The 57,671-nt window shown below is 34.4% G+C and carries 38 protein-coding genes, 1 tRNA gene and 2 rRNA genes (1 of these 41 running past the window's edge); 12 read left to right on the top strand and 29 right to left on the bottom strand.

What is annotated here, in order from left to right; all coding sequences use genetic code 11:
* The 4 genes from UMM65_RS12570 to UMM65_RS12555 form a co-directional block, all read right to left on the bottom strand.
* On the bottom strand, positions 1-66 hold the 5' end (the start) of the coding sequence (locus tag UMM65_RS12570) for a hypothetical protein (RefSeq protein ID WP_321976958.1). It extends 1,755 nt beyond the left edge of the window; only the first 66 of its 1,821 coding nucleotides appear in the window; its start codon is at positions 64-66; its stop codon lies beyond the left edge, outside the window.
* The gene (locus UMM65_RS12565; RefSeq protein WP_321976957.1) at positions 63-2,267 is read right to left on the bottom strand and encodes an alpha-N-acetylglucosaminidase; all 2,205 of its coding nucleotides are present in this window, start codon (positions 2,265-2,267) and stop codon (positions 63-65) included. Before UMM65_RS12565 ends, UMM65_RS12570 begins: the two co-directional genes overlap by 4 nt.
* A 114-nt stretch (positions 2,268-2,381) precedes the next feature.
* Positions 2,382-4,100, bottom strand: a complete 1,719-nt coding sequence (locus tag UMM65_RS12560) for a RagB/SusD family nutrient uptake outer membrane protein (RefSeq protein WP_321976955.1) — start codon at positions 4,098-4,100, stop codon at positions 2,382-2,384.
* Between the two features lie 39 nt (positions 4,101-4,139).
* Positions 4,140-7,208 (bottom strand): SusC/RagA family TonB-linked outer membrane protein, encoded by a 3,069-nt coding sequence (locus tag UMM65_RS12555; protein WP_321976953.1) that lies wholly within the window; start codon positions 7,206-7,208, stop codon positions 4,140-4,142.
* A 205-nt stretch (positions 7,209-7,413) separates the two neighbouring features.
* On the opposite strand from UMM65_RS12555, the gene UMM65_RS12550 reads away from it, so the two are divergent.
* Positions 7,414-11,529, top strand: coding sequence for a hybrid sensor histidine kinase/response regulator transcription factor (locus UMM65_RS12550; RefSeq protein ID WP_321976952.1), 4,116 nt, complete (start codon positions 7,414-7,416; stop codon positions 11,527-11,529).
* A gap of 177 nt (positions 11,530-11,706) precedes the next feature.
* On the opposite strand, the gene UMM65_RS12545 is transcribed toward UMM65_RS12550, so the two are convergent.
* From UMM65_RS12545 to UMM65_RS12510, 8 genes are all read right to left on the bottom strand, one after another.
* Positions 11,707-11,784 (bottom strand) — tRNA-Val (locus UMM65_RS12545).
* Between the two features lie 130 nt (positions 11,785-11,914).
* The gene (locus UMM65_RS12540) at positions 11,915-13,105 is read right to left on the bottom strand and encodes a bifunctional folylpolyglutamate synthase/dihydrofolate synthase (protein WP_321976982.1); all 1,191 of its coding nucleotides are present in this window, start codon (positions 13,103-13,105) and stop codon (positions 11,915-11,917) included.
* Positions 13,106-13,138: 33 nt separating this feature from the next.
* Positions 13,139-14,113, bottom strand: a complete 975-nt coding sequence (locus UMM65_RS12535; protein WP_321976951.1) for an energy transducer TonB — start codon at positions 14,111-14,113, stop codon at positions 13,139-13,141.
* Position 14,114: 1 nt separating this feature from the next.
* Entirely contained in the window at positions 14,115-14,507 is a 393-nt protein-coding gene (locus UMM65_RS12530) for an ExbD/TolR family protein (protein WP_321976949.1), read from the bottom strand.
* Between the two features lie 2 nt (positions 14,508-14,509).
* Complete coding sequence (locus UMM65_RS12525; RefSeq protein ID WP_321976947.1) at positions 14,510-15,211, bottom strand: MotA/TolQ/ExbB proton channel family protein; 702 nt, start codon at positions 15,209-15,211, stop codon at positions 14,510-14,512.
* Positions 15,212-15,457: 246 nt separating this feature from the next.
* Positions 15,458-16,843, bottom strand: a complete 1,386-nt coding sequence (nhaD, locus tag UMM65_RS12520; protein ID WP_321976946.1) for a sodium:proton antiporter NhaD — start codon at positions 16,841-16,843, stop codon at positions 15,458-15,460.
* Positions 16,844-16,877: 34 nt separating this feature from the next.
* Positions 16,878-18,131: a Glu/Leu/Phe/Val dehydrogenase dimerization domain-containing protein gene (locus UMM65_RS12515; protein WP_321976945.1), complete on the bottom strand. Its 1,254-nt coding sequence runs from the start codon at positions 18,129-18,131 to the stop codon at positions 16,878-16,880.
* 116 nt (positions 18,132-18,247) lie between these two features.
* Positions 18,248-19,312: an anhydro-N-acetylmuramic acid kinase gene (locus UMM65_RS12510; RefSeq protein ID WP_321976943.1), complete on the bottom strand. Its 1,065-nt coding sequence runs from the start codon at positions 19,310-19,312 to the stop codon at positions 18,248-18,250.
* A gap of 78 nt (positions 19,313-19,390) precedes the next feature.
* Between UMM65_RS12510 and UMM65_RS12505 the strand changes: the two genes are divergently transcribed.
* From UMM65_RS12505 to UMM65_RS12490, 4 genes are all read left to right on the top strand, one after another.
* Positions 19,391-20,533 (top strand): acyl-CoA dehydrogenase, encoded by a 1,143-nt coding sequence (locus UMM65_RS12505; RefSeq protein ID WP_321976942.1) that lies wholly within the window; start codon positions 19,391-19,393, stop codon positions 20,531-20,533.
* 30 nt (positions 20,534-20,563) lie between these two features.
* A complete protein-coding gene (locus tag UMM65_RS12500; protein ID WP_321976941.1) occupies positions 20,564-21,181 on the top strand; it encodes a hypothetical protein in 618 nt (205 codons plus the stop codon).
* Between the two features lie 262 nt (positions 21,182-21,443).
* A complete protein-coding gene (locus UMM65_RS12495) occupies positions 21,444-21,773 on the top strand; it encodes a hypothetical protein (RefSeq protein WP_321976939.1) in 330 nt (109 codons plus the stop codon).
* A 188-nt stretch (positions 21,774-21,961) separates the two neighbouring features.
* Positions 21,962-22,108: a hypothetical protein gene (locus tag UMM65_RS12490; RefSeq protein WP_321976937.1), complete on the top strand. Its 147-nt coding sequence runs from the start codon at positions 21,962-21,964 to the stop codon at positions 22,106-22,108.
* Between the two features lie 81 nt (positions 22,109-22,189).
* Here UMM65_RS12490 and UMM65_RS12485 read toward each other — a convergent pair whose 3' ends face one another.
* A complete protein-coding gene (locus tag UMM65_RS12485; protein ID WP_321976935.1) occupies positions 22,190-22,972 on the bottom strand; it encodes a tRNA pseudouridine synthase A in 783 nt (260 codons plus the stop codon).
* Positions 22,973-23,342: 370 nt separating this feature from the next.
* On the opposite strand from UMM65_RS12485, the gene UMM65_RS12480 reads away from it, so the two are divergent.
* From UMM65_RS12480 to UMM65_RS12460, 5 genes are all read left to right on the top strand, one after another.
* Positions 23,343-24,395 (top strand): outer membrane beta-barrel protein, encoded by a 1,053-nt coding sequence (locus tag UMM65_RS12480; protein ID WP_321976980.1) that lies wholly within the window; start codon positions 23,343-23,345, stop codon positions 24,393-24,395.
* Positions 24,396-24,412: 17 nt separating this feature from the next.
* Complete coding sequence (locus UMM65_RS12475; protein ID WP_321976934.1) at positions 24,413-24,763, top strand: P-II family nitrogen regulator; 351 nt, start codon at positions 24,413-24,415, stop codon at positions 24,761-24,763.
* Positions 24,764-24,772: 9 nt separating this feature from the next.
* On the top strand, positions 24,773-26,017 hold the full coding sequence (locus UMM65_RS12470; RefSeq protein WP_321976932.1) for an ammonium transporter: 1,245 nt from the start codon (positions 24,773-24,775) through the stop codon (positions 26,015-26,017).
* Positions 26,018-26,257: 240 nt separating this feature from the next.
* The gene (gltB, locus tag UMM65_RS12465) at positions 26,258-30,769 is read left to right on the top strand and encodes a glutamate synthase large subunit (protein WP_321976930.1); all 4,512 of its coding nucleotides are present in this window, start codon (positions 26,258-26,260) and stop codon (positions 30,767-30,769) included.
* 4 nt (positions 30,770-30,773) lie between these two features.
* Complete coding sequence (locus UMM65_RS12460; RefSeq protein ID WP_321976928.1) at positions 30,774-32,228, top strand: glutamate synthase subunit beta; 1,455 nt, start codon at positions 30,774-30,776, stop codon at positions 32,226-32,228.
* Positions 32,229-32,342: 114 nt separating this feature from the next.
* Here UMM65_RS12460 and UMM65_RS12455 read toward each other — a convergent pair whose 3' ends face one another.
* Together UMM65_RS12455 and UMM65_RS12450 are read right to left on the bottom strand one after the other, a co-directional pair.
* Complete coding sequence (locus UMM65_RS12455) at positions 32,343-32,963, bottom strand: class I SAM-dependent methyltransferase (RefSeq protein WP_321976926.1); 621 nt, start codon at positions 32,961-32,963, stop codon at positions 32,343-32,345.
* Positions 32,964-33,211: 248 nt separating this feature from the next.
* Positions 33,212-34,747, bottom strand: a complete 1,536-nt coding sequence (locus UMM65_RS12450; protein WP_321976925.1) for a serine hydrolase — start codon at positions 34,745-34,747, stop codon at positions 33,212-33,214.
* Positions 34,748-34,861: 114 nt separating this feature from the next.
* Here UMM65_RS12450 and UMM65_RS12445 point away from each other — a divergent pair, with 114 nt between their 5' ends.
* The gene (locus tag UMM65_RS12445; RefSeq protein WP_321976924.1) at positions 34,862-35,002 is read left to right on the top strand and encodes a hypothetical protein; all 141 of its coding nucleotides are present in this window, start codon (positions 34,862-34,864) and stop codon (positions 35,000-35,002) included.
* 8 nt (positions 35,003-35,010) lie between these two features.
* On the opposite strand, the gene UMM65_RS12440 is transcribed toward UMM65_RS12445, so the two are convergent.
* The 10 genes from UMM65_RS12440 to UMM65_RS12395 all read right to left on the bottom strand — a co-directional run bounded on the left by UMM65_RS12440 (position 35,011) and on the right by UMM65_RS12395 (position 51,106).
* Positions 35,011-36,084: a phosphotransferase enzyme family protein gene (locus tag UMM65_RS12440; RefSeq protein ID WP_321976923.1), complete on the bottom strand. Its 1,074-nt coding sequence runs from the start codon at positions 36,082-36,084 to the stop codon at positions 35,011-35,013.
* Position 36,085: 1 nt separating this feature from the next.
* Entirely contained in the window at positions 36,086-36,994 is a 909-nt protein-coding gene (locus UMM65_RS12435) for a sugar phosphate nucleotidyltransferase (RefSeq protein ID WP_321976922.1), read from the bottom strand.
* A 33-nt stretch (positions 36,995-37,027) separates the two neighbouring features.
* The gene (locus tag UMM65_RS12430; RefSeq protein WP_321976921.1) at positions 37,028-38,383 is read right to left on the bottom strand and encodes a Gfo/Idh/MocA family protein; all 1,356 of its coding nucleotides are present in this window, start codon (positions 38,381-38,383) and stop codon (positions 37,028-37,030) included.
* A gap of 9 nt (positions 38,384-38,392) precedes the next feature.
* Positions 38,393-40,993, bottom strand: coding sequence for an alkaline phosphatase D family protein (locus tag UMM65_RS12425; protein ID WP_321976920.1), 2,601 nt, complete (start codon positions 40,991-40,993; stop codon positions 38,393-38,395).
* Complete coding sequence (locus UMM65_RS12420) at positions 40,993-41,376, bottom strand: hypothetical protein (RefSeq protein ID WP_321976919.1); 384 nt, start codon at positions 41,374-41,376, stop codon at positions 40,993-40,995. The genes UMM65_RS12425 and UMM65_RS12420 overlap by 1 nt, the downstream gene beginning before the upstream one ends.
* Before the next feature lie 44 nt (positions 41,377-41,420).
* Complete coding sequence (locus tag UMM65_RS12415) at positions 41,421-43,007, bottom strand: arylsulfatase (RefSeq protein ID WP_321976918.1); 1,587 nt, start codon at positions 43,005-43,007, stop codon at positions 41,421-41,423.
* Positions 43,008-43,012: 5 nt separating this feature from the next.
* Complete coding sequence (locus tag UMM65_RS12410; protein ID WP_321976917.1) at positions 43,013-44,620, bottom strand: discoidin domain-containing protein; 1,608 nt, start codon at positions 44,618-44,620, stop codon at positions 43,013-43,015.
* A complete protein-coding gene (locus tag UMM65_RS12405) occupies positions 44,620-46,035 on the bottom strand; it encodes a sulfatase (RefSeq protein ID WP_321976916.1) in 1,416 nt (471 codons plus the stop codon). The genes UMM65_RS12410 and UMM65_RS12405 overlap by 1 nt, the downstream gene beginning before the upstream one ends.
* A gap of 117 nt (positions 46,036-46,152) precedes the next feature.
* Entirely contained in the window at positions 46,153-47,934 is a 1,782-nt protein-coding gene (locus UMM65_RS12400; RefSeq protein ID WP_321976914.1) for a RagB/SusD family nutrient uptake outer membrane protein, read from the bottom strand.
* 10 nt (positions 47,935-47,944) lie between these two features.
* Positions 47,945-51,106: a SusC/RagA family TonB-linked outer membrane protein gene (locus UMM65_RS12395; protein ID WP_321976913.1), complete on the bottom strand. Its 3,162-nt coding sequence runs from the start codon at positions 51,104-51,106 to the stop codon at positions 47,945-47,947.
* 245 nt (positions 51,107-51,351) lie between these two features.
* On the opposite strand from UMM65_RS12395, the gene UMM65_RS12390 reads away from it, so the two are divergent.
* Positions 51,352-55,422, top strand: coding sequence for a hybrid sensor histidine kinase/response regulator transcription factor (locus UMM65_RS12390; protein WP_321976912.1), 4,071 nt, complete (start codon positions 51,352-51,354; stop codon positions 55,420-55,422).
* A gap of 25 nt (positions 55,423-55,447) precedes the next feature.
* On the opposite strand, the gene UMM65_RS12385 is transcribed toward UMM65_RS12390, so the two are convergent.
* The 4 genes from UMM65_RS12385 to UMM65_RS12370 all read right to left on the bottom strand — a co-directional run.
* A complete protein-coding gene (locus UMM65_RS12385; protein WP_321976911.1) occupies positions 55,448-56,305 on the bottom strand; it encodes a phosphodiester glycosidase family protein in 858 nt (285 codons plus the stop codon).
* A 12-nt stretch (positions 56,306-56,317) separates the two neighbouring features.
* Positions 56,318-56,923 (bottom strand): 3-keto-disaccharide hydrolase, encoded by a 606-nt coding sequence (locus tag UMM65_RS12380; protein WP_321976910.1) that lies wholly within the window; start codon positions 56,921-56,923, stop codon positions 56,318-56,320.
* Between the two features lie 221 nt (positions 56,924-57,144).
* Positions 57,145-57,254 (bottom strand): 5S ribosomal RNA (rrf, locus tag UMM65_RS12375).
* 180 nt (positions 57,255-57,434) lie between these two features.
* Positions 57,435-57,671 (bottom strand): 23S ribosomal RNA (locus UMM65_RS12370); the annotation flags it as partial.

Below are 57,671 nucleotides of genomic sequence, written 5' to 3'. Positions count from 1 at the left end.
TTGATTTACATCTTTACAAGAAAAGAACAAAATCATTAGTATTGGAATAATAAATTTAACGTTCATTTTATATCAGTTTTATATTTTTCTATAATTTCTTTAGCAGTTTCAATTGAATTTCCTTTTGGCTTTGAAACGTATAGCTCATTAGTTTTAGTCCACTCCCACTCAAATTGAGTTACTTTATCAAGAAAAGCTTTATCATCAAATTCTTTATTGTTTTCAGCTGCATCAATAATATCCTTTATAAACATTTCCCAGCGTTTTTTATAATACCCATTGGTTAGTCCCGACCAAGAACGGTTGGCATAATCGTTCAAACTTTGAGCTTCTGTGCCCCAAGTTGTGATAATATTACGTGCGTTATGTTCGTAATATTTTTGTTCTTCCGTGTTTGCTCCAAAGACTTTGGCATCTTCTAACCATTTACCTAATAAAAACGAGGGTTGTGTTGAAAGAAGCTGGTCTAAATCATCAAATAAAGCCAACATTTTATCACCACTGTTTTTTAATGCTTCTAAATTTTTATTATTATAATTTTCAGTGAATTCATCTCTAAGTACTAAAAAATAATTTCCTAATACTTGGCGACCTAAATTGGTCACGTCATATAGATAACTGGAAGAAGTACTTGGAGATTTAACCATTAATTCCCAGGCTTCAAATAAATCGGAATTTTTATAATTTACGGTGGGGTCTGTAGTCCAGTTTCCACTTCCCTTTAAGGTAGGTCTAGCATTAGTTAAAGTGGCTTGCCCCAATCGGGCAGGATATTTATAGATTTTATCGTGTACTATTTGCCACGCTTCTCTGTTGCTTCTATTAACCTCTCCATATCTTAAATCAGCCCATTTTTCCACCCACTGACTAGTATTTGTTTTACCAGTTGCCCATACTTTTTCAAAAACATATTCATACATTATCGGATTTACATCAAATGCTTCTAATGTAGAACCTATGCCCCACATATTTTTATTGCTTGCAAGAGCATTTTCAATACGCTCTTCGACAGTGTCTATATTCCCTGCCAACATTGTATTTCCACCAAAATTACCTAAGTAGCACCAAATAAAGGGTTGTCCAAAAAACGAGTCGGTCATTTTCCAAACTTCTTTGTTTTCGCAATAGTAATCCAATAACATCATTTTATTTTGTGGTACAGCTTTTACCATAGCCTCAATACGTTCGTTGGTCCAATTTTCTCTTTCAAAATAAAATATCCAAGACATTTGTAGCCAAGTTGCCTCTGCATCTATCTCTTTTATGGAGGTATATATAGTGTTTGAAACAGTCGCTAAATATTCTGGCTCCCAGCTTGGAGGGTGTACTTCGTTAAACGGATCTGCTCCATAAACGTGGTCTGTTCCAAAAGCTTCTGTTTGTTTTTCTAAAAATTTATGTTGAATTTCTTTAAAAATGGGATCTAATGGGTCTAAAAAGAAACTACGGTATTCATCCTTAAAGCCCCCCCAAGAACTTAATTGATTTATTTTAGCTTTAGGAAAAATAGTCTTTAATGCTTCAGGTACATGCCCAGCAAATGCTGGTAATACAGGCTTCATACCCAATTCGCGTTCACGCTCTACTATTTGCTTTTGCAATTCTTTTTGATGCGTTAACCAAGATTTCGGTAAAGGCCCTCCCCATTTATCTAAATTAGACATTCGGTGCCAAGGTAAATGTGCGGGACCCGTAAAGTATGTTCTAATCTGCTCGTCAGACAAACCGTATTCTTTCCAAACCTCATACCATATGGATTCTTGACCCGTAATAGCCAATGGCATATTGATACCGTTTAGTGCCATCCAATCGATAAAACGCTCCCAATCCTTCCACTGCCACCAAGGCATGGTATAGCCAAATGTGCAATAATTTAGAAAAAAACGATTTTCTACCCTAGCCGATTTGGATATTTTTTTTGAAATTAACGGTAAGTTTTCAGGTAAGTTAATTTTATCATTGGCGTACCATGACACATAGGTATTGCAATATTTTTTTAAATAGTAATTTAAGCCTACGGCCATTGAGTTATAATTGTTACCGCTTATTATTATTTTCTGATCAACAGATTGAATTTCAAAAATATCTTTATCGGAATTTATTAGCTTAAATTCAAAATTATCGATATAATTCGGAACAAGGCGTTCCAGCAAAGCACTTATAGGATTATCTGGTTGATCAGAGATATTTTTAGGGATGCTTTCATTACATGCCAATAGCAAACCAAAAACAAAAAACAAAACAATTTTAATTGAAAAATTACGCATAATTTAAGGTATGGGAAAGTTAAGGGCATATAAACTACACCCCTAACTAAATTACTAACTCAAATAAAAAACTTATTATTTACTCTATAAATCATTACTATTTATTGAACTGATTTAATATCCTGGATTTTGTGTCAATAATGAATTTGACTGAATTTCAGAAAATGGTATAGGCATAAAATACATTTTGTCATCCCAAACACGATTATTATCCAATACTCTTGTAGTATAAGAATAGCTATCAACCGGGGGATTTTGTGAATTATCTCTTATAATATCAACACCATATGCATTTGTGCTTAAAACCTGAGGAGCGATCATCCATCGTGTAATATCGTACCATCGAAGATTTTCAAAAGCAAACTCTACACGCCTTTCATTTCTATATCGATCTCTTAAGTCATCACCAGACAAACCGATAAGGTCCGGTAAACCCGCTCTGTTGCGAACGACATTTAATGCATCCATTGCTTTTTGATCGTTGTCTAGTTCAGCTTCTGCTTCCGCAACAATCAAATACATTTCAGCAAACCTGAAATGGATCCAAGGTTTGTAAGCTTCTCTAATACCTCTAAGTGGTTGTGAAGGATCTGCTCTTTTTAAAATATTGTACGACGAATTTAAATTTGTAGTATAGGAATTTCCATTTTTGCTATCATCACCACCAGCATCTTTATGATAGGTTACCGTGATTGTTCCATCACCGTTGTCAAAACTATCGGTAACACCTGATAGACCTGGTACAATTGAACCTTGGTGAATAATACTTTTGTTTAATCTAGGATCTCTGTTTGCATAAGGATTTTGAGGATTGTATGCAGAAGTAGGATCGTTAATAGGTTTTCCATTTTCCGTTTCATACGAATCTACCAATGATTGTAATGGCTGGGCGAATCCCAAATCTACATCTTGGTACACAAAAGGCAAATAATATCTATCGGCCGACGTAACACCAAATAAATTAAAGGGGATATGTTCAGAATTAAAAGTACGGGCAAATATAATTTCGTTAGAATAATTCGGGGCTTTAAAAATATCGGCATAATCAGGCTCTAAGCTAAAAGTCCCTAAATCGATTACAGCTTGGGCCGCATTTCTAGCTTGTGCCAATTTATCGGCATCATAAGCACCATTGTTGTGCAACGGACTGGCCGCGTATAACAAAATGCGAGCCTTTAGTGCCAATGCCGCCCCTTTACTGGCTCTTCCGTTAAAGGCAATATCTGGTAGTTCATCAACCGCTTTATCCAATTCTGAAACAATAAAATTAACCACCTCTTGATAAGGTGTTTTTGCTTTGTCAAAATTTTCTTGATCTAAACTGGGTAGGTCAGTAACTAAAATCACATCACCATACAAAGAAACCAAGTCTGCATAGAGCCAAGCTCTAATGAACCTCATTTCACCAGTTAACCTTGTTTTTATATCACTATCAATAGTACTGTCGTCTATTCTTGAAAAGAAAAAATTGACATCTCGTATATTGCCATAATCCCCCGACCATCTATTTTGGGGAATTCCCGATGATGGCGTAGTAAGCCCCTGATTATAAGCCTTAGCCGCTCCGTTACTAGAAGCATTTACATCATCCGAAATAGCATCTGAGTTTTGTAATCCGAAATCGAAATGCGGAAATGAATAATATCTTCCGTTAACATAAAATTCGAGCAAATCTTCACTAGCAAAAATATCCGCTTCAGAAATATCAGTGGCTGGAGTTATATCCAATAAGTCTTCACTACAAGAAACCGTTAGTAGAGTTAGTATCGAAAATAAAACCACCTTTCTTAAATTTTTATTTAAGATGATTTGAATTTGATTAATATATTTCATTATTATTTGTTTTAATTATTAAAATCTTGCCAACTAAAATTAGAAACTCAGCTCAATTCCTAAGTTATATAATTTTCTTAGCGGCCTATTGTATCCTAAGCCGTTGGTCTGCTCAACATCTGCAAAGTCAAGTTTGTTAAATTTACTGAATGTCAATAAATTAGAACCGCTCAGGTAGATTCTGAGACTTTTTATGCCTAACTTAGAAATACTGTTTTCAGGAACTCTATACCCTAATTGTACATTTTTCAGTCTGAAAAAAGACGTGTTATAGGTAAAGAAATTATTTTCATAATTGGTATAGCCGTTGAATGCCGATTGTGTTCCTCCAATTGATGGTAAAGAGGCGTTAGGCGTATCTGGAGTCCAAGCATTTTCTGCAAAATAATTTGCCGATGATGTACCTTCGTTAAGAAAAGATGCCAATGACAACACAGAACCCGATTGTCCTTGCCAAAAGGTTGACAGCTCAAAATTTTTGTAAGATCCTTTTAATGAAATACCATATTGAGTTGTAGGTAAATCGGATTTTTTCATAATGATTCTATCAGCAGTAGTAATCTCTCCATCATTATTGGTATCTGCATATATAAGATCACCTATTTGAGAGCCTGGTCTAGATGGAAAAGTATCAAAGTCACTTTGAGATCTATAAATACCTATTGCATCATAAATCAATCTACTACCTATAGGTTGCCCCTCTAATATTTGATAATCTTCTTCAGGTTTTGGAGAATCGTTAAACACCAGCTCATTTTGTGCATACGAGAAATTACCACCAAGGTCAAACCGAACTTTACCAATATTGAAGTTATAGCCCATCGCTGCTTCAAAACCGTGATTTTTTGTTTTTCCAATATTTTCTGAAGGTGGGTTTAAACCTGTATATGTGGGAATAGTAACATTTCTTTTCGCAAGAATATCTTCACGTTTTTCTGAAAAGTAGGTCAACTCTAAACTTACTTGATCTGAGAAAAGTCGGGTTTCCAAACCTAAATCCCAAGAAGTAGCGGTCTCCCAAGTAATATTTGGGTTTGGGTCAACACCTACCGGAGATAAAATCAACAGATTTGTTCCTTCCAATGGAATAGCACTGTTATTATCAGCATTTGGGCTTAAATAAAATACACCTCCGCCCTGACTTGGATTTTGAAAGCGTTGTAAATATTGAAAAGGACTAACTCTATCATTTCCTGTAACACCCCAAGTACCTCTTAATTTTAAGAAACTTAAGGTTTTATTACCAGCCAGAAATTTCTCTTTGGACAATACCCAACCCGCCGAAGCGTAAGGAAAAAATCCAAAACGCTTTCCTTTAGGAAAAATATAACTTCCGTCATATCTAAATCCAAAAGAGGTAAGATATTTGCCCTCATAATCATAAGATAACCTTCCAATATAAGCCTGTCTTGCTAATTCGCCCAACGCACTGTTCGTTGTCTGGGTATTAGGATCTCCTTGACTTAAATAAGGTAGGTCTTCGCTAATTAACCCACCTCTTCTGGAAAGAGAGTTTGCATTATTGTTGGTTTTATTTTGCTCATATGCAATAAAAGTCTCAACGGTATGCGATCCAAACGAATGTTGATAACCTAATTTTGCATTATAAGTTAGAGATAATTGTCTGAAATACTCATCCGATACCGAAATATCCAAGCCCAACCTACTTTCGGTGAGGGTTCCATCAGCTTCTGTTATGTATTGAAAAGGGTTGTTATTGAATGAATTTACATAATTTTGAGTGTAATCAATGGCAACCCAAGAATTAAATGAAAGTCCTTCTAAAAAGGGAATATCATAATTAAGTTTTAACGTACCGTTATAAAGTGTGTTTGTTCTTTTTACCTTACCGGCCTGTTCTTGTATATAAGCAAATGGATTATCCTGATTATTTAACAGACGAATAAACTTTCCATCGGACTGATAAGATTCATTCAATGGTATTACTTTAGATGCATTATCCACAGCCTGAAACATATATGGCGGTGATTTAACATATTCTAACCTTCCTGCCAAATCCAAACCTATGGTAAGGTTTTTACTAGGGCTAAAATCAACATTGGAACGCACGTTATATTGTGAAAAATCTGTTACATTATCATTGTTAACTATTGGTCCCTGATCTACTAAGCCTATTGAACCAAAGTATTTGATATTATCAGAACCCCCTCTAACAGAAAGGTTATGACGTTGTTCAAAAGATGTCTCATCGAAAAGCTCGTTCCAAAAATCAATTCCATTAAAATTGCCCGACTGAAATTGTTGCAGCTCGCCAGAAGTATATAATGCTTGCTGTCCACTTCTTTCTCTTATGGCATTAACTTGTCTTGCATAATTGTAAGGAGTTGCCCCTTTTGTAACCGTTGTTGGATTTGACAATGAAGTACTAGAATTTACAGTAATAACTGCCCCACCTTTCTGCCCTCGTTTAGTAGTTACCAATATTACCCCATTTGCTGCCCGTGCTCCATAAACGGATGCCGAGGCGTCTTTCAGCACACTTATTGTCTCAATGTCTTGCGGATCTAATCTCGAAAGACCGTCTCTACCCACAACACCATCTACAACTACTAACACCGAATTATCCCCAAAGGTACCTCGTCCACGGATTAAAATGTTTAAAGATTCCTGTCCCGGATCACTGGTTCTTTGGTTGATAAACAAACCGGGCAATCTACCCGATAAAGAGGTTGCATAATTTACCGCTGGACTTTCTTTAATTTCCGAACCTTTTACCTGAGCTACAGATGATGTTAACTCAGATCGTTTTTTTGTTCCGTATCCCACAACTACAACCTCATCCAAACTGGCAGCGTCTTCCTCTAAAGATATGTCTATTACATCTCGGTTATCAACCTCTATTTCTTGTGTTTTAAAACCGATAAATGAAAATACCAATACAGCATCACTTTCAACATTAGAAATAGTATAGTTGCCATCAAAATCTGTAGAAGTACCATTGGTTGTTCCTTTAACCAAAACTGTAACTCCAGGTAATGGCCCATCTTTTGATGTTACTGTTCCTGTAACTTGTTTTTGAGCTATAATACTTGTTGTAAAAAACAATAGCATAAAAAACAAATTAATTTTTAAATGATTTTTTTTCATAAATTAAATGATTAATTGTTAGTAGGTACAAATCTAATTTATCATTAAAATTATAAAGTATAATTTTTAATCAGAATGGTTTAATAATCAATCTATTTTATATATAGAGCATGTGCTAGTATTGAAATTATTTAATAAAACCTTAATTTTACTTTATGAACTGGTTTAAAATAATAATCAAAAAAAAGAGCATCTAAATTCAATTATGGCCAAGTCACATACATTCCGCTTACTTTTTTTGACAACGTGGTTTTTTGTGTCAATGTTTGCACATGCCCAAACACCGAAACTTTCTTTTGAAGAGTTCGTTATAGAAGATGGGTTGGCGTCAGTAAATTGTATTTTAAGGGATAGAGAAGGTTTTATGTGGTTTGGCGGCACACATGGGTTGTATAGGTATGATGGTTATAAATTCAAAATATTTACTTCAGATGATGCTAATTTAAGTACTTTAAGTAACAATAACGTTGTTTCCCTTTATGAGGATAACCAAGGTTTTATTTGGGTAGGAACCATGCGAGGAGGTATTAATAAATACAATCCAAAAACCGAGACCTTTACAAACTATAAAAATACAGAACACCCTATATTTAATACCAATTACATTACTTGTATAACGGGTGATAGCGATAATACCATTTGGTTCGGTACTTTTGGCGATGGTCTCTTTAGCTTTAATAAAAAAACCAACACTTATAATAAATTTTTTGACTCGATTAACAGTAAAAAAACGATCAGCAATAATTCGGTTTTTTCTGTGGTTGTTACCAATACTAAAGTTTGGATTACCACAAATTCTGGAATTTTAGACTGTTACGACAAAGCATCAGAGGCTTTCACCTACTATAGATATAACAAAATCAACTATCAAAGCACTAGAACCGGACAGCGTTTGTTGCTTGATTCTTTTAATAATTTATGGATTGCTACCGAAGACAATGGCCTTTACAAATTTGAAATAAATTCAAAATCTTTTGAACATTACGAAAAAGGAGATTCACGTAATGCAATAAATTCGAATGAGGTAACGGATATAAAGGAAGGTAACCCCGGAGAAATTTGGATGACCACCTATGGAGGTCTTAATCTAATTGACATCAACACCAATAAGGTCTCTTCCTATCAAAATGATATTTATGACAAGTACAGCATTACCAATAACGTATCCTATTGCCTGTTTATTGATAATGATGGTACGCTCTGGATGGGTATGGGAGACGGTACCGTCAACAAAACGATTGACTCTCCTTTTGAAATCTATCAGACCTCATTCTCAAAAGATGTAAGCAGTTTAAGTTTTAATGTTATTGGGGCACTTTATGTAAGCGACAATACATTATGGATTGGTACTGGAGGTGGAGGATTGGATAGGTTTAATCTAAATACCAATACGTTCTATAATTATAAAAATAATCCTAAAGATAAAACCTCCTTACCTTCAGATATTGTTATGACGGTTCTTGAAGATAAGGACAATACCATCTGGACCGGTAATTTTAAAAACAGTATCATTGGTTATAAATCAAAAGGGTCCGATGCTTTTTTTGAAGCTTCTTTTAAATCAAAAACTATAAATAATTACAATAAACTATCCGTTTTTGATTTGGTCGAGGATAATAATCAGCGTATTTGGATCGCTACCTATAACGATGGTTTATATAGTTATAACAAAACGACTAAAGAACTCGTTCATTTTAATAAAACCAACTCAAAAAATACATTGCTTACGGATAAGTTGTTACGTCTTTTGGTCGATAAAAATAATAACCTATGGATCGGTACCTTGGACAAAGGTGTGCAAATCTATAATTTAGAAAGAGAAATATTTAATTCTCTATCCGATCTTGGCAGTAAAGATTCTATCAATTTAAATTACCCTATTAAAGATCTTTATGAAGATAATAAAGGCACTATCTGGATAGCGACCGAAGGTAACGGTATTTATTATTTTGACCCTAAATCAAAAGAACTTAATACCATAACTATGGATAATGGTCTGCCAAGCAATTCTGTTTACGGTATCATTCAAGATAATGAAAACGATTACTGGTTTAGCACTAATAAAGGAATAGTTGGTTATACCTCAAAAAACAAAAAAATAGCTGTTTACAATACCAATGATGGCTTACCTACGAACGATTTTGAATCAGGTGCAATCGCTAAAGCTAATGACGGTAAATTGTTTTTCGGCAGTAAAAAAGGGCTGATCGCATTTTATCCTGAAAATTTAATAAGTACTGTAAGCCCTATAAATTTAATGATTACAAATTTTAGAATATTTAATGATGATGTTAATGTATTTGAAAAAATAGACAATTACCAACCTTTAGATTCGTCAATAGCTTATACAAAGTCTTTAAAACTTCCCTATTTTCTCGATAACTTTGGTTTTGAGTTTGCAGCTCCAGGATATAGTGCTCCACACAATATTGAATACCAATATATGCTTGAAGGTATTGACGATAGGTGGTTAAGCACAAGTTCAGAACGTCATTTTGCAAATTATTCTAACATTCCCCACGGTGATTATATTTTTAAAGTAAAAGCCTTTGAAGAAAATGGTCCAGCGGATAATTTTGTCGAAAAAAGTATTAAAATTAAAATAACACCTGTTTGGTGGCAAACCAAACTAGCCTATTTAATCTATTTTTTAACAATAAGCTCTCTTATTTATTACATTTATACAAGTGTACAAGGTAGAATTCGGCTTAAAAACGAACTTTTAATAGAAAAATACAAACATGATAAAGATGAAGAACTGCATCAATCTAAAATTAATTTTTTTACCAATATTTCTCATGAACTGAGAACATCATTGACTTTAATTCTATCTCCCTTAGCAGAATTTTCAAAAGTAAAAGCGAAGAATAATAGGGTCAATAATTTAATAATGACTATGAACAGAAATGGTCAAAGGCTTTTAAGTTTGATAAACCAGATATTGGACTTTAGAAAAATGGAATATCGAGTTAGCAAGCTACAAGTTCAAGAGATTGATATTAAATCATTTTTTGTAGAGTTGTGTATCCCATTTTATCAGTATGCAGATGAAAAGAAAATTCAGTTTCAATTAACGGTTTCCAATAGTTGTAAAAAAGGTTGGATAGATTCGAATAAACTGGAAATAATTGTATATAATATTTTGTCAAATGCATTTAAGTTTACCAACACGAATATTGATATAAATGTAGATCTGGATGAACGAGATGAAAAACTTATTATTAAGGTTAAAGATAACGGTAAAGGTATATTTAAAGAAGATATTGATAAAATTTTTGAAAACTTTTATCAAGCAAAATCCATTGAGAACAATAACCTAGACACTACTGGAAGTGGCATCGGTTTGGCTATTGCCAAAAATTTGACAGACCTGCATTATGGAGAAATAAGCGTAAAAAGCCAACCTAGTGAATTTACCGTTTTTAAAATTATTATACCTATTGCAGGAAAATTTTATAACGATGATGAAATCAGTAACGTTTTAAAAGATGAAATAAGAATTGAGGACGACACCTTTCGTAATCTTGAAAAGATAGAGGATAGTTTCGAAGAAACTTCCACTAAGAAACTTCCCATAATGTTGATCGTAGAGGATAATTTTGAAATTAGAAACCTGATTAAAAATTATTTTAAAACATACTACAATGTCCATGATTCGTCTAACGGTTTAGATGGTTTTAATAATGCACTTGAAATTATTCCCGACATCATTATATCAGATATCATGATGCCAAAAATGAACGGACTCGAACTTTGTAAAAAATTAAAAACCGATGAACGGACTTCTCACATTCCAATTATAATGTTGACGGCAAGAGTTTCACATGGTTTTAAAATTGAAGGATATGAGTATGGTGCGGATGACTATATAACGAAACCGTTTGATATAGAACTCTTAAATGCAAGGGTTAAAAATTTGGTTGAGTCGAGAAGAATTCTGCGAGAAACATTTAGAAAAGAGGTTTTATTAAAACCAAAGGATATAGCCATAAATAATGTTGATGAAATTTTTATCGAGAAAATTATGAGTATTGTTGAAGAACACATGTCTGATTCCAAGTTTTCGGTTGCCAAATTAGCTTTGGAAATAGGAATGAGCCATTCTGTATTGTATCGGAAAATAATGGCCTTGACGGGACAAAACATTAATGAATTTTTAAAATCGGTTAAATTGGCCAGAGCCTCACAATTAATTGTAGAAAGTGACTATTCAATTAACGAAATCAGTGATATGACAGGCTTTTCAAACCCTAAATATTTCAGCACCTGTTTTAAGAAAAAATTTGGTGCAACGCCAAGTAGGTATAAAAAACAAGCCTAATTATTTTGTTTAAGATTACATGAAAAATTAATAATGCTAGAATATTGGAGCTAAGTGAGCCTTGTGACTAAATACTTACAAACTGATATCTTTCGAAGATCTACACTACATAAATAATATTTTTTTAGAAATAAAAAAACCTCAAATATTTGATTGTCAAATATTTGAGGTTTTATGTGGTGGGCAATGAGGGATTCGAACCCCCGACCCCCTCGGTGTAAACGAGGTGCTCTGAACCAACTGAGCTAATTGCCCTATTTCATTATTTGTGGACTCTGAACCTCCCGATAGCTATCGGGATGAGCTAATTGCCCTAAAGCGGTTGCAAATATAAATTAGTTTTTTATTACAGCAAAGGTTTTTTTACAAAATAATCAAATCAACTTCAAACTACTTCAGCAACTACAAAAGTACTTCCACCAACAAAAATCAAATCATCGCTTTTTGCATTCTTTTTTGCAGCTGATAGAGCTGTTAATACTGAAGTGTAGGCTTCGCCTAATAATTGGTATTTATTGGCCTGGCTTTTTAAATCTAATACGTCTAAGCCTCTTGGAATATTAGGTTTACAGAAATAATAAGTGGCATTCTTTGGGAATAACGGTAAAATACTACTTAAGTCTTTGTCGTTAACAACGCCTATTACAATATGTAATTTATCAAAATTTTGTTCGTTCAACTGCTTTGAAACATAATTTAAACCCTCCCTGTTATGTGCGGTATCACAAATAATTAATGGATTATGACTCAAAACTTGCCATCTGCCCAACAAACCCGTATTTTTTACAACATTTAACAATCCTCTTTTTATATTGTTTTCAGAAATGCCAAATCCATTATTTCTTAAAATATGTAAAGTTTGGACGACGGCTTTACTATTTTTCAGCTGATAAATACCCAACAGATCACTTTGATAGTTTTCTATAATTTCATCTTCAGCAAAAAAAATAGGTGCATTGAGAGACAATGCTTTTTTTAAAAAAACTTCTTGAACCTCTTTTTGACTTTCACTTATAACGACGGGAATAGTTGCTTTAATGATCCCCGCCTTCTCAAATGCTATTTCTTTTAAAGTATTTCCCAACATTTGCATATGGTCAAACCCGATATTGGTAATTACGGAGACTACAGGAGTAATAATATTGGTGGAATCCAATCTTCCACCAAGACCAACTTCGATTAAGGCTATGTCAACTTCTTGCTCCGCAAAATAATTGAATGCCATACCCACAGTCATTTCAAAAAAAGACAGTTTTTGTTGCTCTAAAAAAGTTTTGTTTTCCGCAATAAAATCGACAACTTTTTTTTTGGGAATACAATTTCCATCAACTTTAATACGTTCTCTAAAATCTTTTAAATGTGGTGAGGTATAGAGTCCAACTTTATAACCTGCTTCTTGCAAAACAGACGCCAACATGTGACTCGTAGAGCCTTTACCATTTGTACCTGCAATATGTACACTTTTAAATTTTTGATGTGGATTGTCAAGTTTTTCTACCAATGCCAATGTATTGGTCAAATCTTTTTTAAATGCGGTTTTACCTTGACGTTGATACATTGGAAGCTGGGAAAACATCCAATTTAAAGTTTCTTGATAGGAACTCAATGTTTAATTGGCTAATGTGAAGTTATAAATAATACTACCTACCTGTTTTGTCGGTGCATTGCTGTCAGCATTGAATTTTGTTTTTAGTGCGGCTTCTTCCGCTCTTTTAATCAAACAAGGTGCGGAGTTGGTTGTTCCTTTTATTCCTCCTCTAGCAGTTAAAACCCTTCCACTTTTGTCAACAGAAATACTTACCACAACTTTACCCTGCTCGTTACAATCGTAAGTGGGTTTTGGGGTAGATGTTGCTTTTCTGTTTCCTAAACGATAATTTCCACCGCTTCCGCCACTACCATTTCCATAATATCCGCTTGCATTTTTATCGCCATTTGGGTCTCCTTTGTCGCCAGCTTTATTGTCGTCTCCATCGCCACCATTTCCAGTGCCTCCAGTTCCGTTTCCTTTACTATTGCCTTTGTTCAGCCCTCCTAACAAATTATCGATTCCTTTTCTTTTAGCAGCTTTTTCCTGTGCTTCCTTAGCTTCTTTAGCCGCTTGGGCAGCTGCTTTTTGCTTTTTGATGCGTTCCGCTTTTAACTTGGCTTCTCTTTCTGCTCTCTGCTCGGCTTCTTTTATTCTTTTTTGAGTTTCTTCTGCCTTACGTTTTGCTTCTTTCTCTTTGTTTATTTTGATGCTTTCCGCATTATCATTTGTGATAACGTCTTCAGCTTTTGTAGGTGTGGAAACTGGTTCTGTAGGAGTTTCTTGAACTTCTTGAACTTCCTCAACAATCTCTTCAACTTGTTCTTGTTCCACTTCTTCAACTTGCTCCTGAGGTGCAGAAGATGCAGGTGCAGGTTCCGATTGCGTATTACCACTACCAACATCAGAAGTGCCAAAATTTACGGCAATACCGTATTCCTCCGGTGGATCTAAATATTTCAATCCGAAAGTAAAAATCAAAAACAATATCACTGCCATAATAATGGTGGTTAATACTGCTGATTTTCGTTTATATTCTGTATCTAAAAGTTCCATTTTAATTCGGTCTTACCGCTAAAATTACTTTGTATTTATTTCTATTGGCAATATCCATTATGCTCACTGCCTTTTCGATAGGCACGCCTTCTTCGGCACGTAACACTATTGTCGGGTTTTCCTGATTGGACAATAAAGATAATAAACTTTGCTCTATTTCATTCTCGCCCACTTTTTTTCTATCTATATAAAAATCCAATCCTTTAGTGATACTTACCGCAACGGATTTATTATTTTCCGTTTTACCTTCTGCCTTTGGCAATAAAATATCCAAGGCATTTACGGTAACCAACGTGGATGTTAACATAAAAAATATCAATAACAAAAATACAATATCCGTCATGGACGACATATTAAATTCTGGACTTACCTTATTTCTACCTCTAAAATTCATCTTTATGCAGGTTCGTTTAATAAGTCAAGGAAATCCACCGATTGTGCTTCCATTTGATACACAACCTTATTGGTACGTACCACAATATGATTATAAGCTATATATGCTATAATACCTACAATTAACCCTGCTACTGTGGTAGTCATAGCCGTATATAATCCGTCAGATAACATTTTTATATCTATTTGCCCACCTGAATTCGCTATTTCGTGTATTGCAACAATCATTCCAATTACGGTACCTAAGAAACCGATCATCGGAGCAGCACCGGCAATGGTTGCGATAACGCTTACGTTTCTCTCTAATTTATAAATCTCAAGTTTACCTGCATTTTCAATAGCGGTATTTATATCCTCTAAGGGTTTTCCAATTCGCGAAACCCCTTTTTCTATCAACCTCGCTGCTGGTGATTTTGCTTGGGCACATAAAATTTTTGCCGCTTCCAGTTTACCATTTGAAACGTGATCTCTAATTTGGTTCATAAAATTTTTATCCATTTTTGAAGCTGCTTTTATCGCTAAATAGCGTTCAAAATAAATGTAGAGTGCAACTGCCAACAGTACGACTAAAATTGCAATAATAATTTGACCTCCAAGTCCACCCTCCATAATGAGGTCGTAAATGGATAAAGTTTTTTCTTCTGGAATAAGTTCGTCTAAGTTTTCTTGAGCAGTATCAATACCTTCTTGGATTGCGAGTAACATATAATAATAGTAGTTTAAGGGATAATAGATAGCTAACGAAATAATTCAGTAAAAATTGTTTGATTTTTTAAAAAAAATCCCACCAGTTGGCGGGAATAAAAAATTTCATGAAAAATTTTGTATTTCACCTCACCCGTAACTTCTTTTTGGAAGTTACGACCTCTCCCAAGCCCGCCTTCCGGACGGGCAGGGAGAGGTGAATTAGAAACTCCGAGGCAGAGCCATCGGAGAATCTTTTTTAATAGTTTACAAAGATTCCATAAAGAGCAGGGCAAAATAACCGACAATGAATCCTATAGCTGCTAGCCAAGTAATTTTTTTAAGGTACCATATAAAATCTATCTTTTCCATACCCATTGCGGCAACACCAGCTGCGGAACCAATAATCAACATACTACCTCCAGTTCCGGCAGAATAAGCAATTAAATGCCATAGCTTAGCATCCATTGGCATATCGTACATTCCCATTGATGCAGCTACCAATGGTACGTTATCAATTATGGCACTTAATATACCCAAAATAAAGATTACGACCGACTGATTAGGAATGGCATTATTGAGAATTTCAGCTACATACCTTAACGTACCCACTTGAACCTCTACACCATCAATATTTACACTTCCGTAAACCAATGCTTCTAAAGCCGCAACGGCCATTAATATACCCAAGAAAAATAAAATACTGGACATTTCAATTCTCGATAACGCTTTGTGTGCGGAATACAGATGTTTACGTTCATTGGTAAAATCTTCTTCGGGATGAATATATTCAGAAACCAACCAAACCACACCTAATGCCAACATCATTCCCAAATAAGGAGGCAAATGCGTTAATGTTTTAAAAATAGGCACTGAAACTATCATTCCCAGTCCTAAAAACAACATTGTTCTACTACTTAACAATGATTTTTCTTCTTCGTTATACTCGTTGGTATCTACCTCAACTTTACCTTTAAAGGCAGGTAATAATGTGGCAATAAATACTGGAACAACCATACAAATTATAGAAGGTAAAATCAGTCTTTCTACCAAATGCAACGCTGAAACTTTTTTACCGATCCATAACATGGTGGTGGTAACATCACCAATTGGTGACCACGCACCACCGGCATTGGCAGCAATTACAATCATACCCGCAAACCATAATCTGTCCGTTCTTTCAGGTATTAGTTTTCTCAATAAAGTTATTAATACAATTGTAGCAGTTAAATTATCTATAATCGCAGATAAAATAAAGGCTAAAATGGCTAAAATCCATAACAATTTTTTCTTACTTTTTGTTTTTACCCAACTCTTTAGTACATCAAAACCCCTGTGCAAATCAACAATTTCTACTATGGTCATCGCACCAATTAGAAAGACCAAAATCTCAGCTGTTTTACCGAGATGGTGCAACAGCATATTGGTAAAACCTTCTTCTGCATGATGTTGATCACCACCACCTAAAAAACTAAAAACGTTTTCGTGCCCATCAACAACATTAAACCAACCCTGTTGAAAGCCGATAGCCAATAACGCCCACATTATAGCTGCCATAAGCAAAGCGGGTACGGTTTTATCTAATTTTAAAGGATGCTCTAAAGTAATTGCCAAATAGCCTATTACAAAAACGAGGATGATTACTGCGGTCATGGTTTGATTTTTAGAATGGGTTAAATATATAAAATTAAATCAACTGCTCCAACGCAATTTCGAATCCTGTTTTACAAATGTCTGTTTTATAAGGGTGTAAGTTGTGAATTTTTTCTAAAGCATTGTAAATAGTCTGAGAAGTGTCCTTAAAAATGGCTTCATCTCGCATCGGGAGCTCAACTTTACTTTCCATTAAATAGGCAAAAACCCGTGCAATTCCACAATTTGAAACAAAATCTGGCAATAAACTAATTTGCTTATCGGTGTATTCCATAATTGGTCCAAAGAAAATTTCTTTATCTGCAAACGGGACATTCGCTCCAGGGGAAATCACCTCTAAACCGGTTTCTATCATCGTAGAGATTTGATCCTTAGTGATTAATCTCGATGCAGCGGCAGGGATAAAAATCTCTGTTGGAATTGACCAAATACGTTGATTCATTTCCTCAAACGGAATCATTTTTTTGGCCACCAGCATATTTCCTCTTTTATTCAAGAACATTTGCTTTACCTCGGCTGAGCTAAATCCGTTTTCATTGATAACACCCCCACTCCTGTCAATAATACCTACAATTTTTGCACCTAACTGATCTAAATAATAGGCAGCAGCTGACCCTACATTTCCAAAACCTTGAACAATAGCTCTTTTTCCTTGAATGCCTTGCCTACCGGCAGGCAAGTTACCACCAAAAATATCATAATAATGCTTTACGGCCTCGGCAACGCCAAAACCGGTCATCATATCGGCCACAGTATATTTTCTAGAAACTTTTGGGGTGAATTTTGTGTCTTCAATTACTTTGATTACACCATGGCGTAACTGACCAATTCGATTGATTTTTTCGGCCTCAGTTGGCTGAAAATGCCCGTTAAAAACACCTTCTTGTGGATGCCAAACACCACATTCTTCGGTAAGCGGAATTACATCATGGATTTCATCAACATTCAAATCTCCACCGGTACCATAATAATGTTTTAGTAAAGGTGAAACTGCTTTGTACCAACGTTCCAAAACCCCTCTTTTTCTAATATCATTTGGATCAAAATTTATACCCGATTTTGCCCCGCCAATAGCTGGTCCAGAAACCGTAAATTTTACTTCCATGGTCTTTGCTAAGGATAGCACTTCGTTCATATCTAAACCTTTACGCATTCTTGTACCGCCACCTGCTGCCCCGCCTCGTAATGAGTTTATGACGGTCCAACCTTCCGCTTCTGTTTCTGAGTCTTGCCAATGGAAAACTATTTCTGGCTTTTTATCTTCGTATTTTTTTAATAAATCTTTCATTTTATTACAATTCAATTAAACATTAACATCTTTAAAACAAGTAAAAACTTAATTTTCTTAAATAAACATCTTTAATGTAGTTATAACTGATTCATAATAATTGATGTTTAAAAAATTTATACTTTAGGGTAATATATTTTTCCGGAAGAATGATCCTTGTTTGCTCCTGTTACAGAACTTAATACATTATTTTCTCCTCTTAATTTTAACAATCCTAAAAAAGCAAAAATCAGTGCTTCCTTAAAATCAATCAATTCTTTTGAGACTAATTCAATTTTTTGATTGGAATAAAATTCAATCCGCTCAATTAAAAAATCGTTAAATGCCCCTCCTCCTGTAATTAATGTGTTGGAGTCTTTAACAATCAAACTAGAAATTTGGATGGCTATATGTTCCACAAAAGTCCTTAAAATATCTTTTATTTCAAGTTGAGACGTATCAATCAAAGGAAAAACAATATCTATCACCCATTCCAAACCTAATGACTTAGGCGGATTCATTTTATAGAACGGTAAACCATTCAACCTATTTAGCAATGTCTGGTCTATACTACCTGATTTAGCCAGCTGCCCTTTATCGTCATAAGGCAAACCAATTTTATTTGTATAATGATTCATTACAATATTGACCGGACAAATATCAAAGGCGATTCTTTGCCCTTCTTTATCAAAAGAAATATTGGCAAATCCACCAAGATTAATACAATAATCATAGTTAGCAAATAATAGCTTATCACCAATTGGAACCAATGGAGCCCCTTGACCACCCATGTTAACATCCTGTGTCCTAAAATCACAAACTACTATATGATTGGTAGCATCGGCAATTGACTGACCATCTCCTATTTGCAATGTAACCCCTTGTTTAGGTTTATGAAAAACAGTATGTCCATGTGAAGCGATAAAACCCAAGTTTTCAATATTATTCTCAGCTGTAAAAGCATTTATAATAGTGCCTAAATAGTTGCCATATTCTAAATCCAGTTTATGTAAAGATTGCTTATCCGTAGTAAACGCCTTGACTAATTTACTTTTCCAATTATTGTTATATGGGTATGTTTTTGCCTTTAGAATTTCAAAGTCATACCTATCTGAAACATTAAATTTTAGGTAGCATAAATCAATTCCGTCCAAGGAAGTGCCACTCATTAAACCGATACCAAAATAGCTTTGATTATTCATTCTGTAAAAATACAACAAGATTTTTATAAAAAATGTATATTTGATGTCGAAAACACTTATTCAAATAAATATTATATAATGGATTTTAAACTTACAGAAGAACATATCATGATTCGCGATGCGGCTCGCGAGTTTGCCAGAACAGAATTATTGCCTGGAGTTATTGAACGAGATGAAAAACAGGAATTCCCCACAGAACAAATTAAAAAAATGGGTGAACTCGGTTTCTTAGGTATGATGGTCGACCCTAAATATGGTGGTGGCGGTATGGATACCATCTCTTACGTATTGGCAATGGAAGAAATTTCGAAAGTAGATGCTTCAGCTTCTGTGGTGATGTCCGTAAATAATTCTTTGGTATGTTGGGGTATTGAAACTTTTGGAACCGAAGAACAAAAACAAAAATATTTAACCCGATTGGCGACTGGTGAAATTATCGGTGCTTTTTGCCTTAGCGAACCCGAAGCTGGTAGTGATGCCACCTCACAAAAAACAACTGCCATTGATAAAGGCGACCATTATATATTAAACGGTACAAAAAACTGGATTACCAATGGAAATACTGCCAGTGTCTATCTGGTAATTGCTCAGACAGATGCAGAAAAAGGTCACAAAGGCATCAATGTACTAATAGTTGATAGAGATATGGATGGTTTTGTAATCGGCCCCAAAGAAAATAAATTGGGCATTAGAGGTTCAGACACTCACTCCTTATTATTTACAGACGTAAAAATACCTAAAGAAAATAGAATTGGTGAAGACGGATTCGGTTTTAAATTTGCTATGAAAACCTTAGCGGGAGGACGTATAGGTATTGCCTCACAAGCCTTAGGCATTGCCTCTGGAGCTTATGAATTGGCGTTGCAATATTCCAAAGAACGAAAAGCGTTTGGTAAAGAAATAAGCAGGCATCAGGCTATTGCTTTTAAATTGGCAGATATGGCCACCGAAATTGAAGCCGCTAGGCATTTATGTATAAAAGCCGCATGGGACAAAGACCAGCACGCCAATTACGATTTATCAGGTGCCATGGCAAAACTTTATGCCGCAGAAATGGCTATGCGAATTACCGTTGAAGCCGTACAAATACATGGAGGTTATGGTTTTGTAAAAGAATACCATGTAGAACGTATGATGCGTGATGCCAAAATTACACAGATTTATGAAGGGACTAGTGAGATACAGAAGATTGTAATTTCTAGGAGTGTTTTGAGGGATTGAAAAACAGAAGTCAAATGACAAACAAACTCGATGGAGGATGACAATTTATACAAATGGAAAAAATCAAAAGATAAAGCCAAAGCTGCTGCTGGAATATGTCTAATAATGTTTCTTTTCACATTTATTTCTGCTAAAGTTTATAAAATAGAAAAACTTAAATTCAAAACCGTCATATTATCTAAAAAACCAAAATTTAGTAAAATCTGTGTTAATGGATGTTCATATTCTGTAGAGATATCATTTATAGGCGAATCAAAAGATTATACAATTAATGGGATCGATTATAAATATCTTATTCATAGAAAATTCAAAAAAAATGTTAATCAAGGAGACACAGTTAAATTAGGACTTTCAGACAATAATATTGCAAAAATTTCAAAAAATAATATTGAATATCTAAGATTTGAAGAAGCTCAAAAACATAAATTAAAAAATCATTTATTTTCACGATGGTTATTTCTAGTGGGATTTATCAGCTTTATGATTCCCCAATTTTTCAACAAAAGACCTAAATATACAGAAGATGGAATAACTAAAGAAATTCATTTCGGTGGAATCATTTTTGCAATAATATTAATTACCATTATTATATTGCTAATAACAATAGGAATTACTTTTGTTTCTGGCTCTGAATTTATTGAATATTAGGATAATCCAAATCTCAATTAAAAAAACTATTTTCAAATTAACTTAAAACTCCTATGTCAAAAAGAGACTTTTTTATAATTCTAATAAAAATATTCGGACTTTATTTATTAATTTCTGCACTGTTTTCAGTTTTACCAAGTAACATTGTTTTCGTAATTCAGAACATAGAAATTGTCGGATTATCGTGGTTGTTCGCAACTGTTATTATAATTGTTCTACTATTTTTGTGTTAATAACCAAAGCTGAAAAAATCAGCAATATATTGAAATTAGAAAATGGATTTGACGAAGAACGAATCGATTTCAGCGGGCTTAAAAGTATTGTCATTATAAAATTAGCCGTATTGATAATTGGTGGATTCTTATTTCTTGAAAATATTCCTTCATTTCTAAGTTATACTTTATTTGCATTCAAATCATCCATTCCACAAGGGTTTGACCAAGCGTATGAAAATCAAGGAATTTTAAAGTATAAAAGTATTGAAGATTATGTCAATTGGGGAAGTAGTGCTTTTAATTTACTAATTGGTTATTTAATGATTGCAAATTTTAAGAAAATTAGTTTATACTTGAACAAGAAAGTAAAAGATTAAAAAATCTAAAAGCCAGTGGCTCGACGGACATAATAACAGCGGATTTTAATCCGCTGAAAAGTCATATCACCCACCTGCAAGTTGAGAACCTTGGGCTCGAAACAAAATTAAAATTTCCACTGAGTCGAAATCATAAAACAACTTAAATCATAATAAAGAATTATCTTTGTAGATACAATTATTCGATTATGAACAAAAAACTAAAATTATCAATAGAACAGATTGAAATCTTCAATATTGTTAAGGAACTAAAAGGTTCTGTAAAACTTCCTAAGTCAAACAAAACGGATAAAGAACTTATAGAAGATGCTTTAATAGAAAAACACATCAGGTAAAAATCTCTCGTCCTACAGATAAAATCCCATCCCATCGCTCTTGACGAAATTATCAGTTAAAATTGGTATTTTTAGAATTTGTTATTTGTTTATTTCAACATCATACAACTGCAACCCAGAACTCGGTGCAATAGTCGGTAATGGTTTTCGGTCGTTAGTTGCCAACAGTGATTGCTCAATAAATTCTAAATCAACCTCACCTTTACCCAATTGAAATAAGACCCCCATCATCAATCGGATTTGATATCGTAAAAATCCACTACCTTTTACACGTAAATAATAACTTTTTTCAGGAAAAAAATTAGCAGTGTAAATATCATTTTCTACAATTTCACAACAGTCAATAATTCTTTTAAAAAGGGTGTTTTCTGAAGGCTCTGTACAATATTTATGAAAAAAGTGTTCACCTTCAAAGAGTTTTGCTCCTTGTTTCATCAATTCTATATTGAGATTTTCTTCTAACCCTACTATAAAAGGAGCGGCAAAAGGATGGTTTTTTTCACCAAAAGAAAAGAAATACAGGTATTCTTTACTTTTTGGGTGTTGGATGATATTAAAGTCGTTCGTTACTTTTTCCATGGACATGCTTTTAATGTCGGGTGGAAAATTTGAGTTTAAATCTGCCATAAAAGTGGTTTTGCCAATTTCTTCATCTACAAAAAGCTGAAAAACATAACGGTTTGCCGACACTTTAGAATCCGTTCTGCCTACACCCAGGGTCTTATAATTTTGATTTCCCAAAACAAAAGATAAGGTTTTATCAACCATTTCATGTACCGTTTTAGCATTGGTTTGCTTTTGCCATCCATGAAAACGGAATCCTAAAAATTGAATGGTTACTATATAGGTGTGTTGATATTGCATTGGGTAAAAATAGAAAATTTTGTACTGATAAAATGCGTTGGTAGGGAGACGCAATGCATCGCGTCTCTGTAACAATTTTAAATTATTTTTCCAAAAACCGCATTTTTATCAAATTCTTAAATTTTAATTGAAAAAATTTTAACCCCCTATTTTTTATACTTAAAATTATATTAAAATTACTATTTTACAATTATACCCCTTATTTTTTTATCAATATAATCTAAAAAAGTGATAAATTTAAATGACACCCCTATTGTTATTTAAAATTAATTTTTACATTTGACCACTGTAAGACATAATTTATTATTCAAATTAAAAAAATCAACTTATGAAATTAATTGAAAAGAATTACAGTAAATCATTTCTTAAAATGAAACGATTTAAAAAAAATAATATCATTAAAGGAATACTATTGTTAGCCATGCTACTTAGTAGTTTAAATACCATTGGCCAGACTGAAGAGGTAGATGTAGATGAAGAGAAAAAAAGTAAACTCTCTATTTCTGGTACAGTAGATGCCTACTACCAAACTTACTTATCTACTTCTGACGATTTAGGTGAATCATTCGGAACTGCTTTTGCAGACCAATCGGGTTTTGCTTTGGGTATGGGTAATTTAATTGCCAACTACGAAGGTAAAAAGGCAGGTGTGGTTCTTGATTTAGTTGTAGGGCCAAGAGGTGGTGCTGCTACTTTTAGTAACGACATTATTGATGGTATCGTAAATCAAGCATATGTTTATTGGAATGTTTCTGAAAAAACTACATTAACCATGGGGCGTTTTAATACGTTTTTAGGATATGAAGTTATTTCTCCAGCGGCAAACTTTAACTATAGTACATCATATTTATTTTCTCATGGCCCTTTCTCACATTTAGGTTTAAAAGCTGATTTTGCTTTTACTGATGATTTTAGCTTAATGTTAGCAATTATGAATCCTTGGGACACTAATGATGTATCTACAACTGGAGAATATTCATTTGGAGCTCAGTTAGGATTCTTTGATCAATATTTAAACCTATACTATGACAGTGGTAACAATGGTGGTTTAGGTTTTGAAGTTGACTATACCGGTGGGTTCGATATATCAGATAGCTTTTTCTTAGGAATTAACGGAGCATATCAAACAAATGATGATGAAGGTTTTTACGGAGTTGCCTTATATCCACAATTAGCAACATCTGACTCTTTTAGTCTTGGGTTAAGAGGAGAATATTTCGGATATCACGCAAAAGATTTTGATGATTTACCAAGTGTATTTGCAACAACTTTAACAGCTAGCTATAGTGTTGATAATTTCATTATCAAACCAGAAATCAGACTGGATTCTTGGAGTAATGACGATCCATATATGGATGCTAAGGGAGAAGTAGCAAATAGCTTATCAGCATTTACAATAGCTGCTATTTACAAATTTGACTAACTATAATTTAACTAAAAATGAAGAAAATTGAAGCAATTATCAGAAAATCAAAATTTTCTGAAGTAAAAGAAGCCTTACATAAGGTTGATGTCAACTTTTTCTCTTACTGGGATGTTACCGGTTTAGGTAATGAAAAAGAAGCACATGTTTATAGAGGTGTAAGCTATAGCACCAGTGATATACAACGTAGATATCTATCGATAGTTGTTAATGACGATTTTGAACAGATAACTATAAATGCCCTGCTGAAATCGGCAGCAACCGGTGACGTTGGAGACGGAAAAATATTTGTCTCTGATATAACAGAAGCATACCGTATTAGAACGGGCGAAAAAGGTGGTGAAACTTTAAAAAAAATATCAAAATAACAATCAACTATGGAACTTTTAACAATAAATAATGTATGGATGATGGTCTGTACAGCTCTTGTCTTTTTTATGCACCTTGGTTTTTCATTATTGGAAATCGGGCTAACTAGACAGAAAAACACATTGAACATTTTATTTAAAAATATATTTATTATCACAGTAGGTTTATTATTATACTGCTTGGTTGGGTTCAATTTAATGTATCCAGGTGAATTTAACGGATTTATAGCATGGCCAAATTTTGGAATAGGATTGGGAGACATGCAAAATTCATTTACCAATGCGGATGGTTCTTTATATGCGGATGGAGGCTATACCTATTGGACAGATTTCCTTTTTCAAGGGATGTTCGCCGCAACAGCTGCCACTATTGTTTCTGGTGCAGTTGCCGAACGTATTAAAATTGGTCCATTTATGGCATTTGTAGTTATTTATGTTGGTATCGTTTACCCAATTGCAGGTTCATGGAAATGGGGCGGTGGATTCTTAGATGCCATGGAAACTCCATTTTATGACTTTGCAGGTTCAACTTTGGTTCACTCAGTTGGTGGTTGGGCAGCATTAGTTGCAGTATGGTTATTAGGATCGAGAATCGGTAAATTTAAAAATGGTAAACCACAAGCTATTCCAGGCCATAACATACCAATAGCAACTGCTGGTGTATTAATTCTATGGTTAGGATGGTTCGGTTTTAACGGAGGTTCAGTATTGTCCGCTGACCCTGGATTGACTTCATTAACATTGGTAACTACCAGTTTAGCTGCTGCTGCAGGTGGCGTTGTTGCATTTATAGTTTCTACATTAATGTACAAAAACTATGATTTAACCATGTTTTTAAATGGTATTTTAGGTGGATTGGTAGCGATTACCGCTGGTGCAGATCAGATGAGTCCAACAGATGCCATACTTATAGGAAGTATTGGTGGTGCTATTATAGTATTTGGTGTAGCTTTTATAGACAAGTTAAGATTGGATGACCCTGTTGGTGCAATTGCAGTACACTTAATTTGTGGTATTTGGGGTACTTTAGCTGTTGGTATTTTTGGAGAATTAGCAAGTGGTGCACAATTCGTTAGCCAGCTGATTGGTGTGGCATCTTACGCTGTATTTTGTTTAGTTACATCATTCATTATACTATTCACATTAAAGAAAACAGTTGGAATCCGAGTTTCTGAACGTGAAGAATTGGAAGGTTTAGATGGTTTTGAGCATGGAATGGATGCCTATCCTGATTTTAGAATGAACGAACATTAAAAAAATAATATATTTAAGTTAGGTAAGTTTGAGTTTTTAGATTTACGCGGCTAAACGCTTGTTTGGCCGTGTATTCTTGTTTTGTACATTGTCAATATGATAATAAAATTACTATAAAATTTATCATTTTTAATTATTTTTAGAAACATTTTGTTTTTACCGCATTATTTATACTATACTGTTGTTTAATACAAATTATTCCTATCTTTTTACGTAATTTTGTTGGTCTAACAATACTTTATGGAGCAACAAGGATTATACTTACCGGAATTTGAACATGAAAACTGTGGAGCAGGATTTATATGTAATCTAAAAGGAGAAAAGACAAATCAAATTATACATGATGCCTTGGAAATTCTAGTAAAACTAGAACATCGAGGCGGTGTAAGTGCAGATGGTAGAACTGGGGATGGTGCTGGATTACTGATCGATATTCCACATGAATATTTCCTAAGGGTTTGCAGTTTTGAAATTCCCGAAGCAAGAGAGTACGCTGTGGGGATGGTTTTTTTACCAAAAAATGAGAATCAGTATAAATTTTGTAAAGACACTTTTGAAACGGAAATCGCCGCTCAAGGGCTTTCCATTTTGGGATGGAGAAATGTTCCTGTTGATTCTTCACAATTAGGGGAAATAGCACTAGCTTCTGAACCCAATATTGAGCAAATTTTTATCGGAAAAACAGAATACATTGACGAGGCCACTTTTAAGGCTAAACTGTATATGGCTCGAAAAATTACCGAACATGCCATAAGAAAATCAAAAATGTCGCAAAGCGATTATTTTTACCTGCCAAGTTTATCAAATACTACTTTAATATATAAAGGCATTATCATGCCTGAAGATATTGGACCTTACTATAAAGATCTTCAACAAAAAGATTTGGTAACACGTTTGGCTCTGGTACATCAACGGTTTTCAACCAATACAATGCCCACTTGGGAGCTTGCACAACCGTTCCGCTATATGTGTCAAAATGGAGAAATTAACACGCTACGCGGAAACGTTAGTAGAATGCGGATACGTGAAGAGATAATGAAAAGTGATGTTTTTGGCAATCAGATAGATAAATTGTTCCCCATTATTTTACCGGGAAAATCCGATTCTGCCTCTATGGATATGGTCGTGGAATTGCTAACACATTCAGGACGATCATTACCCGAAATTATGATGATGATGATACCTGAGGCATGGGAAAAACATAAAACAATGTTACCTGAACGCAAAGCGTTCTACGAATATAATGGTTGCATTATGGAACCTTGGGACGGCCCTGCTTCGGTACCCTTCACAGATGGTGATTATATTGGTGCTTTATTGGACAGAAACGGATTAAGACCATCAAGATACACAGTTACCAAAAGTGGAAAACTAATCATGTCTTCTGAAATTGGCGTAGTTGATATTGCACCAGAAGACGTTAAAAGTCATGGTCGACTAGAACCTGGAAAAATGTTTTTGGTGGACATGAACGAAGGCCGCATCATTGAAGACGAAGAAATAAAAAATAAAATTGTCTCTGAAAGGCCATATAAAGAGTGGCTGGACAAAACCAGATTGCATTTGAAGGATATACCTTACAACAATGAAACTTGTTCTATAGAGACCATTGACATAAAGACAAGACAGCGTTTGTTCAATTACACTTTTGAAGATATTCAAGAAGTAATTACACCCATGGCTATTGTGGGCAAGGAAGCTCTTGGCTCTATGGGTATTGATACGCCTTTGGCAGTTTTATCAGACAGGCCACAACTAATTTCAAATTATTTTAAGCAATTATTTGCCCAAGTTACCAATCCACCATTGGATGGTATTCGCGAAAAAATTGTAACGGATATTAGTTTAAATCTTGGTAAGGACCGAAATATATTCAGTATAACAGAAAGGCAATGCAGAAAACTTAACATTCAAAACCCTGTTATTTCTAATGCGGATTTAGAGAAAATCAGATCTATTTCCATCGAGAGTTTTAAAGCAGAAACTATACAGATGCTATATCCAAAAGCACAAGGATTGAACGGACTGGAAGATGCTTTGGAAGATATCATCAAACAGGTTGAAAAAGCTATCACCAGAAAAACAAATATCATCATATTGTCGGACAGAGGTGTAAATCAAGAATTTGCCCCAATTCCAGCTTTACTGGCGTGTTCTTATGTAAACCATCAATTAAACCGATTGCGTAAGCGTTCTTATTTCGATATTATTATTGAATCTGCTGAGCCTCGCGAACCGCATCATTTTGCAACCTTATTTGGTTATGGTGCAAGTGCCATCAATCCATACATGGTTAACGAAATTATCAGAATGCAAGTAAAAGAAGGTTTTATTACGGGCATGGACGAGCAAAAAGCTGTTGATAATTTTAATACAGCCATTGGTAAAGGCGTATTAAAGGTGATGAATAAAATAGGGATCTCAACGTTGCAATCTTACAGAGGTTCTCAAATTTTTGAAATAGTAGGGTTCAACTCTCAATTTGTGGAGAAGTATTTTCCTTATACTGCATCTCGAATTGAAGGAATCGGTTTGTACGAAATAGAAAAAGAAATCAATCAACGCTATAAAAATGCCTATCCCGATAATAAAATCGATAAAAAATTAGGCTTAAATATAGGTGGTGAATATAGATGGAGACGAAATGGGGAAAGACATTTGTTCAACCCAACTACAGTTGCAAAGTTACAGCAAGCCGTAAGGTTGAGTGACCAAACAAGTTATGATATCTACGCTAATGCCATTAACGAACAATCTCAAAACCTAATGACCATTCGTGGTTTGTTTGAGTTTGACAACTTAAATCCAATTCCGTTAGATGAAGTTGAGCCGTGGACAGATATTGTAAAACGATTTAAAACTGGAGCGATGTCTTATGGCTCTATATCTCGTGAAGCTCATGAAAATTTAGCCATTGCGATGAACCGAATTGGTGGAAAATCCAATTCTGGAGAAGGTGGAGAAGATAGAAATCGTTTTCAAAAAGATCCGAATGGCGATAGTCGTAATTCAGCAATAAAACAAGTTGCATCAGGTCGTTTTGGGGTAACCTCTCATTATTTGACCAATGCTAGAGAAATTCAAATAAAAATGGCCCAAGGTGCAAAACCTGGGGAAGGCGGACAGTTACCAGGCAAAAAAGTTTTGCCATGGATTGCGGCGGCACGTAATTCAACACCTTATGTAGGTTTAATTTCCCCACCGCCCCACCATGATATTTATTCTATTGAAGATTTGGCACAGCTAATTTTCGATTTAAAAAATGCAAATCGGGAAGCTAGGATAAATGTAAAACTGGTTTCGGAAGTTGGTGTAGGTACAATAGCCGCAGGAGTTGCCAAAGCAAAAGCCGATGTAGTGCTTATTGCTGGTTATGACGGTGGAACTGGAGCATCACCGCTTACCTCATTAAAACATGCAGGTTTACCTTGGGAACTCGGACTCGCCGAAGCACAACAGACCTTGGTAATGAATAAATTACGAAGCCGAATTGTAGTAGAATGTGACGGTCAGTTAAAAACGGGCCGCGACGTTGCCATCGCTGCTTTATTAGGTGCTGAAGAATTCGGATTTGCAACCGCACCTTTAGTAGCTTCTGGCTGCATTATGATGCGTAAATGCCATTTAAATACTTGCCCCGTTGGCATTGCAACACAAGACAAAGAACTGCGTAAAAACTTTAAAGGAACACCAGAACACGTTATCAATTTCTTCTACTATATCGCAGAGGAATTAAGGGGAATTATGGCTCAGTTAGGATTTAGAACGCTTGACGAAATGGTGGGCCAAACGCATAAAATAAATGCCAATAAAGCCATAAAACACTACAAAGCCAAAGGGTTGGATTTATCCAGCATTTTGCACAGACCAGCTGAATACAGCCAAATGACGGTCAAAAATACGGAACAACAAAATCACAATTTAAATAAAGTTTTAGATTTTAAAATTTTAAAAGACTCTCATCGAGCATTGTACAGAAAAGAAAAAATGACGTTGCAGTATCCTATCAACAATATAAACCGTACCGTGGGAGCCATAGTAAGTAACGAAATTTCAAAAATATACGGTCATTTAGGTTTGCCAGAAGATACGTTGAATGTCAATTTTACCGGATCTGCCGGACAAAGTTTTGGAGCATTTGGAGCATCTGGCTTAACCTTTACATTGGAAGGAAATACAAACGACTACCTCGGTAAAGGACTTTCGGGAGCCAAATTAATTGTAAAAAAGCCTGCAAAAGCCGATTTCTTGGCAGAAAAAAATATTATTGTGGGAAATGTTTGTCTTTTTGGAGCCGTACAAGGTGAAGCCTATATCAACGGAATAGCAGGTGAACGTTTTGCGGTTCGTAATTCAGGAGCAACGGCGGTTGTTGAAGGTGTTGGCGACCATTGTTGTGAGTATATGACGGGTGGAAAAGTAATTGTACTCGGTAAAACAGGAAGAAATTTTGCAGCCGGTATGAGTGGTGGTATTGCTTATGTTTACGACCCCGAAAACAAATTCATTAACGGATTATGCAATACGGAAACCATCGAATTTGAAGAAATTTCCGCTGAAGATGCTGCTGACTTAAAAAGATTGATAGAAAAGCATGTCCTTTACACAGACAGTGAAAGAGGTCAAGAATTATTGGCAGATTGGGGTACGACCTTAAACAATTTTGTCCGGGTAATGCCTACGGAATACAAGCGTGCCTTAAAACGTTTGGAAACAGAAGAGCAAATAGTAGAAGAATTAACATTAGCATAATGTCATGGGAAAAATAACAGGATTTAAAGAATTTGAAAGACAAGATGAAAATTACGTACCCGTTAAAGAGCGTGTAACACATTATAAAGAATTTACGGTGCCCTTGGATGAACCAGATCTTAAAAAACAAGGTTCACGCTGTATGGATTGTGGAATTCCGTTTTGCCACAGTGGATGCCCACTTGGTAATCTGATTCCTGATTTTAACCACATGGTGCATCAGGGAGAGTGGAAAAAGGCTTCTTGGATATTGCATTCTACCAACAACTTTCCTGAATTTACAGGTCGTTTATGTCCTGCACCTTGTGAACAAGCCTGTGTATTAGGTATTATTGAAGATCCTGTATCCATTGAGAATATTGAAAAAAATATTGTTGAACGTGCATTTAAAGAAGGGTGGATAAAACCTCAACCTCCAAAAACAAGAACAGGTAAAACTGTTGCCGTTGTCGGTTCCGGTCCTGCGGGATTAGCGGCTGCTCAACAATTGAACAGAGCGGGACATACCGTTACCGTTTTTGAAAGAGATGATGCTATTGGTGGATTATTACGTTATGGAATTCCCAATTTTAAAATGGAAAAGGAAATTATAGATCGTCGTTTGGCAATTATGGAAGCTGAAGGAATTGTTTTTAAAACCAATGTAAATGTTGGAGTAAATTATAGTGTTGAAGAGTTGAAAGCATTTGATGCTGTAGTTTTATGTGGCGGAGCTACGGTAAGGCGTAGTTTACCCACACCGGGTATTGATGCAAATGGTGTGGTTCAAGCCATGGACTTTTTAACACAGCAAACCAAAGTATTATTTGGTCAAAAAGTAAAAGATCAAGTATTGGCAACCGATAAAAATGTGATTGTTATTGGTGGTGGCGATACAGGTTCTGATTGTGTGGGAACTTCCAATCGCCAAGGGGCAAAATCAGTGGTAAATTTTGAAATTATGCCCAAACCGCCCGGTCATCGTTCACCCACAACCCCATGGCCTTTTTGGCCCTTGCAATTAAAAACATCCTCTTCACACGAAGAAGGTGTGGAAAGGAATTGGCTTATCAACACCAAAGAGTTTATTACCGATGCTAACGGGAAATTAACAGCCTTAAAAACTATAAATGTAGAGTGGAAAATGGTGCCAGGTCAACGTCCACAGCTTATAGAAATTGAAGGCACTGAAAAAATTTGGCCGTGCGATTTAGCACTACTTGCCCTAGGTTTTACAGGTCCAGAAGCAACTTTAAGCGAACAATTAGGTCTAGAAACCGATGCTAGAAGTAACTACAAAGCACCAAAATACCAAACTAATGTACCAAATATTTTTGCCGCAGGCGATATGCGTCGCGGACAATCTTTAATTGTTTGGGCAATTTCAGAAGGCAGGGAAGCCGCTAGGGAGGTCGATATCTATTTAATGGGAAAAACCAACCTCGCAACGAAAGGTAATGGCGATTTATTGACAGCTTAAGAGAAGCCCATCCCTAACCCTTCCCAAGGGGTAGGGAATTTGTGCGATATTTCTGATGGTATTTTCAATAAAAATTAGCGAATTCGTGGTATAAAACACTTTAGAATCCTGGGTTTATTGTTTTTTAAAAGTGCAAAAAACAAAATTCTGGGTAGTATCAAAAGGTGTCTGATGGTCTATGGCAAAACATTCTAAATTTTTAAAAGACGTTTTGAATTGATTTGACAATTCTTGTTCTGAATACTGTCTGATTTCAATTCCGCTACATTTTTCAGGTCCTTTTTCGGAAAATGTTCCAAGAATCAGCAAACCATTTTTTATTATATTTTTATTGGCAATTGTTGCGTAATGGCTAATATCATTTTCGCTTGTTAAAAAATGAAATGCGGCTCTATCATGCCAAACTTCGTATTTCTCAGCTGGGTAAAAACTTGAAATATCTTTCACTATCCATTCTACAAGATTCGCCTTATTTCCTAGTCTATTTTTTACTTTTTCAATGGCCTTTTCTGAAATATCCAATATGGTAATATTCTGATAACCCAGTTCTAAAAGATTGTCAACCAAAAAGCTATCACCACCGCCAATATCAATAATGTTGGCGTTTTTGTCAATCTGGTACTTTTCAAAAAATAATAAAGATGTTTCTGGTTTCGGCTGATACCAACTTACTTCATCAATATTTTTAGTTTGATAAATCGTTTCCCAATGTTTTTTTCTATTGAAAGAATTCATTGAATGTGAATTTTGTCCCGCAGACCCGCCTACTGAATGGGTAGGTTTAGTGGATTAATGCAAATAGTGTCAGATCGTAAAAAAGTTGACAAGTTTATAAAATATTTAGTCTTCATTTTAGACCTACAAGGTCTTTGAGACCTTGCAGGTCGCGTCATGTCTAATATAATTTCCTACAAATATTTTACACTCTGCCTCCTATCTTCCGTTTTTTAAATATCTCACGTCTCAAATCTAATATCTCGTATCTACTCAACTCTATACGGTTTCAACTCCTCAAAGAAAATATCATCATTAGGTACGTCAAAATCAAGCCCCAGTACTTTTAAATTATTATCTAGATTAAATTTTAGCGTCCCGAAATTAAACCAAGCATGTTTTACATCCCATATAATTTCAAAAACATCGTAATGCCAATGTTGTAGTGTTGCCGATAAATCTGGTGAATGTTCAAAATCCATTCGTAAATCCTCGCCTTTTTTAGAAATGACGATATTTCCGTAAATATCGCTTTTGTAAGTTCCAATATAATCTTCTAAGGCAAGGGAAGGTGTTGTGTTCATTTTCCTTTTCTTCTTTCTATCGCTAACTCTTGTATCTTCTTGTTGATTTTTATTTCTGTCCGCCAACATCTTCGCTGACCAATCTATCGTTTCAACACCTAAGAATTGATCTAATCCATAATAAGTTGCCGCCATTATAGGACTTTTCATACCGTTGGTCAACACCACAATTCCTAAATTTTTATCTGGAATCATCGTAACTGCCGTAATCATTCCGTCGTAACCTCCAGTATGCCCCACTCTAAGATTACCATGATAATCGCTCAAACCCCAACCTAATCCATACCCATTAAAATGACGGTTAAAATCGTTCTTTTTGGTATGGTTTATATAATGGTTATTATGAGGTCTCCAAACCATATTTCTAGTGTTTTTTGAAAATAAGGTATCTTTATTAAAAACACCATGGTTCAAATTTAAAATCATCCATTTAGAGATATCATTTACATTGGAAATAATGCCACCTAAAGCACCTATTTCTTCCCAATTTACCCAGTCTATCGGGATATTTACGTCGTTTTCCCGTCCATGTGGCGTGGCGTAATTACCAATGTTTTCTAATTTATCCGGGTTGGTCACCGTTCTGTCCATTCCCAACGGATTGAAAATCCGTTCCTTTACATTTTCTGCCCAAGATTTACCCGTAATTTTCCGAATTACTTCTCCCGCAGTAATGTACATTACATTTGAATATCCATAACCTGCTCTAAAATCGAATGCCTTAGGAATGTATTTAACTCTTTTCACAATTTCCTCTGCGGATAGATCTGATTTATACCAAATCACATCACCGCTAAAAGTACCCAATCCTACACGATGGCTTAACAAATCCCTTATGGTAACATTGGCACTAACCCAAGGATCGTAAACCGCAAAATAAGGCAAATAATCTTTTACCTTATCATTCCAATTCAATTTACCTTCATCAACCAACATTCCTAAAATAGCACTTGTAAACGCTTTTGAATTTGAGGCTATGGCGTAATTGGTGTTGGCATCAGGCTTTTCGGTTTTACCTATTTCTTTTACTCCATAACTGCCTGTGAACACCAATTTACCATCTTTTACAATACCGATAGTTGCACTCGGAACGTCCCAACCCTTAACCATTTTGGCATAATATTGGTCTAATTTTTTAAGATTTACCTTTGGGGATTTTTGAGCGATAGAAGTTGTTGATATAACAAAAAATGTTATAAAAAAGATAAGTGTTTTTTTCATTGGAAAAGGTTTAGTTTTAAAGAATTGGATAAAGTTAAACTTTTTCAATGAAATTTTTAAGATCGAGGTAGGAAAGCTGGGTAGATAATTGTTATATAACCAAACAACAAAATCATGAAGAAAATTTCCAACACATTAGGGCTTTTACTAATTCACTTAACCAATTTACCATTATTCTTTTTATTGTTTGTGACTGGTCAAAATAAAGAAATAGACCGATTATTCACTATTGCAAGAAATCCGTTAAAACATTAATTTATTAATTACACCTTTTCGGGTGTAAAGTGTTTTTCAAAACTTTCAATCAGTTTAAATTGATTTTTAGCACGATTTAAATTGTGCTCGGGATACTCTGTTTTATAATAAACATCGTTATTTAAAAAATCAGTTAAAAAACGCAATGCCATAATAAAAATCATTGTTTTTGCACCCAATGGCAAATACTTTTTTTCCAACGGTGTAAGTGATGAACCAATTTCTTCCAAAAACCCTTTTACATACGCGTGGTAATATTCAATATTAAAATTTACCAACGCTAAATTCTTTTCATCTTCTGCAGCTGTGTTACAAATGGTTCTTATAGCATCGCCAAAATCATAATGGATAATTCCTGGCATTACTGTATCGGTATCAATTACGCAGAGTCCTTTGTTATTTTTATCAAACAAAGCATTTGATATTTTCGTATCGTTATGTGTAACTCTTAATTTGATTTTACCTTCATCTTTTAAGTGCTGTAAAATGAGCATTTCCTCTCTTAACTCCTCAGCCTTTTCAATACATTCTTTGGCTTGGTCTAACCGATTGGGCGAAGCAATTCTTAACGCATCCTCAAATTGTGAGAACCTAAAAGTCATGCTGTGAAAATTAGGAATAACTTCAGTCAATTTAGAAGCATCAAAATCACTGGCTAGGTTTAAAAAATGACCAAATAACTTTCCGCCCTCGTATGCAATTTCTTTTTTTGTTACCGTTTCAAAAGTTTGACTTTCATCAATAAAAACCATCATATTCCAATAGTTTCCATCTTTATCAATGTAATAAAATTCACCATTTTTAGCATTAATAAATGAGAGTACTTTTCGCATTCTCGCATCTTCCGATAGATGCGATAATTTTTCTGAAATATGTCTGCTTACATTTACCTTGTTTGCAATAAGCCCTGGAACATCTTTAAAAACATTATGATTAATACGTTGTAGAATATAATAAGGTTTTTGGGCGGTTTTTACGAGATAAGTATCGTTAATGTGACCAGAATTTAATTCAGAATAGGATTCAAATTCTGAACCGTGATCAAATTGGTTAAATAAATATGCTATTTCCTTACTTTGCATATTAAAAAAGATTAGTAGGATAAGTTTCTTGTTCTTTTAACTTGGCTATCTCTTTTTCAACCAACTCCTTATCTTCTTTATAAGTTACCCCAAACCATTGAGCATTCGATTTTAATACTTTTACTGTCGCCTTGTTAGAATTTACAATATGATTTACCACAAGCGGTATAAAAAATTCTGCTTTTAGATTGGTTTTATTTTCTTCTAGAAACTCATTAAAAAGTGCATCACCAAATTCAAAATACTTGGGTGTGAACCCCCAAAAATTCATAGAAACAGGTGTGTTTTCATCAATTGGAATAAACTTTCCATCATCATCCTTACGCATCAAGCGGCTATCAATTTTTTCGATATGAGTTCGCTCAACAACTGAAGTTAGTTGGTTATCTTCATTAACATTACATTCACCTCTTGACACAAAACCATAATCCGAAACCGTATTTTTTAATAAATAACCCATCATGCTAAACTCGTAAGAATTCCTATCGGTTTCCATTAAATAGTTGGCCATAACCTCAAAAGCCTCTTTGCCATAAAAATCATCGGCATTAATAACGGCAAAATTTTCGCTAACCGCATCTTTAGCCATTAACAGAGCGTGAGCAGTACCCCAAGGTTTTTGCCTACCAATATTTTGATAGGCTTGCGGCACATTTTCTACCTCTTGAAAAACATAAACGACTTCGGCTTTTCCGTTTAATTTTTTATCGAATACTGTTTTAAACTCTTGTTCGATGCTTTTGCGTATAATAAAAATAAACTTTCCAAATCCTGCCCTCAACGCATCAAAAATTGAAAAATCCAAAATGGTATCACCTTCAGGAGAAAATGTATCTAATTGTTTTAGTCCTCCATAGCGGCTTCCAATTCCAGCAGCTAAAATCACTAACGCAGGTTTGTCTTTATGCATTTCATTTATCGTTTGATAACGCAAAAATACAAATTAATACGTATCTTTCATCCAGTTGTAAGGTTGTCTTTTGATCCAGTTCCCTCTTGTGAAATCAGGAAAATCTTGTGGCTCACCGTTATTTTCAATTGATAGTTCGGAAAGTGGTGTGATGGCACTCCATACCGCGGCATCATAAGCATCCATTGGCGGTGCTATATTCTCTTTGGCGGATTCTACAAAGGCATTGATTACAAAATAGTCCATTCCGCCATGGCCGGCACCTTGAGCATGCTCGCCATATTTTTTCCATAAAGGGTGGTCGTATTTTTTCAACCATTCGTCGGCTTTGTCCCATCTGTGCGACTTTTCAGATTGTCCTTCTATATATATGCGATTGCCATCAACTTCCCAAAGTCCTTTGGTTCCTTGAACTCTAAACCCTAAAGAATAAGGTCTTGGTAAATGAACATCATGCGTTACAATAATGGTTTCGCCGTTTGCGGTTTCTATGGTTGATGTAATTACATCTCCCATTTTAAAATTAACTTTAGCATTCGGATGGTCTTTACCTCCATGCTCCACAATATAATTGTGCATGCCCCTGCTCTTGGTGGCATGAGAGGTCATAGACACAAACCTGTTACCTCTATTAACATCGCACATAACAGCTATAGGGCCAACACCATGTGTAGGATATACATCAGCGTTTCTCAACACCGAATGTTGTGTACGCCATCTTGACTCTGAAATACCTTTTTCACCAAACTCTACACCTTTACCATAAGCGGACTTTCCATCATTTAGCGTTACAAAACGTAGATCGTGCTGATAACCACATCTAAAATGTATCGTTTCACCAAAAACATTTTGTTTTACCATGTTAAGTACCGCCAAAATATCCCTACGGTAATTCACATTTTCCAATATCATTAAATGCGAACCCGTTTGCTCATGCACATTTACCAAATCCCAACATTCCTCCAAGGTATTGGCAGCGGAAACTTCTAGACCTGTATATTTTCCGGCTTTCATCGAGTCAACTGCCATACGTGTATGCCACAACCACGGTGTAGCAATAATTACGGCATCAACTTCTTTTAAATCCAATAAATTTCTGTAATCATAATCGTTTTTACCAAAAACTTGTACTTTAGGACTTTTGTGTTTTTTAATATGTTCTTCTGCAATTTTTATTCTAGCGGGGTCTATATCACAAATAGCCGTTACCAAGACATCCTCGCGTTGCAGAAAATTGTTAAGATGGTTAGTACCTCTTAAGCCAACCCCTATCAAACCAACCTTTAGCTTGTCCTTTTTAGTACTAAAACCGTAAGTAATATTTGGTAGTACGGAAATACCCGCACCTACTATAGCGGATTTTTTGATAAAGTTTCTTCTGGAATTCATAATGTCGTATTATTTTTTAAAATTAAAAATTATTGGGTTTTTACTTGGCGAAATGTTTGTTTTTGTCTGCCAACTATTAGTATCGGGTTCTCCAACTTTAACCGTATATTTTTCGAATTGATTAAATATTTTTGGCGTAAAAGAATTATCATTTAATCTAATTGAATAAAGAATTTCATTACTTGATTCTTTAATAATTTCAACCACAGGATTATGCAGCCCTTGAATGATAATTTCAGGTAAAAAAGCTGTTTCCACTCTATCGTAATTTTGTGTTTGGTTGATTGTAATTGGCCAACCTAGATATTGTTTAGTATCCCCATTTTGAGGTTTGGCTTGTCTCGGCCAACATTCCATCGTAATCTTTCTTTCCTTTTTATTTAACCTGACAATTCCATATCCTGCGGCCCTGTCATAAATCCGTTCTGGCTTTAGTCCCGTATATAGTGGATTTGAAACTGCATAAACGGTCATTTTATTACCAAAACCGTCTTCGTTGTCTCCAGTATATTTTGGCATATTCGGTTTTCTGTTCTTACCTCCTTCACTTGGATACCATCTTCTTGGCCAGTGATTGGTAATTGAAGGTACGCAAAAAGCAAAACCACTATCGTTCCAATTATCTAAACCATACTGAATCGTACTGCCTAAATGCTGGTCTCCTGCCAAATGAAAAGCAAATCCTTTTCTAATAATACCCACAGCTTTATTGCGACCTGTTTGTGGCCAACCATTCGAATCTAAATCAGACACAGGTCGGTCATTAGTCGGATAATCACCCTCGTTCATTATCCTCAACGTAGGAATAATTGCACCAGACATTGCTTCTTTGGGCAAGGTTGCCACATTTGCAAAAATTGTTTGAGACAACAGCACTTTCATTTGAGCTTGCTGGCTCCAGTCGGTTGACCATTTGTCTAAAAACGATAATTGCCTATTGCCCAATAACTTTGCTCCTTTCACATCTCCATCCTTTTTCATATCAAACTTTTTATTCATTGCCCATCCATTTTCTATTTGTGCATTTGGCAGCAACCCCTTTGGAGCTGATTTGAATTTTCTGTCTTCCAAGATGGCAAAACTAATACCTCCGTAAACCATATCAGTATAATAGGTACCAATACCTTGTGCAACTGGGGCTGCATCAAAAGGATCTGGTAAATGACTAGTTTGTGTACGTTGCACCATGTTAACCCATTCTGGAGGCATTTTATAGCCGCCCGCATCTTGTGCTTTAGCTCCTTGTCCAAAATCAGAAGGTGTAGCTATACCTCCAGCACCCCAAATATTTCCATGGTAAACGTCATGATCATCAGTAATGCTAACGGTAGGCCTGTCTTTTAGCAAATCTCTATACGCCCAACCGTACATGTACCATTTACGTAAATAATCTAACATTGCCTTGTCTATTGGGGAGCGTTGTGCTCCAAAACCTCCGTTCGGTTCATAAATTTGATCTCCTGAGAAAAACAAAATATCCGGATTATGATATTTAACTTGTTCAAAAATATCGGTATTAGGAAACCCTTGATGGTCGTTGCCCGTGAAGCCTGCGACTACTATCTCGTTTTTATCTAGGGGTTCTTTGCGGATAATACCTTCCCAATATGAAACTTCTTTGGGCTGGTCTCCCTTGTCCATTTTATAAGTTAATCTGTAAGGAATATCTTTATCAACCGCCCATTTTTCGATTTTAAAAGTAGCCGTTCGTGCATTTTTATCGATATGAGATTCACTTATTGTACTCCAATCACCGTCCTCTTTTATTTGGAGTTTTACTTTTTCATCGTAAATAATAACTGGAGCCATTTGAGCCGTAAGTTTTAGTGTATTTTTGGACAACGTGTATTGAGAAAATAATATTGGTCCAAATTTATTTTCGTTATAAGTTTTAATTTTTGATCCTGATATTTTCCAATGTTTAAAGGAAACACTTGCTTTATCACTATTTTTTTGCCCTTTACTGTTATAATCACTAACCAATACCAAATCACCAGCTAATTTATCGGCTTCAACATTTTCTTTAATTATTTGTGTAATTGATTTGTTGGAATTTGGCTTGTAAAGTGAAAGAATCAATTGGTAGGAATTATTTGAATATTTCAATTCAACTTCTAATTTAGCTCCGCTTTGAATTGTATTTTTATTTTCTTTGTTAACTTGATTGTCTAGTATTTTATCAATAAATAAATTACCATTAGTTGTTATGCCTAAGTTTAATCCTTTACCAAAAATGGCATTATCCCTAAAATCGTTAAACTCTCCTTTTGAACCGATACTGAATCCAACCCAATCATTATTTTTAACACTATCGCTAATATTCAAAACCTTCAGTTCAACACTCATTTTAAAATTTCCTTTAACGGTGTCTAACTTTTTTGTCAAAATATGAACATTCCTATTAGCTTTACTGACCAAACATTTTAATTCTCCATTTTCTATTTGCCAATCTTGCATTGGATTTGACCAATATTCTGGGCCAATGAATGTCCTAGGTTGAGAAGAATTAAAATTGCTTATAAAAATATCATCTTCAGGTGTATCATTTTTACAATTAACTATAAAGATTATGAGTATTAGTATTCTGAATTTAAAAAATAATTTGTTCATTATAATTGATTTTTTGACCTCATATTAATTAAAAAAAATAATGTAAGCGGCACTGCCCAATTTGAGGCTCTTTCTACAAACTGCCAAATTGATTCACCAGCCAACGGTCTTACTAAAGCTGTAGAAAATGTCCAGAGAAATGCCCATAGAATTACATATTTATAAGGTTTTAAAAGTATTGTAATTGCTACTAGAACATCTATTACTCCAATAATTACAATCACTTTTTCAGCATTTTCAATCGAAAAGCCAACAAATTCTAAATACTTTATCCAGTTGGGATTGCTCTTAATGGCAAAAATACCATGTCCTAAAAAAGTCATACTAATAGCAATCCTCAATATCCATTCTATACTACTAGCATTACTAAGTTTTAACTTCATAATTAATGCAACTCATTAAAAAATTAGCTTCACTTTATATTGACTTATCTATTGGATAACAACCCATTTTCAACCAAAGGTATTCTAAACCTTTCAACTTCTGAATCTTCATGTTGCTCTGAAAAAATCTTAGCCGCTTTTTCTAAAATTTCAGGGTGTTTTTCCGCAATATTATTAAGTTCTTGTGGGTCATCTTTTAAGTTATACAATTCTAATGTCGGTTCTTTTTTATCATTTTTCAAATTTTGGCGAATAACTTTCCAATCACCCATTCTAATGGCTACTTGACCACCATATTCGGGAAATTCCCAAAATAAAAACTCATGTTTTTTCTGTTTGTCATTTTCTCCCAAAAGCGTTGGTAAAAAGCTAATTCCATCTGTGTTTTCAGGTTTGTTTTGCCCAGTAATTTCGGCAACAGTTGCCATCACATCATAATGAGCAGAAATTAAGTCTGTTTGCGTTCCTTCTTTTATTTGACCTTTCCAACTGGCAATCATAGGAACTCGAATTCCTCCCTCATAAACAAATCCTTTTCCTCTACCATATTCCTCACCAAATTGTCCCGAACTATTAAAAAAAGTGCCATCTGTACCGCCAGAGAAAGTAACACCATTGTCAGATGTAAATATAATCAGAGTATTGTCATAAATTCCTTCGGCTTTTAATTGGGCGATTAATTTTCCTACATTTTCATCTAAATATGAAATCTGTGCGGCATAGCCTGCTCGTGGGTTTTGATGAGGAAAATAACCTCTTTCTCCCAAATAAGGATCTTCTTTTCCAAATTTTTTCTTGTAATAATCTACCCAACGTTGAGGTGCTTGTATGGGGTTATGGGGAATGGGGCTTGCCCAGTACAAAAAGAAAGGTTTGTCTTTATTGGTATCTACAAATTTTGTAATCTGATCGAACATTAAATCGGGTGCATAATCATTTAATGTATAAGAAGTATAACTTTCAGAATTGTTTGGATCAGCTCCTTTTTCCAATTTCGTATTGGGGGCAATGGTATCGTTATTCAAATATACCCGATGTTCGTTTTCATATAAATGCACGGGGTAATACGTATGAGCCTGACGTTGACAATTATATCCATAAAAAAAATCGAAACCCATTTTTGTGGGTATCGCATCCGTATGCGGAGCACCCAATCCCCATTTGCCCACAACAGCAGTAGTATAACCTATTTCTTGTAATTTTTTGGGAAATAACAACGTGTTTTTTGGTACGGGTCTTTGTCCTTCCAACGTAGAATCTTTTATCATTTCTTTATAATCCCAAACTTTGCCACGCTCACGCCACTCATCGTTACCACGTATATAAGCATGCCCTGAGTGCTTTCCCGTTAAAAGCATATACCTTGCCGGAGCACATACCGGAGCACTAGAATAATGTTGGTTAAATAACATTCCGCTTTTAGCTAAAGCATCAATATTAGGTGTTTCAATTTTTTCTTGACCGTAGGCCCCCAATTCTCCATAACCCAGATCATCTGCCAAAATATAAACGATATTTGGTTTATTAATATCGTCTTTATTTGCTGTTTTATCCTTATTTTCTGACTTACACGAAAATAAAACAATTAGCAAAATACTTGCTAAACTAATTTTTATTGATAATTTTCTCATATTGGCTATTCTTTAATTATATCTATTTCTGTAAAAATTAGATTTTCTTCTGTACCTGAAGATTGATAGATTTCATCTACTTTTACTCTTATATTTTTTGTTGTTACTGCTGTATCTAAAGTAATTTTTATTTCCCTTGCTTCTTCAATAGAGGTAATTGCACTTTCCTTTATTTTATTCCAAGTATTGCCATCGTTACTCGTTTCAATACTAAGTTTTTTAGGTCTAAATTGTCCTCCCGGTCTGTCTGAAAGAAAATACAGTCCCTTAAATGTTTTCTCTTCTCCCATATCTATGGTTATGATATGATCTCCCTTTTCTACAATTGTATAGGGCCAAACCGAATGCCAATAAGTATTTAAATTACCATCTAACATGTTGCTAGCCGTTTGAGATGCTGTGCTTGTATTTGCAGTAATACTCCAATTTGACCGGTCAGAAAAAACAAATGCTTTATAATTTTTCAGAATATCATCATTGGGAATTTGAGATCCGGCATCGATAGTATAGTCATACCTAGAAGCCATTATTCTTTCGCCATTTTCAGTAATAATTACCAAACTTAACTCTATATGATCTTTAGCCTGATAGCCATTAAAAATATCTGAATAAGGCATTTTTATTGAAAAAGAATACTCGTTATGATTGGCTGTGGGCAAAAGTGCTTGGGTAAATGTAATATTATCATATCCACCTTCTAACGGGTAACCGTTATGACCAACATATATATGATTTGCTTTAACCTCAGAAGTTAACAAACCACTAACGGTAGTTGCCTGATTAACATTGTCTTTAGTTACTGAATAAGAAAGTAATTTAACATTTGCATCACTATCATAATATACTTTATCTTTACTATTAAATGTCTCGCTAACATTTAAAATAGCACAGTCTGAGCCTGTTAAAAAAACCAAATTAGATTTATTCGTCTCTTGATATGTATGATTTCCAAAGGACATGAGTGCTATTTTTGGCAAGTCCGAAGCATTATGAGCACAATGCGGTAAATTGAGTCCATGCCCCAGTTCGTGCATAATGCCTCCTAACTTATCGCAAACCATCAATTCTAAATCATCAAGGAATTTTCCCGTCGAAGTTAAAGTAAAATCTTTGGAAGTTGCAAAAGCATTTTTTCCTAAACCGTAGAATGGTACACCACTACCATCTTTTCCTAGAATGAAAATATGGTTACTTAGTTTTTCAGTTGGATGAGTTTCAAAATATTTATTGACCTCATTATCTACTTCCCTATCTTTGGTCTTATAGTAACTACTAGATTGAGAACCTGACACCACTGTTATTTTCAATTTACCATGCTGATTGGTAACAAGTCCAAATGTCTTTTTACCGTATCCTTGCATATCCATTTGTTTTTCATACCATTTTTGAACATAAAGCATCATTGATGAAACCTTATCTAACATCTCGTCTTCAACTGTACCATCCGTAGGTTTAAAAACCACTACATTTAAGGGGTGTTGATTAGGTCTATTTACAGACCAAACATCTTCTTCAACCTCTGGTTCTTTATCTATATCAACAGATGAAATATCGTCGGAACAAGAATAGAAAAAACCTAAAAGAATAAGCACTAAAAAATATTGTTTTTTCATTAATTCTCGCCTTTATATTCTGGATTTAATTCTATTGGAACAGGTGCATCGGTTTTCTGCCTCCAATTGTCTAATAAATTTAATAATTCTTTTGTCTTTTCGGGTTCTTTTTCAGCAAGATTATTTTTTTCACCTAAATCGTCCTGCAAGTTATAAAGTTCCATACCATTATCCTCAAAATAATGGTGCAATTTCCAATTTCCTTTCCGAATAACAGAACCAGGTCGTGTTCTAAATTTAGCGTCCCTATTTTCATTCACTTTGGCAACCGCTTGTAAGTAAATAGGGAAATGCCAAAAAAGAGGTCTGTCCAATGTTGTTTTTTCCTGTGTAAGGATAGTTGCCAAGCTATTACCATCTAAAATTTTATCTTCTGGTTTTTTAATATTGGCAACCTCTAAAATTGTAGGATACAAATCAAGGTTTGTTATCGGTTCGTCTGATTGTTGATTTTCTTTTATGTAACCAGGCCTAACGAAAAAGAATGGTACACGGATACCACCTTCATAATAACTTCCTTTGCCCGATCTTAATGGGTGTTGTTTGCTCACTGCATACAACCCTCCATTATCTGAAGTAAAAACAATAAATGTATTTTTTAATTTTCCCTGCTCTTTTAAAGCTGTAACCAAACGCCCAATATTAACATCCATGTTCTCTATCATAGTTGCGTAATTGGCATTATCATGACCCTGTTCCGAAGTTTTATTTTTATACTTACCAACCAATTCCTTTACCGGTTGTATTGGTGTATGCACAGCGTAAGGTGAATAATTTATAAAGAAAGGTTTTTCCGCAGTTCTAAGAAAATCAATGGTTTTGTCCATGATTAAATCCGTTAATCTTTTCCCTTCTTCTGCTTCTAAATCCACATTTTTATAAGGTGGATAATAGCTTGACGGATGACCAGCATGATTTCCTCCAATATTTATATCAAATCCGTTGTCAAGTGGGTTGTCGGTCAAATGCCATTTGCCTGCATGACAAGTTGAATATCCATTATTTTTTAGAACTTCGGGTAGCGTTAAAAAACTATCCCGTAATGTTGTTATGTTTTTAGTAGGAATCAATTTTCTATCCTTTGCCTTTCCCCTGTCAGAATTACCTACCGTATATATTCCATGTCGTTGAGGAAATTGCCCGGTCATTAAATTTGCCCTGCTAGGGGCACAATTTGCAGCGGTGGCATAGCCGTTGGTAAAAATTATTCCTTCCTTAGATAAGGCATCAATATTTGGGGTTTCAAAAAAATCATTACCCATAAAACTAAGATCTTTCCAACCTAAATCGTCAATATTAATGAGTAAGATATTTGGTTTGGTTTGTTCTTCCACTACTTTGGCTTCTTTGTTCTTACAAGAAAATAAGATGAGACAAAAAAGTAATAGAAATAAAGAATTTCTTATAAACAGCATAATAATATAGTGTAGATTCCTATGGTTATAACTAACCATAAAGATAATTAAAGATAAGGATGCCTTACTTTACTATTAAGGCATCCTTAATAAAACTAACTCAAATAATTCGTCAAATTATTCCCATCCAGTATTTTGAATCAATTGCGGGTTTAGCACAATTTGATCTGAGGGGATAGGTTCTAAATAATAGTATTCTGGCACACCCGGTGGCACACCAAATGGTGATACATAACCTTGTGCAGCACCACCTTGCACTGGCAATTTATTATTGTAATCCGCATTATTTACCCATCTTCCCAATTTTTCATCATCACCATATTCAACCAATTTTTTCCAGCGTTTTATATCAAACACCCTTCCTAAACCTTCGGCTAAAAACTCAATACCACGTTCTCTTCTAATTTCCCATAATACTGCATCAACATCAGCATCTCTTGTTGGGTCGTTGGGCACTGCTCCAATATCTAAAGGAGCAACGGCACCACGCTCTCTTAATTTATTAATCGTTTGATCTGCTATTTCTTGGGTAAATTGCCCCATTTCAAACATGGCCTCTGCGTAATTCAAAAACACCTCTCCCATTCTAAAAATTGGGGCATCATGAGAATCTCTATTTTGCAACCTACTAATTTTATTTGAAAATTTATAAAATGCGTAACCTGAATAGGTAACATTATACCCATGCCCTTCATTAAACTTTCTAAAATGTGGTGATGTTCTCACTACCAAACCTCTCCAATTTATTGTCGGTAACGTTTTATGCTGATCATCACTAAGTGTTTCCATTAAATCAATATATTCTCTATGCTTAGGATCCGAATCATACTCCCAAGTTAATTGGTTTTTACCACCTGTATCAACCCTAAAAGGTGGCGGTGTATTAAAATACAATCTATGGTCTCGGTTTCTAAACTCGTCATAGGCATCTTGCTCTCCATCAAAAAGAGGACTTGTAAAAATTGTTTGTCCATCTAAACATAAATATTGGTCAACAGCTTTTTTAGTTAAATCTTCATGACCGATAGAACTTCTATTGTAATGAGACCAATGTCCATTTAATATACCAAATTCATAAGCCTTGTACAACAAAATTCCAGCTACGCCTTTTAAGGTTTCACTATTAAAAACTTCATCATAGCTAGGGTGTAAATTAGGATGGTCTGCTATTAACTGTGCACTTGCATCTACACTAGCTTGGAGATATGTTGATTCGCCACCTAGACCGTGGTACTTTCTCCAAGTACCTTCATACAGGCCAAACCTTGATATTAATGCACGGACAACATCTGTATTAATAGTATTAGGTCCGTTTCCTGTAGGGCTTATTTTTGTTTCAGCTTCTTTTAGATCGTTTAATACATTTTGTGCCAATTCATCCCTTGCCATTTTAGGACCAAATAATATATCTTCGTCTGCTTCACTTAAAGCTTTGTCAATCCAAGGTACTTCCCCATAATTGGCAATCAATTCAACATATTCATAGGCTCTAAAAAACAAACCAACTCCTCTCCAATGGTTTTTTTCATCATCGGTCAATTGACTATTTTCAATATTATCCAACATCAAGTTTGCACGTCTTATATTTACAAATGCATTGGTCCAAGTGCTAGAAGAAGATGGTACCGTTTTTTGTTGCCACAATAAAGGGTCGCCTTGTGTACCCGAATTGTTAACCATCAAATCACTACCTCTCTCCCTATTAATTGGTGCTAGATCCCAATACCCCGGTAATGCCTCGGCATACATGGCCCATGCATAGGTTTCAAAATTAGCATTTGTGGTAAATGTTGTTTCTACCGTTAACTGATCTTTGGGTAGTTTATCCAAAAAGTCTTCACTACAACCACTTAATAGAAGTAGTAAAGAGATTGTTATTATTATATTTATTTTTTTCATCTTTATACAATTAAAAAGTTAAGTTTAAACCAACAGAATAGCTTCTGAGATAAGGGTAAATCCCTCCATTCCCTCTTATTTCTAATTCTGTATTAATACCATCGGGATAATCGTTAATACTAAAGAGATTTTCAGCAGCAACGTAAATACGCAATTTATCTACTTTAATTTTATCCAATAATTTTTGGGGTATAGTATAACCCATTGTTATATTTTTCATTCTTAAATAAGCACCGTTCAACATATATTTGGTTTGAGTGCTTCTACTTACACCGTAATTAACGCCACCTAAAGGGTAGTTTCGTGGAAAAAAAGCATCTCTGTTGTCGGGTGTCCAATAATCTAATTGTGATTGATAGACTACTGAAAATTCATCAGGATAAGGAAAACGAACACGATTGTTCAAATATAAATCCCTTTTACCAACACCGTTCAACAAAAACGAAAGGTCAAAGTTTTTATAATCAAAATTTCCAAAGAAGCCGTATTGATATCTCCTTCTTGTATTACCAATAATTGTTCTATCGCCCGGATTGTCCAATGTATTATTGCCATCGTTAATAATCCCATCTCCATTTCTATCAACAAATTTAACATCTCCTGGATTTTGATTACGTCCTTCCCATCTCGGAATACCATCTTTTAAGGTTCCCCCGGTAAGATCTGCATTTAAAGTCCCTTCAACAAAATCGTCTTCTGTATAAAAACCATCCGTAGTGTAGCCCCAAATCTCGCCGAACATTCTACCAACATAATATTGGCTCAATAAACCTGCAGGGTTATCGAATTTAGTAATCTTTGCTTGATTGTCAGAGAGCGAAAAACCTAGACTATAGTTAAATTCATTAATTTTATCTTTCCATGTAAGACCCAATTCCCACCCTGTGGATTCTAAATCTGCCACATTTTCTAACGGAGCTTCTGCACCTAAAATAGCAGGAAGCTCAGCTCCCGGTGCTAACATATCTAAGGTTTTTCTTTTAAACCAATCAAAAGAAGTACTTAATCTATTATTAAAAAAAGAGGCATCAAAACCTAAGTTTAAAGTTTGTACTGTTTCCCATGTAAAAGATGAACTCACTAAATTAGGAAGCAATAACGTAGAATATCGAGAACCCGTCTCTTCGCTAAGCCAATTATTAGAACCAAATTCGCTATAATCCGTTATGCCTAGACCCGGTATAGCAGGATAATATATCTGTGTATTGCCTTCTTTGATTACTTGATTTCCAATTTCTCCCCAAGAACCTCTTAATTTAAGGCTTGTTAAAAAATCAATAGACTCCATAAAATCTTCTTTACCTAAATGCCATCCTGCAGAAAAAGATGGAAAAAAGCCAAACCTGTCATCTTTTGGGAATCTTGAAGAACCATCATAACGACCACTTAATTCTAAAAAGTACCTTTCTTTGTAGTTATAGTTTAGCCTTCCGAAGTAACCTAAAACTGCCCATTCCCCATAAGAGTCATCTGTTGTTTGTGTGCCGGTAGCACCAGATAACGAAGGGAGATCGACGTTAATAAGGTTATTTCTTTGAGCATCAAAAGATTCAATGCTACTTTCTTCACTATTGGCACCTGCAAGCAAGCTAAAGTTGTGTTCATTGATGTCAAAATCGTATTTGCCATACACATTAAAGGCATTGTAGGCAGTTTGTGTGTTTTGCTTTCTGAAAAAAGTATTAACAGGGTCAACGGCATTTAAAACAAATCTTTCGGGGTTTGCCGTCAATATTTGGTTATCACTAGTAATTCTGGTTAAATTCTTTTTTTCAAAAGTATATTCGCCTATCAAATGTAAACCTTTAACAAGGTTATAATCCAATTTTTGGAAAAAACGAATATTATCATTTAATATTTCTGGTGCTACTTTTATTCGCTCCCTATTGGCAGGGGTATCATAAGGTACCTCAGTACCATCATCTAATACAAAATTACCACTTGCAGGAGTGTAAGGATTAAAGCTTATTGAATTGCTGTAACTACCTAAAGGTGTTCTTCTAACACTATTTCTATAAATAATGTTTGTAGTTGAGCTCAATTTAGAAGTGAGATCTGTTGTTAAAGAAGCGTTCACATTATATTTTCTATAACTATCATTTCTTGTAACGATAATACCATCTTCATCACTATAGCCTGCAGAAATCCTGTAACTTGTTTTGGGACCTCCACCACTAAAACTGAAATTATGTATTTGCGTAAAGCCAGGGTCATCAATCCATTCACCAATTAAATCTGTATCTGCCAATGGATATCTTAATCCATTAAATTCAGCATAGCCTTCAGGATAGGTGGACGGATTAGATCTATACTCTTCTAAAAAACCTACCCAAGTTGGAATGTCTTGTCCAGTCCAAAAAGGATTTGTACCCCAATCGTTCAAAGCGTTTATAAAATCATACGTTGAAGCCTTGTCCGGTATATCTTCCGGTTCCATAAAACTAAAAGTAGAAGAATAATTAAACTTTACGGGTTGATCTCTTGCCGGACTTTTGGTCGTTATGAGTACAACACCAAAAGCTGCCCGAGCACCATAAATTGATGTTGCCGATGCGTCTTTTAACACAGTAATAGAAGCCACATCTTGCGGATTTATATCCTCGATAGACACTGGAACGTTGTTCATTAAAATTAAGGGTTCACCTCCATTAATAGATGTTACACCTCTAATATTGATATCTAAACCAGATGAGCCGGGCTGCCCCGAGTTTGTTAAAATTTGTAGACCGGGAATAGTTCCCTGTATAGCCTCCATAGCATTGGTTACCGGTCTATTTGCCAAAATATCTTCCATTTCAACAAATCCCGTAGCTCCAGTTACATTGGCTTTTTTCTGAGTACCAAAACCTACAACAACAACTTCATCCAGTTGCGAAGCATCTTCTTCCATTACCAAATTAATAACTGTCCGGTTGTCAATAGCTCTTTCAACAGTTTTGTACCCTACAAAGCTAAATACTAATGTAGCTTTAGGATTTGCTACAATACTATATTTACCATCAAAATCTGTTGTTACACCATTACTTGTGCCTTTTACCAGAATACTGGCACCAGGCAAAGGTGAGTTCGTTTCATCAAGTACAGTTCCAGTTATTGTTATATCTTGAGCCTGTGTAGTGTACGAAAAACAGAGAAACAAAACTAGAAATACCTTTAAAATTAGTTTTTTCATAAATAAATGAATTTGAGTTAATAATCAATTCTCAATATTAATCACTAGACTTCAAATTTATGGTAGGTTTATTTAGCTATTGTGGAGGGTATATTATTCAATATTACATGTTTTTCAATATATTGTGCTTATTTAAAGCATATTATATAAATAATAAATATATTTTAAAAGAATACTATTTTTTATAATATCTAAAACATGTAAATTTGAGGAGAGCAAAAATTTGTAATAGACCGTATATACAAATGAAAAAAATTTTAAAACTTATACTATTTTTAAATATTGTTTTGGGCTACAATAATTCTAATGCTCAAGAACAATCTAATTTTATTCGTTTATCAAAAACTTTTATTGGAAATTCAAAAATTGTAGAAGATGACTTGGGGTATATGTGGATTTCAACGAGAAATGGTTTATATAAGTATAATGGGTATGATTTTTCTTATACTACATTTAAAGAGATATTTGGCCCAGATGCCCATATAAATATGGGGCGTCTTTTTTCTAAAGACTACAATGGCAATTTTTGGCTTTCTTCTTTAAATGGATCTCTTAAAAAAATAGCGAATAATGGTTTATACTCTAAGTTCAAAGATAGCCTAGATCTCATAAACGGTAAAACGAATATTTCTGCTATAAAAAGTACTAAAAAAGGTATGTGGTTCGGTTCTGGAAACGGTGTCCTATTTTTTTATAATGAATTATCAGGAGTGGACAGTATTACAAAACTTCCCAGAATAAAAAATGTGGAACAAATAATAAGGAACATTTGTATCACGCAAGATAAGGTTTGGATAAGTACTGCTAAAGATAAATTATACCATTACGACGTAATATCAAAAAATCTAAAGGAACTTAATTTGCCTGTTAGTAATCATATTGGCAATATTAGTACAACAATCGATAAAAATGGACATTTATGGATTGCAACAGAATTACAGGGTTTATTTAAATATGATATAAAAAACAATATTTTTAAGCAATACGATCACATTAACACTCAAGGTTCTAAATTTAGTATGTTTATTTCTTTGTTTTGCGATGATGACGGAATTATTTGGGCTGGCACTGATGGTGATGGTTTATATAAAATTAACCCTTCAAATGACGAAATAGTTATCTATAAACATGATGAAGTCAACAAATTCTCTATTGGTAGTAATACCATTAATTATATAACCGAAGATAAACACGGAAATAAATGGATAGTAACAAAAACCGGGCAAATAAATATTTTACCTAATAATAATAACAAAATAAAATTTTATAGCGGGTCAAAAAATAATAACCCTAATCGTATTTTAACCATGTTAAAATCATCTGATGGGTCATTATGGATTGGAACTGATGGTAAAGGAATAAATAGAGTTTTTCCGTCCAATAAAAGAATACATTATGGTAATACCGAAAAAGGAAAATCTTTTTTTAAAGGAAGGTACATCCAAGATCTAATTGAGGATGCACATGGTAATATTTGGATTGCTACTTATCAAAATGGTCTTTGGATATACAATATAAAAAAAGAAACATTCTCAAAAATAACCACTCATGACACTTTTGGAAACTATTCTCCTGATATTAGGGAACTTTTTAAAGATTCAAAAAACAGAATTTGGGCAACATCTGGAGTAGCAATTAATGTTTTTTCTGAAAACGGAAGCCCGTTGCATATCTTTAATAATAATGATAAAGGTCTTTATGGACAGATTTCCAAAAACATTTGTGAAGATGAAAATGGTACCATTTGGGTTGGATTTGGCAGAGGGCTATTCAAGTTAAACGAAGATAAACAAGGTTTGAGCGGATCCCATTTTTTAGACCATGAGTATTTCTCGAAAAATAACACAGTTAACAGTAATAATAATATTAGAAGAATAAAACCTGATTTTAATGGAAACTTATGGATTGTATCAACAACAGGGTTTTTAATAAAATATGATATCCTTAGAAATAAATATATTTCTTTTCAAAATAAAGATAATTTAAAGGACATTTCGTTTACTACACTTTTGGTCGATAATCCTTATAATATCTGGTTAGGAAGCACAAATGGCATACATCACTATAATGTAAAAACCAATAAAGTAAAGTCTTATTATGAAACCGACGGACTTTACCAAAACAATTTTAGGATAGCTTATAAAGATAAAGAAGGTGTATTTTATTTTGGAGGAAATGACGGTGTAAACTCTTTTATGCCTAGAGATTTGATTAAAAAAGAGTCTGTTGCCAAATTATATATAAATTCAATTGAAATTCTGAATAAACCGGCCAGTTTAATGATTCCTGATCAGTTAAATGATAAAATTGAAAACATTGAAAGTTTGAACTTGAACGCCAACCAATCTTCTTTCTCATTTCAATTTTCGGCTATTGATAATTTGTTAAATTCTAACTATTATTATGCCTATAGATTAAAGGGATTTGATGAAAACTGGATCGTTCCTAAAAAAGAACGAATTGCAACCTATACAAATATTCCGTCGGGCAGTTATTCCTTTGAGGTCAAATCAGGATCAAAGAAAGGAGAATGGGATATTGCCCCCAGAAATATCAGTATTAATATTAAAGCCCCTTGGCGGCTACATCCATGGGCCTATACAGTTTATTTTATTTTGGTTGCTTTATTAACATACGGTATTATTAGATGGATAAAACTCAAAAACAAACTTGCCAAAGAAGAGTGGCAACACTATAAGGAAAAAGAATTATACGCCCTGAAAATGAATTTTTTCGCAAAGATGTCACATGAAATCCAAACACCACTGACATTAATATCGGGCCCCATTGATGATATGCTTTCAAGAGCCAAAGCCAATGGCAATTTATTGTTAAAAAATCGGTTGTCAATATTAAAAAACAATACCAATAGATTGTCTAGGATTGCTAAAGAACTAATGACGGTAAGAAACCGGGAATTGGGTAGATTGAGGGTTTATGCATCTAAAAATGACCTTAAAAACCATTTAAGTGAGATCGCTTTATCCTTTTCCGAGCAGGCAAATTTTAAAAATATAGATTTAATTCAAGATTTTCCTGATGAAGAAATCATGATATGGTATGACAATGATAAAATTGAACATGTAATATATAATCTTCTCTCGAATGCTTTTAAGTTTACACCAAGAGAAGGAAGTATTATAATAAAAATAGATAATAGCAGCTCAGATACGGTTAAAATTTGCATTTCAGATTCGGGTCCTGGTATACCTAAACAAGAACTTGATGATATTTTCAAAATTTTTTATCAATCTGAACTTGGCAAACATAAAAGAGGCCTTGGGATAGGACTAGCTTTAACCAAAGAAATGGTATCATTACATCACGGAGAAATTGATGTTGTATCTTCACCTCAAAACGGAACTTGTTTTTCAGTTATACTAAGTAAAAGTGAAAATCTATTCTCAGATGAGGAAAAAGTTACTATCGAATCTAAAGAGGAACCTAAACAACAAACGGTTAAATATCCTGAGCAATTCAATTTAGAACTTAAAAACGATCTTACCAAAAAGAAATCAAAAACGTTATTGATAGTAGAAGATAATATAGAAATGCAAATGTTTTTAAGAGATGTTTTGGAGACATCATATAACTTACTATTTGCGGAAAATGGCAAACAAGGAATAATTTTAGCTGAGAAAAACAAACCTGATCTAGTAATTAGCGATATTATGATGCCCGTTATGGATGGTCTTGAGATGTGCAAGATACTTCAGAAAACGAAATCTACAGCTCATATTCCCATTATTCTATTAACAGCCAAAAATTCAAGTAAGTTTAAACTCTTAGGTTTAAAAACCGGTGCTATAGAATATTTAAGAAAACCATTTAATTTCCATGAGTTGCTGCTGAAAATTGAAAATACAATTAGCAATCAAGAAAAAATAGTAGCTAGATATAAAATTGATCTTATAAGCAAACCTAAAGAAAATAGTTCAAAATCAAAGGATGACATTTTTATGGAGGATTTGGTAAAACAACTTGATATTCAACTAGATAATTCCGATTTTAAATTAGAGGATCTATCTGAGAGTTTGCACATGAGCTATTCCGTAATTTATAGAAAATGTCAAGATATTACAGGAAAGTCACTGGTTGAATTTGTCAGGTCGTTAAGGCTAAAAAAAGCGGCATTGCTTATTGTAAAAAAAGGATATAATATCTCTGAAGCAGCTTTTACCGTTGGATACAAAGATGCTAAATACTTTACAAAACGTTTCAAGGAAGAGTTTAAAACTACTCCAAACGAATTAAAAAAAGAAGTTAATTCATTTGATATCTCAACAATATTAGAAAAGTATAACCTTACAATCTGATCAATTTTTAATCAAATTGTAATAATTAACTCTTGTTAACAATCATTAGAACATTTGAAACTGGTCTTTCACCTTTCTTATCGCTAGGCATGTTAACGATACCTTTATCTTTAATCCACATTGTTGTAGAACCGCCACCATCTAGGTTCAAAGCATCTTTGCAGCCCAAATCTAAAAGAAATTTTTGTAGCTCTAAAAGAGACATTCCATTTGCTAACAAACTCCTACCATCAATAGTAATTAAAAATATTTCTTCGTCAGAAGTACAAATACAAGTTCTAGGATGTCTGTTTATTACAAATGCTATCATTGGTAACCCAACCGATTTTCCATTTTTCAATAACACGGGGCCAGTTACCATCACCAATTTTTCATTTTTTGATTCTTTGTAAAAGTCATCCAACTGTGCAAACCCCAATTGAAGCTTATTATTTGTATCGATTATTACAGCACCGTTCAAAAAATAATCTGGTTGGCTTCTGCGTATTGAATCCGATATGGTTTTATAGACTATGGTATCGTTCTTTTCGAAATAGGTAACCAAATTACCACTTTTCATATTAAAAAAACCGCCGTTAACAGCAGCCAAAGCATTGTATTCAGTAGCAATTAGACTTGTTTTATCTAATTTATTCAATCCTATTTCTGAAGTAAGTTCTAAATAATCTAAATTATTATTAAGAAATCTCAGAATATTGATAAATTGCTTATTATCGGAAAGACTGTCTATTTTAATTTGAGTATGCGATAAACCTTGTTCAATATCTATACTCTTTGAAATAATTTCACTTTGTGAAAAAGATAACCACGAAATATTGAGAAAAAATACAATTAAAATATAATAAACGTAATTGCTGAATATTATTTTTAAATAGCAAGCCATGTTAGGGAATCATTACAACTCTTTTATAACAATGTTTTTCCAAGAGACTTTTATGCCTCCCCCATCGTGAATTTGCAATGCAATTTTTCCATTAGCTTCTCCAATTTTTTCATCTTTAAGCATAATCATTTCATTCCCGTTTAGCCAAGTGGTAACTGTGTCTCCGACTACACGAATTTTCATGGTATTCCATTCGCCAAATTTCAAATATTTATCTTTTTCAGCATCTGGCTTTATTAGCCAGCCTCTTCCATAAGATTCATAAATACCGCCGGTATCATGTTTAGGTGGAGCAACTTCTACCTGCCACCCAGCTATTTTTGTACCTTCAATACTAGATCTAAAGAACACTCCACTATTTCCATTTGCAGATTGTTTAAAATCTATCGTTAATTCAAAATCTTTAAATTCCTTTTCTGTAGCCAAATAGCCATACTGCTTGTCTGGTCCACTTTCACAAACCAATAATCCATTTTCTACACCCCACTTTTCAGTTCCATATATTTCCCAACCTGATAAATCTTTGCCATTAAAAAGGTTTGTTGTTTTTTGTGTGGAAGCACAATTCAAAAATAATATTGATACTAGTGCTATTAGTGCTAATTTTATTTTCATCATTTTATTTTTATTAATGTTTAAAAAACAAATTTTTGTAAATTTAAAAAATAATAGGTTTATAGACTACCAATTAAAATTGTATTTAAGATACTATTTTTGCTATTACAATATTCTACTTGGCTTTTATTTATAAAACAATTCTAAAATTGAACATATAATACATGATATTTTAATTTTTTTCATAAAAAAACCTTCATTAAATAAATAATGAAGGTTTAAAAGAAAGGCGACGACATACTCTCCCACCGGGTGGCAGTACCATCTGCACCGATAGGCTTAACTTCTCTGTTCGGTATGGGAAGAGGTGAGCCCTATCGTTATAATCACCTTAAACTGTTTCAGTTGTTACCAACTGTAAAAGTTGACATATAAAAAATAATGATATCGTAAAATCGTAATCAAATCAAAACGGCTTTTTTTACACCGTCGCAAATGCTTTGGTGCACATTGTAAAAAAAGAGTTTTCAGCCCCCTGTGCCCTCCCCTTGAGGGGGAGTTGGAGGGGGCTTTCGTACATAAGCCTATGGGTTATTAGTACTACTCGGCTGTGACATTGCTGCCTTTACACCTATAGCCTATCAACGTGGTAATCTTCCACGACCCTTTAAAGAAATCTCATCTAGTAGTGGGTTTCGCGCTTATATGCTTTCAGCGCTTATCCCTTCCCGACGTAGCTACCCAGCAGTGCTCCTAGCGGAACAACTGGTACACCAGAGGTCGGTCCAATTCGGTCCTCTCGTACTAGAAT

Origin of the sequence: Aureibaculum koreense, from assembly GCF_034296135.1 — a bacterium.
Lineage (GTDB): Bacteria > Bacteroidota > Bacteroidia > Flavobacteriales > Flavobacteriaceae > Aureibaculum.
This window is presented reverse-complemented; position numbering and strand designations above follow the sequence as displayed.

Coding starts and splice junctions, on each gene's coding strand:
- UMM65_RS12450 (WP_321976925.1), bottom strand. CDS start 34,747: ATGAAAAAAACACTTATCTTTTTTATAACATTTTTTGTTATATCAACA.
- gltB (WP_321976930.1), top strand. CDS start 26,258: ATGGAGCAACAAGGATTATACTTACCGGAATTTGAACATGAAAACTGT.
- UMM65_RS12510 (WP_321976943.1), bottom strand. CDS start 19,312: ATGAATAATCAAAGCTATTTTGGTATCGGTTTAATGAGTGGCACTTCC.
- UMM65_RS12560 (WP_321976955.1), bottom strand. CDS start 4,100: ATGAAATATATTAATCAAATTCAAATCATCTTAAATAAAAATTTAAGA.
- UMM65_RS12555 (WP_321976953.1), bottom strand. CDS start 7,208: ATGAAAAAAAATCATTTAAAAATTAATTTGTTTTTTATGCTATTGTTT.
- UMM65_RS12525 (WP_321976947.1), bottom strand. CDS start 15,211: ATGTTACTCGCAATCCAAGAAGGTATTGATACTGCTCAAGAAAACTTA.
- UMM65_RS12565 (WP_321976957.1), bottom strand. CDS start 2,267: ATGCGTAATTTTTCAATTAAAATTGTTTTGTTTTTTGTTTTTGGTTTG.
- UMM65_RS12395 (WP_321976913.1), bottom strand. CDS start 51,106: ATGAAAAAACTAATTTTAAAGGTATTTCTAGTTTTGTTTCTCTGTTTT.
- UMM65_RS12480 (WP_321976980.1), top strand. CDS start 23,343: ATGAAACGATTTAAAAAAAATAATATCATTAAAGGAATACTATTGTTA.
- UMM65_RS12535 (WP_321976951.1), bottom strand. CDS start 14,113: ATGGAACTTTTAGATACAGAATATAAACGAAAATCAGCAGTATTAACC.
- UMM65_RS12390 (WP_321976912.1), top strand. CDS start 51,352: ATGAAAAAAATTTTAAAACTTATACTATTTTTAAATATTGTTTTGGGC.
- UMM65_RS12455 (WP_321976926.1), bottom strand. CDS start 32,963: ATGAATTCTTTCAATAGAAAAAAACATTGGGAAACGATTTATCAAACT.
- UMM65_RS12400 (WP_321976914.1), bottom strand. CDS start 47,934: ATGAAAAAAATAAATATAATAATAACAATCTCTTTACTACTTCTATTA.
- UMM65_RS12500 (WP_321976941.1), top strand. CDS start 20,564: ATGGAGGATGACAATTTATACAAATGGAAAAAATCAAAAGATAAAGCC.
- UMM65_RS12475 (WP_321976934.1), top strand. CDS start 24,413: ATGAAGAAAATTGAAGCAATTATCAGAAAATCAAAATTTTCTGAAGTA.
- UMM65_RS12415 (WP_321976918.1), bottom strand. CDS start 43,007: ATGAGAAAATTATCAATAAAAATTAGTTTAGCAAGTATTTTGCTAATT.
- UMM65_RS12530 (WP_321976949.1), bottom strand. CDS start 14,507: ATGAATTTTAGAGGTAGAAATAAGGTAAGTCCAGAATTTAATATGTCG.
- UMM65_RS12385 (WP_321976911.1), bottom strand. CDS start 56,305: ATGGCTTGCTATTTAAAAATAATATTCAGCAATTACGTTTATTATATT.
- UMM65_RS12430 (WP_321976921.1), bottom strand. CDS start 38,383: ATGAATTCCAGAAGAAACTTTATCAAAAAATCCGCTATAGTAGGTGCG.
- UMM65_RS12505 (WP_321976942.1), top strand. CDS start 19,391: ATGGATTTTAAACTTACAGAAGAACATATCATGATTCGCGATGCGGCT.
- UMM65_RS12540 (WP_321976982.1), bottom strand. CDS start 13,105: ATGTTTTCCCAGCTTCCAATGTATCAACGTCAAGGTAAAACCGCATTT.
- UMM65_RS12490 (WP_321976937.1), top strand. CDS start 21,962: ATGAACAAAAAACTAAAATTATCAATAGAACAGATTGAAATCTTCAAT.
- UMM65_RS12470 (WP_321976932.1), top strand. CDS start 24,773: ATGGAACTTTTAACAATAAATAATGTATGGATGATGGTCTGTACAGCT.
- UMM65_RS12380 (WP_321976910.1), bottom strand. CDS start 56,923: ATGATGAAAATAAAATTAGCACTAATAGCACTAGTATCAATATTATTT.
- UMM65_RS12550 (WP_321976952.1), top strand. CDS start 7,414: ATGGCCAAGTCACATACATTCCGCTTACTTTTTTTGACAACGTGGTTT.
- UMM65_RS12435 (WP_321976922.1), bottom strand. CDS start 36,994: ATGCATAAAGACAAACCTGCGTTAGTGATTTTAGCTGCTGGAATTGGA.
- UMM65_RS12515 (WP_321976945.1), bottom strand. CDS start 18,131: ATGAAAGATTTATTAAAAAAATACGAAGATAAAAAGCCAGAAATAGTT.
- UMM65_RS12425 (WP_321976920.1), bottom strand. CDS start 40,993: ATGAACAAATTATTTTTTAAATTCAGAATACTAATACTCATAATCTTT.
- UMM65_RS12420 (WP_321976919.1), bottom strand. CDS start 41,376: ATGAAGTTAAAACTTAGTAATGCTAGTAGTATAGAATGGATATTGAGG.
- UMM65_RS12460 (WP_321976928.1), top strand. CDS start 30,774: ATGGGAAAAATAACAGGATTTAAAGAATTTGAAAGACAAGATGAAAAT.
- UMM65_RS12440 (WP_321976923.1), bottom strand. CDS start 36,084: ATGCAAAGTAAGGAAATAGCATATTTATTTAACCAATTTGATCACGGT.
- UMM65_RS12410 (WP_321976917.1), bottom strand. CDS start 44,620: ATGAAAAAACAATATTTTTTAGTGCTTATTCTTTTAGGTTTTTTCTAT.
- UMM65_RS12405 (WP_321976916.1), bottom strand. CDS start 46,035: ATGCTGTTTATAAGAAATTCTTTATTTCTATTACTTTTTTGTCTCATC.
- UMM65_RS12445 (WP_321976924.1), top strand. CDS start 34,862: ATGAAGAAAATTTCCAACACATTAGGGCTTTTACTAATTCACTTAACC.
- UMM65_RS12485 (WP_321976935.1), bottom strand. CDS start 22,972: ATGCAATATCAACACACCTATATAGTAACCATTCAATTTTTAGGATTC.
- nhaD (WP_321976946.1), bottom strand. CDS start 16,843: ATGACCGCAGTAATCATCCTCGTTTTTGTAATAGGCTATTTGGCAATT.